The following is a 57,671-nucleotide window of genomic DNA, read 5'->3' as shown; positions in this document are numbered from 1 at the left end:
AACACTGCTTAAACAGCGTACAGTATTGGGTGATTTCAACCCGAGCAATTACAAATCTGAACGCATATATGTAACTGCTCGAGATGGTGTTGATGTTCCAGTGAGCCTTGTTTATCGAAAAGATAAGTTTAAAAAAGATGGCTCTAATCCGCTTATGCAATATGGCTATGGTTCGTATGGTGCGACCATGGATCCAAGCTTTTCTAGTTCACGATTAAGCTTACTCGATCGTGGTTTTGTATTTGCAATTGCACATATCCGTGGCTCGCAGATGTTGGGTCGTCCTTGGTACGAAGACGGCAAGTTACTTCATAAACAAAACAGCTTTAATGACTTTGTTGATGTGACTAAATCATTGGCTGCTCAAAAATATGCAGATAAAGATAATGTTTTTGCCATGGGTGGCAGTGCGGGTGGCTTGCTAATGGGGGCTGTTGTGAATCAAGCGCCTGAACTTTATAAAGGAGTGATTGCGGCAGTGCCTTTTGTTGATGTGGTCACGACTATGCTAGATGCCAGCTTACCACTAACAACAAATGAGTATGACGAGTGGGGTAACCCGAACGATAAAGTCTATTACGATTATATGCTGTCGTATTCGCCGTACGACCAAGTTAAGAAACAGGCTTACCCAAATATGTTAGTCACCACCGGCTTGCATGACTCTCAAGTTCAGTATTTTGAGCCAGCAAAATGGGTTGCTAAGCTGCGTGAATATAAAACCGATGATAACCTATTGCTTTTTAAAACTGACATGGAAGCAGGTCATGGCGGTGCTTCTGGGCGCTTTAAGAGCTTACAAGACACCGCTTTATATTATGCATTTATGCTAGATTTAGCGGGTATCGAAAAATAATAACAACACAGGCATCCGTGATTAAGCGGGTGCCTGCATTGCTAAATTAAAACGAAACTCACTGCCTTTTCCTAAGGTACTGCTGACGTTTATTTCACTATCCATTAGGGTGAGCAATTGCTTGCAAATAGCCAGTCCTAAGCCCGTTGAGCCTCGTTTTATGCTATTACGGGCCTGATAATGAGGTTCAAAAATAGCATTGAGTTCATCCTCATGAATACCAACCCCAGTATCAGATACTGCCACGTATAACTGATCACTTTGTTGGCTAACCTTGACGGCAATTTCACCGCCACTTGGGGTGTGTCGAATAGCATTCTCAATTAAGTTTGTTAGTACCCGCTCTAATTTTGCAATGTCTGTCGTTACGGTAAAGTCGCAAATTTCTGGGATAACCCTGAGTGAAATTCCTGCGGATTGTGCAGTGAGTGCAAGCTTTGCCACGCAATCATAAATCAACTCGCCTAAATTAAAGGTCTCTGATTGAATTTTTACTTGGCCGCACTCTAAATTAGCAAGTTCAAAAATTTGTTCGATCAGATGTTTTAATTGCTGGCAGTTATCCATTGCAAGGTTGAGGTAATGACGTTGCTCAGGCTCGTTTAAGTGGCTATCCGGTTTATTGATCACCTCAAGAAAGCCGTGCAGTGAAGATAGCGGCGTACGTAAATCATGTGATAAATGCGTAAGTAACTCACGGCGTTGTTTATCAGCTTGCTGTAATGACTGAAACTGCTCATCAATACGTGCGAGCATGGCATTGACGCCTTTGCTTAAATTGCCAATTTCATCATCAGAAGTGTAGCTAGAGTCCAATGACATTTTGGTTAGGCTGTAGTTAGCCGCTTCTATTTTATTAAGCTCTTTATTGAGTTTTTTGAGCGGTAAGGTGAAAAAACGAAATAACAGCAACATCGCAATAAAGAGAGCGAGTAAGGCAGCTATAAACCACATGGCAGCAAGCCAAAGGTTATCATTGGCTTTAATGTTTTTAAGGGTGGTATCGTAAGCTTGCCCGCCAATAATTACGTATAGATAGCCTTGCAGCTGTTGCTGATTATAAACTGGCGCGGTCGAAAATATTTTTACGCCATCCTTGCTACGCGGATCATCACCATAAATCGGCGTGGCAGTGGGGTTGTCAATCAGCTGCTGTATCGGGGTTAAGTTTATTTGTTTCCTTACGACTTGCCCCGGTTTGGCTGAATAAGTCAGTAAATGACCTTCTGGGTCTACAAAATAAAACTCAAAAGCCGGACCAAGTATCATCAGCGTGTGAAATAAGTTTTCTAGTGCATCATAGTCATACACACCTTGCTGGATCAATGGATTGTCGTGCACTAAGTGTTCGGCTAATTGAAGGTGCAAGTTTTGCTGAGCATGGTGTACAGAGCTTTGCTCTAGCTGCTTACTCCAATTTAAAACCAGTGCACACAACAGGCTAAAAATAAGCACCAATGACCAAGCCAATTTTTGATAAAGCGTCATTGATTTCATTAGTTTACACTCAATTGGCTAGGGTTTAATTTATAGCCTACGCCCCAGACTGTTTCGATAAAGGTTGCTGGGTGATGCTGCTCAAATTTACTGCGTAAACGGTTTATATGGGAATTAACCGTATGCTCGTAGCCGCTGTGTTGGTAACCCCACACTTGGTCTAGTAACTGTTGGCGGCTAAAAACATGGTTTGGGTGTTTAGCAAAATAGACTAGTAAATCGAATTCGGTGGCGGTTAAGTTAATTGCTTGGTCAGCTAAAAACGCTTGGTGGCTGGCAAATTCAATATGGAGTTCACCGAGTTGAATGACTGCTTGAGCGCTATCTTCATGATGTGATTGGGCTGCCATAAGTTGTGACCTATGCCGTAATTGTGTTTTTATTCGTGCTTGTAACTCTCTGGCGAAGAACGGCTTGCAAATGTAATCATCAGCGCCCATTTCCAGGCCAATCACTCTGTCCATATCGCTACTGAGTGCAGTTAGTAAAATAACGGCAATGCTTGGGTAGTGCTCTTTAATTTTGCGGCATAAGCTCAAGCCATCCATTTGTGGTAGATTGATATCGAGTAGCACCAAGCCGTAACTTGAGCTGGCAAGCTTCTTTATTGCAGCTTCAGCGCTCGAGGCTTCATCAATATGTAGGTTTAGGCAGTGTAATTGTGTGCTGATAAGTTGGCGTATTGCTCTATCATCTTCGACGATTAATAATTTTTCTTGGCGCATTGCTCACTCCAAATCACAGAGGCACATCCTTATGACCTCGGTGTAAGGAGTGCGATTATTATTGCGTCCGCGTTATGGTGAACCGAGCAACCGGGTTATCAAACTTATGCTGACTGGTGAGCACTGAGTTTGTCAGGCCATCATTTTGGCTGACCACACCTGGGTGCATTGCAACACGGTCAATATCGTCGCGCATTTCGTTGTAACCTTCGCCAGAATCAGCAGGGCCGGGGATTGTCCCAGCTGCTTCAGAGTTAGCTTCGGTGCCTGCATCATAAGCAAAACTAGTACGTGACAGTGACTCATTTACCGCTAACGAAGACACGTCTATAGCATTAAGACCGGTAAACGCGTCATTTGTATTCACCAACATGGTCGCTAAGCTGATTTTTAATTCATCAAGCTGCTCAGTACTCAGCATTATAGTGACTTGCTCTCCTGGAGGGAGTGGACTCTCCGCTGAGCTTGAGGCCATAGCAAAATCAGTTGCTAATAATTCACTGTTATCTCCTCCTTCAGCCATTAATTCGAGGGCAGCTGAAGCTGGTTCACCTATTTGCCAAAGCATACCCTCAGAGTGAGCAATGGCTGCAATCGGTGACAATGGTTGGGCATTGGTTAAATTTGTAACTTGTACAGTAAATTCATAGCTCATAGCGGGCGTTACAGGATCTGTTACTTCCACCTCGTTATTATCTGAGTCCCCACAGGCCGCAAGGCCGGCACTTAATGCGAGGATAATTAAGCTTTTTGAAAAGCGCATAATAACCTCCTATTTAACCGTAACTGTTAGCATCGCAACTGGGTTTAACCATCTGTGCACGGTGTTATCAAGGTCACTCATACCTGCCTCTAAATCGTCGTCACCTAAATTACCCGGATGAATATGCACCATCATATTTGTTTCGCTGCTGGTGACGCCGCTGCCATTTATTCCTGCATTGCCACCCGGTGCGGCTGGAATACCTGGCGTGCCCGGCATGCCTGAACCCTCAGCAACAAGCTCATCATTAGCTTCGGTGCCTGCATCATAGGCATTGAGATAAATAGTGTAGGTGCCAGCTTCTGTTGGGATCATCCAACTATCTAAACCCACAAAGCCATCATTGGTAGGCAGCAGCATGGCTGTGAGCGATAAGTAATTATTGCCATCGCTGGTAGATAAGCTCGCCATCGTTGAACTTGCTGGCGCCAATAGGCCTTCAGCTGGGTTGGCAACCATGTCACTGTTTGCAGCTGTGGCTTCACTCATTAATGGCTCGATATTACCACCCTCAGCCATTGTCTGTAGTGCTGTAGAAGCAGGCATAGCAACGCTAAAGAGTTTACTGTCACTGTTATGAGCCGTAATGAGAATAGGGGTAAAGTGTAAACCTTGCGTGAGGTTAGTCAGTTTTATATCAAGCTCAGCTGCTTGGCTTGTAAGGCTAGTTACTGCGCATGCAGCGAACAAAGTTAAAGGTAAAGCTTTCATGTGAGATTCCTGTTTTTGATGATTCAAAATCAGTATCGAATAGCAATATCCAAAAACCTTCACGAAGTTATCACATTTTTATCACGGCATTGATTACAGCCTTTTTGCTGGTTGAGAGTTTTAAATTTAATCAATTTAGCTAGGGTAAAATGCTATTAAGGTTTATAGTAAAGAGACAAATAGACCCATAACAAGGAATTTAAAATGGATGATAATCAAAAAGTTGAAATAATTGTGGCAGATAAAGACCAGCGCACTTGGGCAATGTTTTGTCACTTAAGTGCCTTAGCTGGTTTACTTTTTCCGTTTGGCTCGGTGATTGGGCCTTTGATTGTTTGGCTTGTAAAAAAAGAAGAAATGCCGCTCGTTGCTGAGCATGGTCGCAAGTCATTAAACTTTCAATTAACCATGATGATTGCTTACATTGTCTGCTTTATGCTGATGTTTGTTGTCGTTGGTGTCATTCTGCTGCCATTGGTTGCGCTATTCTCATTGATTATGGTGGTAGTATCGGCGATTAAAGCCAACGATGGTAAAGAAGTTAAATATCCAATGGCGATAGAATTTATAAAGTAAACTAATTGCCATATACTAAAAGCTCAGCCATTTGCTGAGCTTTTTTATGTGATGTTTATGGCCTACTTATCGTTATTTTTCAGCGCATTTATTGCAGCTACCCTATTACCTAGCTCTTCAGAATTAGTGATGACCGCTATGATAGCCAGTGGTGACTATTTAATTTGGCTATTATGGTTAAGTGCAACCGTGGGCAATGTGCTTGGGAGCTGTGTTAATTATTGGCTGGGCACGCAAGTCATGCGATTTAAAGACCGTAAATGGTTTCCCGTTTCACATAAGTCGATAGACAAAGCCGAACAGCAATTTAATAAGTACGGTATTTACAGTTTGCTGTTTGCTTGGCTGCCTATTGTCGGCGACCCGTTAACGGTAGTTGGCGGAATTTTTAGGGTTCAGTTTCCAATCTTTTTGTTACTCGTGACCCTAGGCAAAGGCGCACGTTATTTAGCTGTGCTTGCCTTTGCTCTTGGACTTGATAAATTATTTTAACCTTTTAACCAATCAAGGGTCAGTGATACTGAGTCGGCAAAACGCAGCGCGTGCGGTTTATCAACGCGCACTTTGGCATAGTGAACACTTTGATGCTGGTGGCAAATTGCTAAAATCTCAGCAACTAATTTTTCTAACAGCAAAAAGTGGCCTTCCTCTACAAGACTGATCACTTCTTTGGTAATAGTCTTGTAGTTTAGCGCTTTATCAACCGCATCAGTTTCACAGGCTTGATCTGCAGGGTAGTGGATTTCTAAGTTAATCACTACATCTTGTTTTTTCTCACGTTCCTCAGGATTAAAACCAATAAAGGTTCGTAGCCTGAGGTTAGTGACATTAATAATTGCGTTGGCCATCATTACCCTCTAACTAGTTGTAAAAACTCGTTACGGGTTTTTGGATCGGCTCTGAAGTTACCTAACATAACTGATGTACGCATGCTTGAATTTTGTTTTTCAACGCCGCGCATCATCATACACATGTGTTTTGCTTCAACGATTACGCCAACACCTTTCGCACCAGTTACTTCTTCAACCGCTTTAGCAATTTGATGAGTTAATTGTTCTTGAATTTGAAAACGACGCGCATACATATCAACAATTCGCGCAAACTTCGATAAACCAAGTACTTTGCCGTTAGGAATATAAGCAATATGACAGCGGCCAACAAACGGTAATAAGTGATGTTCACACATAGAGTAAAGCTCAATGTCTTGGATTAAAACCATATCATCGGCGTCTGAAGTGAATACCGCATTGTTGGTGATCTCGTCTAACGTTTGACGATAACCTTTAGTCAGGTACTCCATTGCTTTTGCAGCGCGCTTCGGTGTGTCGAGTAATCCTTCACGAGCAGGATCTTCACCTACCGCAGTAATTATTTGTTGGTAACTGTTTTTTAAATCATCGTGCATAGCTTTCTCAGTAATTCGTTATTTTAAATGTCTGCCACCATCAACAGGCATAGAACGACCTGTGATGTAGTGGCTGCTTAGTATTAGTTCTACGCTGTTAATAATCTCGGCGCAGCCGGGCTCAATGCCCATTAGCGATTTCTTTAATGTTTTGGCTTTGTATTCGTCGCTATCGTGCTCGTTAAAAATGATCAGCGAGGGAGCGATAGCATTCACTTTAATGGCCGGTGCAAATTTAGCGGCAAACGACTTTGTTAAATTATCAAGCGCCGCTTTACTTGCTGCATAAGCAAGGTGCTTAGGACTGCCTTTTTCAACAACATAGTCAGTTAAATGAATAATATCTGCGGCTTGGCCACTGTTTTGCTGATAATGCAGTAGCAAGTCAGAGGCTGCTAAATTAATTAAATAGGGCGCTTTGGCATGAATACGCATCATGTTATCAAATAGGTCAGCGTAATCGTGATTATTTGCTTCGCAATCCCAGCTAGATGCATTATGAATAATTGCCTTGAGCTGGTTGGTATGCGCTTTTAATTCTTCAATAAAGTGCCCGATAGCTTGGTCACTATTAAAATCTGCATGGATACAAATAGCGCCTTTGCCTGCAAGCACATCAATTGCTGCATGGCGGGTACGATAAGTGACTATGATTTCTTGCCCTTGCGATAATAAGTGCTCGGCCAGAGCGAGTCCAATACGTTGGCCTGCGCCGGTAATTAAGATGGGCGATGACATAAGCTAATATAAAACCTTAGATTTTTGATTTGAAATATAATGTTTTTACTGTAACAACTATAAACCAAATTACAGAACTATTTCATCTTTACTGCAATCATGTTGCTAACTTTTACGTCAGGCATGATGCTCTAGATCATTTTGTGAAGCTGATAATCAGTGATTGAAGGTTTTGAATATTGCTAAGGGGTGCGGGAGGAGTAGAAAAGGGCAATTATTATTGCCCTCGCAATGTTTAAACTACCCTTAAAGCTCGTCGTAAACGGTTGGGATTGCTTGGCGTTTATGTTGAGTACGTAAGTAAATTGCTGTTAGCTTTTCTTCGACTTCATTGCTGACTTCTTTACCCTCTAAGAAGTCATCAATTTGTTCGTAGGTTAGGCCTAGCGCTTCTTCGTCAGTCAGACCTGGGCGATCACACTCTAAATCGGCCGTTGGGGCTTTATTTACCAGTACTGCTGGTGCTCCCAAATGCTCAGCAAGTGCACGAACTTGACGCTTTGATAAACCAAATAACGGCGCTAAATCACATGCACCGTCACCAAACTTGGTGTAAAAACCCGTGATGTTTTCAGCACTGTGATCGGTACCAACCACTAAGCCTTGGCAGAAACCAGCAATTTCATACTGCGCAACCATGCGCTGGCGTGCCTTCACATTGCCTTTGATAAAGTCAATTTTAGCTTGCTCTGGTAACTCAGCACCACCACCAACAACCGCGGCCATTGCTTGTTCATGCATGCCATCGACAGCCGCTTTAATGTTAACCGTCATACGCTTGCTTGGCTTAATGAAATCAACAGCCATTTGTGCTTCATCTTCATCTGCTTGAATGCCATAAGGTAAGCGCACAGCAATAAATTGATATTTGCTGGTGTTGTATTCTTGGTTTAATTCATCAACCGCTAATTGGCATAAGCGGCCACAGGTTGATGAGTCAACACCGCCACTGATCCCTAATACAAGTGAGCGAGAGTGCGCAGCAATAAGTCGGCTTTTAAGAAAGTTAACGCGACGGGTAATTTCCGCTTTTACATCAATAGTTGGTTGGACTTTCATTTCCGCCAGAATGTCGGCACGCATGGTAGAGCTCCTATTTTTCGTTGTGGTTGTCAGCGTTTTTTACATTATGTTATGGGCGCGGTTTTTATTAAAGACCTAAATGCGCTTTTATTTCGTTGACTTGCTGCTTAAGATCTTCGATTTCGCTCAGTAATTGTTGCACTTCACTGTTGTTATCCTGCATCGGCTCACTAGCAGCCATATCCTCAGTGATGCTGTCTGGGTCAACAAATAAGTGCATATAGCGGCTCTCTCGTTTGCCTGGCTCTCGTGCTAAGCGTGCAATATGTTCTTGCTCAATGAGTGTATTTAATGCGGCTTCAACTTCATTGACATTGCTAAACTCAGCTAGTCGGTTGCTGCGCGTTCTTAGCTCTCCCGGTGTTTGTGGGCCGCGTAGAAGCAGTAAACAAATAATGGCGCGTTGCTGCTCAGTAAATTGCAAACTGCCAAATTCGGTATTACAAAAGCGGTGAGCATATTTATTAACCCGCCCTGACAACCCTTCATCAAGAGTTACTAAGCGTGATGCAATAAGCTCATCTAGGGTATCTTGTACTTGCGCCTCAGTGAGAGACAGCACCGGTTCACGGTTAGATTTTTGATTACATGCATTAGTGAGGGAGTTTAAAGATAACGGATAATGTTCGGGTGTTGTACTTTGCTTTTCGAGTAAACAGCCAATAACGCGTTGTTGTATCGATGATAATTGCATGATTTTATTTCTCTTTAATGTGCTGCACTTAGCCAAATTGCTAATTTTTTATTTAATGAGTCAAAGTTAAGGGGTTTTGTTAAATAATCATCCATGCCAGCATCTAAACAGCGTTCTTTGTCACCCTGCATTGCATTGGCAGTTAGTGCAACAATATTGACTTTCTGATGTGCTTCGCCAGCTTTTCCTAATCTTATTGCCTTTGTTGCTTGATAGCCGTCCATTTCTGGCATTTGGCAGTCCATTAGCACTAGTTCGTAAGGGGCATTCTCATTATTTGCTAGTTTTGTTATTGCCTCAAGACCATTTTCAGCAATGTCAAAACTAATACCTGCTTGTTTGAGTAAGGCGCCAGCAACCACTTGGTTAACTTTATTATCTTCGACTAATAAGACGCGAGATGATGTACTCGAAGCTGGCATGGAAATTTTAGCGGTGCTTTGTTCTTTATTTACTTGTTGTTGTTCAATGTACTTTTCGTTAGCCAAAGAGTTAAATAAGTCTGAAGGGGTTAAAGGTTTAAATATAATACTTTGCGCTTCTAAAGTTTGTTTAGATTGCTCTTCAGTTAGGCTCATAGGTGCCATTAAAATACATTTACATGCATTGTTATTATAATATTTTTGGAACGCTCGCTGCTCTGATTGTTCTGCTTGCATATAAAGTTGGTAATCTATAAAAACTGCATCGCAAGGTGGCTCTTGAGAGTGGGCCGCACGGTTAATTAAGCTTGGCATATTGCCAATAACTTCAACTTTTGCTCCCCATAATTGCAATTGTTTTTTAGTAATGCTGCTACTGAGCTTGCAGTTGTCAGCAATTAAAATACGTTTTTTATCAATTAAGTGACTTGGCTCATGCAGCTGCTTTTGGTAGTCAAATTTTACTTTAATTGAGAAATTGAACGTGCTGCCTTCTCCATAAGAACTGACAACATTTACATCGCCGCCCATTAGAGTACAAAGCTGTTTAACAATGGCAAGACCAAGGCCTGTGCCGCCATATTGCCGGGTAGTTGAAGCATCAGCTTGAGTAAAAGAATCAAAAAGAGTTGCTTGTTTTTCTGGTTTTATGCCTAAGCCATTATCAACAACAGAGCAATTCAGATATAACTCGTTATCAGCAGTTTCAAGTTTGGCTATCACGACTATCTCACCGTCTTTTGTGAATTTAACTGCATTACCTATTAGGTTATTGATGATTTGCCTAATACGATTTGGGTCGCTTATGATAAATTCACGTTTGATATGAGTTGCATCTAGTAATAGTTTGGTATTGTTTTGCTCTGCTTTTATAGCAAATGATTCAATGGTATCGCCTAGAAGTTTAGATATATTAAAACTCACGTTTTCGATATCGAGCTTACCAGCTTCAATTTTTGAAAAGTCTAAAATATCATTGATAATATGCAGTAATGACTCTGCTGATGACTGTGCCAATTCAAGATGATGGCTTTGTTGTTTATCTAATTTTGTTTGTTTAATGATATTAAGCATGCCAATAACCCCATTCATCGGGGTGCGGATTTCATGGCTCATACTTGCTAAAAATTCACCTTTTATTTTTACTGCTTGTTCTGCTGCATTTTTCGCTTGAACTAGCTGATGTTCAGTTTCTATACGCTGTTGGCTTGCATGTAAGCTACCAATAAGTGCCGCAACTGCAATTAAAAAGCTTTCCTCGTTTTTACTCCAATGTCGTCTTGATGCGCTGTTCTCTGCGCACACCACCCCCATACTTTTACTTCCAGTCGGGATGATTGCAGTAAGCATGGAGCGAATATCAGCGCGATCAAAATAATTGCTAGCTAACTCCTTGGTAAACGGGTGGTGATATGCATCACTCGCATTTATAACGGCGTTATTGTTAATGGCATCAAAATAGTTAGGGTGTTCTATTTGCTGTAACGACACAGCCCGACTAAAACGCGATTGATTTTGATCATGACTAGCAAACGAGTTAAGCGTTTGTCGGTCTTCGCTAAATAACCAAATGCTTGCTCGATCAACCTCTAGTGCTTGGCATATCGCTTTTACAATTACATGCTTAGATAAGTTTAAATTACCCGTTAAGACGGCTTCGTGAACAGTTAATGAGGCAAGTATTTCGTTGTGCAAGGCAATTTTATTGTTTTCAAGCTCAACGCGTTTGCGAGCATCTATGTTTTGTAATGACCCAAATAGTTTGATACAGCGGCCATTCTTATATTCAGATTCGCCATGCGCTAAAACCCAGATAGCTTCGCCTGATACAGTGATTATTTGCACTTGAGTTTCAAAGCTTTCACCTTCTTTTATCGCTTTTTCGATTAAGTGGCGAATTTTGTCACGGCTGTAACCGGGTTTAAAATAGTCGAGATTGGTTGGCCATTGTGGTTGTTTATTGAGTGGCAACTTAAAGATTTGTTTAGTCATATCTGACCAATAAACAGCTTTAGTCTCGAGATTAAATGACCACGCACCTACTTTTGCTAGGCTACTCATTGTTTCGAGCATTCGCTCGCTTTTGTATTGGCGCTCGAGCATTTTTAAAAAGAACACACAAGCACCCGCAAATAATATACATACGATAATTATGGCGATACGTAACGGCCAAATGGCTGATTTTGGTGGATGCCAACCTGCTTTCGGAACAGCATACATACGCCAATTCCCGCCAGGGAAATTAATGCCAAAATTAAGTGGTGTGTCATTTAAAATAGCGCTATTTCCGTAGAAAAATTCCCCCTCAGCACCTAACCCGTTGCGACCCTGTAACGCTATGTCGTAGTGCTTATTTAAAGCTAGAAGCCCCGAATTGTTATAAACTTTATCAATATCGAGTACGACAGAAAGTAATCCCCAAAAGTGCTGTTCTGGTGGTGTAAAAATAGGCATGCGAGCTATTAAGGCTTGACCGCCTTGTACTAGTTCTAAGGGACCTGCCATGACAATTTTGTTTTCATCGCGCGCCTTAATTGCATCGTCTCGCTGCGCGGCGTTTTCTAGAAAATTGAGACCAATTGATTTCTCATTTCCTTTTAGTGGGTAAGTCATCTGAATGATCATGTTTGGTGCAGCGCCGATATTTCTTAATTCTGAAGAGGTTTCGAATAATGGCGTGGCAATTTGAGAAAAGCGGCTTTGATTTAAATTTGGCTCAGCAGCAACTGCGACGGCAAGGCCGCGAACAAGTTGAATATTAGAGATTAGAGTCGCCTCTAACTTTGCACGGTAAGCGCTAACTCGCGCAATCTCCTGAGCACGGAATGCATCTTTTTCTCGGCTATAGTTTAATTGATCGATGATTAAGCCAATTAAGATAACTAGCGCAAGTGAAAACCAAAAGGCTAACTTTAGTTTTTGCAGTTTTTTATTATCGGTTTCAGTTGCTAATGGCATGAGAAAGATTGATTTCTAAACTATTTCCCTACTATAGACAATTTCTGAGGCAATTAACAATCATCAGCTAATCAAGAAAACTAAATTTAAATATTTGGATAGCAACACTATTTTTTCACAAAACTCAGGTTAATATAGCAGGTTAATACAGTGTTACTTTAGCGCAAGGGTAAATGGCATGTTCAAGATAATCAAATGGTTATTAATAGGTTTGTTCGTTGTGGTGTTACTCGCAACAGGGCTTGTTTATGGTGTATTAAATCTAAGTTTACCGGCTCTTGATGGCCGGGGTAAAAGCGACGCTATTTCGCAATCAGTAAAGATTGAACGAGACACTTTAGGGCAGGCTGTTATTCATGCCGAAAACCGTTTAGATGTAGCCTATGCTCTTGGCTTTGCGCATGGTCAGGACCGATTCTTTCAAATGGATTTACTGCGCCGTAATGCCGCAGGTGAGCTTAGTGAATTATTTGGTAAAGCTGCTGTTGGGCTTGATAAAAAAATGCGTTTTCATCAGTTACGCAAACGTAGTCAGATTGCTGTTGCGCAGTTACCAGCAAAAGATAAAGCGCTATTAAAAGCTTACGCGAATGGGGTTAATGAGGGTCATGCGCAAGTAGGTTTCGATAGTTTTGAATATTTACTGACTGGCGCTGAAGCAAAACCTTGGCAAAGTGAAGACAGCTTACTAATCATTTTTAGTATGTATTTAGATTTGCAAACGGCTACCTTTGAACGCGACAAAACACTAATCGAAATCGAAGATCTATACGGTAAGGCGATGGTCGACTTTATTACTCAGCCTAGCCTTTATCAAGCGGCGCTCGATAACAGCCTATTAGCACCTTATAACGGCGGTATTCCAAATCTCAAAGACGCTCAATGGGCTATGACTGAGATTGCAGAGCGCAAGGAGCTTGGTAGTAATAACTGGGCAGTTACTGGGCAGTTAACTGAAACTGGTGCTGCAATGTTGTCAGACGATATGCACTTATCATTTGCAGTACCAATCATTTGGTACCGTGCCCAGCTCAATTACCCACTTAATGGTGAAATGCAGCAAATCACCGGTGTGTCACTACCTGGCGCTCCGGCAATTGTAGTTGGTACCAATAATAAAATAGCGTGGGGGTTCACCAATGGTTACCTAGATACAGCCGATTGGATAGCCCTTGAGAGTAAAGAGAAAACGTGGCAGATAGATGAACCCATCTTACTCAATGACGGCAGCATTGAAAATTATGCTTTAACCATGAGTGAATATGGCCCAGTAAAAGAAATTAATGGCAAACCATACGCACTAAGTTGGGTTGCTCACCATGAGTATGCGGTTGATATGGAATTACTTAAGCTTGAGCAAGCAAGTACGGTTGATGATGCACTAGCGCTTGCGGCTGAGGTGGGTATTCCTGTCCAAAATTTAATGGTTGTTGATGATCAAGGGAACGCCGCTTGGAAGAATATGGGAGCCGTTCCAGCCCGTAAAGAGCCCCATCAATTGGCGGTGGCTGAGCAAGCGTATCCTGCAGCGTGGCATGAAAACGAAACGCTGCGTCCATTTGTTAAAAACCCAGACAGTGGCCGATTATGGACGGGTAACTCACGCGTTGTTTCCGCAGAGGATGACCAGCGCTTTGGTAATGGTGCTTATGCCATGGGGGCTCGCTCGGCACAAATTCGCGATCGTTTATTTGAAAAGCAACAGTTCAACGAACAAGATTTTTATGACTTACAACATGATAATGAAGCTCGATTCTTAACAGCTTGGCACAAACTGCTGGTCAAACAACTCAGCAACGCAGGCGATAAATATGCGCTGTATTTAAAAGAGCTAAATAATTGGCAGGCGTGTGCTTGTAGCGATTCAATTGGTTATACCTTAGTAAAGCGTTACCGCAGTGAAGTAATTAATGGTTTATTTAGTCCATTAGAGAATAAGCTAAAAGCCCTCGACAGTAGCTTAAAGCCAGTAAAACGAGACTTAGAGCCTGCTGTTTGGCAACTTATCGAAGTGCAGCCTGAAGCATGGTTAAACCCAGAGTATGCAAACTGGAATCAGCAAATGCTAGCTGCATTTGATCGCGTTATCACTAAACTAACCGAGCAGTACGGTAACAACCCGCACAGCTGGGAGTGGGGTAAGGTCAACGAGTTAGTGATTGAGCACCCATTTGCCAAGCAAATACCGGTACTTAAAAGCTTATTGAATATGCCTACGGCGCCTGGGTTTGGTGATACCTTTATGCCTTCAGTACAAGGTCGTAGTTTTGGTGCTTCGCAGCGCTTTATTGTTCAACCTGGGCATTTAGATAAAGCGATTATGGCTATTCCGGGTGGGCAATCTGGGCATCCATTGTCAGAATTTTATCGTGCCGGGTTTAACGATTATGTCAGTAATGGTTTAACGCCATTATTGCCGCAAGAGATTGCACATAGCATTACTATTGAGGCAATTAATTAATCTTCATTTTCAAAAAATGTACTTTGAGCATGCACTATCGTGGTCTTATTACGGCCAGAGTGCTTGCTCTCATACAGCGCTGAATCTGCATACTGCAGCATTTTTTCTATGGGAGTAAGGGGTTGCCATTCGATTAAACCAAAGCTCATAGTTACTTTTAAATCCGGACAATCAGGGTGAGCTTCCAATGCTGCTATTTTTGTACGCAAAGCTTCAATTTTTGCAAAGGCTTGGCGTTCATTAGATTGAGTAAGTATTAGTAAAAACTCTTCTCCGCCCCAACGAACTGCAATATCATCCTCGCTCATGAATTCACTGATGAGTCGTGAAATATTCACTAAAATAGTATCACCTTTATCATGCCCGTAATTATCATTGATTCTTTTAAACTGATCGATGTCTGCCATGGCCATGCAAAGAGGGCTGTTATTATTTATGCAATTTTTGCGTGCATTCATAATTAGCTTTTTAGCAAAGCGGCGATTGAAAAGTTTTGTAAGAGGATCCCGGGCTGCCATTTCCGTTAACTCTAGTCGTTGTGAAAGAGTAATCTCTCTAATAAAACCCATGCCATAAATCATAGGTAAGCCAGCAATAATTATATTAATTATTTTAATATGGGGAAGCAGCTCAGAGTAAGCAAAAGGGTAGTTTGTATTTGAAAAAAACACATACAACAATGCAAAAGCAATGATCATTAACACGCTATACAAAGAAGCTTGCTTTAAAGTAAGTTGATAGTCGATCATTAACAGGCAAGACACAGTCCATAGATAAAATTGAAATCCTGCATCTAAGCCAAGCATTGCACAAACAATGGTTGAGTGAATAACCACTTCAAGACAAAACACACGAAGAGCTAAAGAGGTTAAACCTTGTTTGATTAGAAAAATCCCCCCAGCCCATGCACACACACTTAGAACATTTACTATTGCCAAAGTAACTGCACCAATGTGAGCGAAAACGGGAATTAGCACAACGTGGACTGCGAGTGCAAAGTAAGCAATCTTCAAAATAATAAGAAACTTAACATGCTCTATTTCTTGTAACTCTGATTGCTTAGGTTGTTTTAAGAGATGTTTTAGCAACCGGACCTCTTAGACAGCTAGGTGTAAAAACTAGTATAGATTAAAATTTAGGCTGTGAAGAATTAAAGAGATTTCTGTTTCTTTAATTCATTTAATTTAATCGGGGTTAAACACCAGTTCACTTCGTTTTTGCTAAGCTTTAAGCTTGGCAGGACTGTGAATTAATGCCACTCTAATCAAACCATCATTGATATCGGCTTGCCGTTTGCCTTGATAATATTTTCGTGCCTAAAAAGGAGTAGTTATGCCGGCGGAAAAAACGCATTTAGAGATTTGTAATCTAACTAAAGAACAGTACCCACAAATAAAGACCCTCATGGATCAAGCTTACCCTGGGCTTGGAGGTGCTTGGCCAAGCCATACAATTTTTAGGCTAATAGACCAGTTTCCGGAAGGGCAAATAGGCATTGTTGACGATGGTGTTTTAGTAGGCATCGCCTTGAGTGTACAGGTTGATTACGCGCGCTTTTCTAACCCACATACCTACGAAGATATTGTTGATGGTCACGACCGTGTATTTAGTGATCCTGAAGGTGATGCACTTTATGGTTTAGATGTGGTGATTTCATCAACTCACCGAGGGATGCGACTGGGTCGTCGCTTATACGATGCGCGTAAAGAGCTGTGCCGTCAGTATAACTTGCGCGCTATTTTAGCGGGTGGACGTATTCCGCGCTATTACAATCATAGTGCAGAGATGTCTCCGATGGAGTATATCGAAAAAGTTGACCACAAAGAGCTGTATGATCCGATTTTAAGCTTTCAGCTATCTAATGATTTCCAAGTTAAACGTTTACTTAAAAAATACCTTCCTGAAGATCAGGAGTCAGTTGGTTATGCCACTTTACTAGAGTGGAATAATATTATGTTTGAGCCGACAGATACGGTACTTGAGTCGACTAAATCAATTGTCCGTGTCGGTGCTGTACAGTGGCAAATGCGCTGTGTTGAGTCTGTGGAAGAACTGCTCAAGCAGGTGGAATATTTTGTTGATACGGTGTCTGACTATAAAAGTGACTTTATTCTGTTTCCGGAGTTTTTCAATGCCCCGTTAATGGGGCTCACTGAGCAAAGTAATCAAACGGAAGCAATTCGTTATCTGGCCGAATACACAGAAACATTCCGTGATGCGATGTCGCGCATGGCGGTTGAATACAATGCCAATATTATCACAGGCTCAATGCCGCTCGCAGAAGATGACAAGATTTATAATGTCAGCTATTTGTGCCACCGTAGCGGTAAAATTGATGAGCAGCGCAAAATTCATATTACGCCCCATGAGCAAAATGATTGGGTGATCCAAGGCGGTGACAAAATTGCGGTATTTGAAACGGATGCGGGTCGTGTCGGTATTCAAATTTGTTACGATGTAGAGTTTCCTGAATTGTCGCGTATTCTCGCTAAACAAGGGTTAGATATTTTGTTTGTGCCATTTTGGACAGATACAAAAAATAGTTACTTACGTGTACGCCATTGTGCGCAAGCACGTGCAATCGAAAATGAATGTTATGTTGTGATTGCAGGCTCGGTTGGGAACTTACCTGAAGTAGAAAGCTTAGACGTACAGTATTCGCAATCAGCAGTGCTTACCCCTTCTGACTTTTCGTTCCCGCATGATGCAACCTTGAATGAAGCAACACCGAATACCGAAATGTTGTTATTCAGTGATTTAGATATGGATAAACTGAAAATCCTTCACAGTGAAGGTACGGTAAGAAACTTAAAAGACCGCCGTGAAGATTTGTATGACGTGATCTTGAAAAAGCGAGATCAATAATGGCTTGGTTGTATTTAATTGTCGCAGGTCTGTTAGAAATTGGCTGGCCTGTTGGCCTTAAGATGTCTCAACAGGCAGACAGCCGCTGGTTAGGCATTGCAATAGCCGTCGCCTTTATGGTCGCTAGTGGCTTTATGTTGTGGTTGGCGCAAAAGGATATTCCGATGGGGACATCCTATGCTGTATGGACAGGGATCGGTGCAGCGGGCACTTTCTTGGTAGGTATTTTATTTTATGGGGATGCCGCCACATTTGGCCGCATTGCCGGAGTACTGCTGATAATTAGCGGAGTGATAACGCTCAAAATTAGTCATTAAAAAAGCGGCATAGCCGCTTTTTTAATGACTAGAAACGCACCTAATTGGGTAGCATTACCAGAATGGCTGCCAGTGCAATTAACACAAGCCCCGCCGTGTCTTGGCGTTTTAGCGGTTGTTTTAACCAAAGAATCGATACCAAAATGGTAAAGAATACTTCTATCTGCCCCAATGTTTTTACATAAGCAACATGCTGCAAGCTCATGGCGCTAAACCAACCAATAGAACCTAAACAGCTACAAACACTAACAGCGGTCGTGGTGCCTTTGTGATGCCACATTTTCTTAAATGTATCGCGCTCTTTTAATGCAATATACACGCACAGCATCAGTGTTTGTAAGCTAATTATCAGCACTAACACCCAAGCTGCTGAGTGTGGAAAAGTCAGTCCTGAATTTAAACTTGCTTCACGGATCCATGATGAAGAGAGAGCAAAAGAAGTGCCGCAAGCAAGCCCAAGCAGTGCGGTGCCCAAATTAAAGTGTTTAACATTCGCGATGCCACTTAATAGCAGTACCGCAATTGCACCAATAAATACGCCAACCCAGCCCAGTAACGACAGTGCTGAGCCAAAGAACATGACACCTAAAATGGCCGCCATTAGCGCTTCACTTTTAGCAAGCCCTGCACCGACTGCAAAGTTATTCATTTTAAACAGCTTTACCATTAAACCTGTGGCAACAATTTGGACGATACTGGCGCCAACAATGTAGCCAATAAAAGCCAGATTAAAGTCAGGAAGTGCGGCGTCTTGATATTGATAAAGTGCAAATAAATACAGGGCAGCAATTGGGCTGGCAACGATAAAGCGAGCAAGCGTTACCCCAGCAACACTCACTGTTGCACTGAGTTTGCTTTGCAGAGCATTGCGCCACGACTGCATAAATGCCGCAAAAATAGTTAAGAAAATCCAAGTCATATTGAAAATAAATTAATAAGGAGAGGCGCTTAGAGTAACAAAACCAAAGTATGAGAGCATTAGCTTATCGACCAACTTGAGAAAAACTCAGCTGTGACAATATGCCGCAGGGCTTTTATGCCGGCTTTAGACTATAGTGACAATGATGCTATTGCTGGCCGCTGCTGTTTTAAGTAGCGGCTTTTTTTTGTTTGCGGTAGGGTGAGCTATTACAGTTAAAAGATAAGGAAATATCATGACCACACTGATTATCTGCGCACTCATCGCAGTGCTCATACCTTATTTAGCTAAAGCCCCCGTGGCTTTTGCACAAAATAAGTTGTCAGGCTATGACAATAAACATCCGCGTGAACAACAAGCTAAACTAACAGGCTTTGGTGCGCGAGCATTAGCTGCACATCAAAATAGCTTTGAGTCACTAATTATTTTTGCGGTCGCGCTGGCAGTTGTAATAGGTAGCAATAATGTCTATCAGATGACAGAAACCTTAGCGATTATGCATGTTATCGCCCGCGTGTTGTATTGTATTTTCTACTACATAAACCAGGATATTTTACGTTCATTAGTTTGGCTTGTTGGCTATGTTTGTGCTGTGGCGATGATTGCTCTTTGTCTTTAGCCAAGAGCAAATAGTCAAAAACCACAAAGCAAGCGGCTTAAATAAGGCGCTTGCTTTAGGGTCTTAAGTGATTGCTTTTACTTAGAGCTAACTTTAATTTTCTCTATTAAATCCTTTGCTTGGTAGTTTTCGTCTAAGGCGAAATCGAGTTGTACTAATGCGTTTTTAAAGCCGGATTCAGACGGCGCATACTGCCATTTTTTTAAGGCTCTTTTCGCTTCTCGATTGAAAACACTTTCAGGCTCTGCACTTACCACACTAACATTGCTGGTGGCGCCGCTTGGTAAAATATCGTATTTCAAAACAACTGAACCGCTAATACCTTGCTCTGCAGCTTGAATAGGGTATATCGGCTCTACACGCATAACCGCTTGATAGTCTTTTGTCTTTTCAACTGACATCGGCTGTTTTGCAATGGCAAAGCTGCTAAGCATGCCCGCTGTAAAAATAACTAACGCTGTTTTTGCGATAAATGAGCTGTTGTCGATCTGCTTTATTTGGTTTAGACGTTGTAACATGGTGTTTTTATCTCCGTATTGTGAATAAGCCATTAAGCCTGTTCTGCTAAAGCTTGCACAGTGCACTAATGCCTTACTGTATAAAATTCGTTGTTCTGTCGATTTATTTTTGAGTACTTGCTCATCACATGAAAGCTCTTGAATACGGCGCAGACTTGCATAACCAAGCCAAGCGACAGGGTTAAACCACAACAAAATAGTGGCACTTAAAGCGATGGCATTAATTAGGTTGTCTTTGCGTTTAATGTGCACTGATTCATGCTCTAAAATAAGCGCTAAAGCATGGTTATCGTAGTGACTTTGATAGTTTGTAGGCAGCACTAGCTTGGTATTTAAAACCCCTACAACCATAGGTGAGCTCACTTGGTTGCTTTGGTATAAGCGCATACTTTGATTGCTGTGATGATCAAGCGTAATTGGCGCTAACTGCAGTTTTGCTAGAAAACGGTAATGAAAATATACGGCAGTGATCAGCAGTGCGGCACTAATAAAGCCATAAATAGCAAACCAAGTGAGCGTAAACTGCGGCATTATTGCTGTGTTTGGCGTGATAGTCAGCTTACTGATAAAGTCGTTTTGAATTGGCTTTAAGTGCTCTGGTAGGTTCGCTAACAATAAACTAATTGGTAAAAGCGCCCACAGTGTATAAACCAAGCGTGCCGATAGCTGACTTAGTAACTTTCGCTCTAGCAGCAATAAAAACATAATTGCAGATGAGATCAAAAGTTGTTGATCTAACAACCAATTAAAAAATGCATCTAACATAACAACGCCTTATTTTTGCTGTTTTTCCCAATCATCGATAACCTTTTTCAGCTCATCAATATCATGTTGCGAGAGTTGCTCTGATTTAGCAAAGCCACTCACCAGCGGCGCAATTCGGCCATTAAAAAAGCGTTCAATAAAGCTTTGGCTTTCTTTTAATGTGTATTCTTCACGAGCAATGCAAGGGGTGTAGTTATATTGGCGGCCTTGTTTCTCGAAGCTAAGAGCGCCTTTTTTAACTAAACGGCTTAGTAGCGTTTTAATGGTTTTTTCGTGCCATTCTTTATCGTCACTTAAACGCGCAATTACTTCACTAGCCGTGGCTGGGTAGCCAAGCCATACCGCATCTAATACTTCGAATTCAGCTTTAGAAAGTTCAATCATTTTTATGCCTACAGATGTAATCTTTAATTTAAGATTACACGCGTAATCAATTAATGCAAACTTTTTTGTTAGAGAATGTCACTTTTTTTGATACTGACTATCTGTCCTTCGGGCAAATTCAGCGTGGTGAGTGACAGTTTTGCGATATCTGTGCGGTAAAGGTCGATGACTTTGTAGCCACAAAAACGTGCCATTTTTCGTATTTGACGATTTAAACCTTGTTTTAAGACGATGCAAAACTGCGTTTCGTTGACTTGAGTCACCGTGCAAGGGAGGGTTATTTGTTTATCGACAGGCACACCGCCCGCCATTTTTTTACAAAAGTCGCTATCAAGGGACTTATCAACGGTGACTAAATAGCGTTTGGGTTGGTGGTAATCAGGGTGGATCAGTTGATTACAAAACTCACCGTCATTGGTCAAAATCAACAAACCTCGGGAGTCTTTGTCGAGCCGGCCAATTGGGTAAACGCGAGTGGTTTTAGGCAGGCTATGAATAAGGCTTGTTGGGTCATCAGCATTTAATTTGCAATCTATACCAACAGGCTTGTGATAAGCAAAGTAGGTGAGTGGTGCCTTAGCTAAAATTTTTTCGCCAAGTACAATCACATCATCGTGCTCATCAACATGATCTATATGATTTGCGGCACGGCCATTTACTGTTACCTCACCTTGATCTATCAAGCGCGATGCTTGCTTTCGAGAGCAAACACCCGCATGGGCAATAAATTTAGCAAGTCGTACTTTTTCTGGCATGAGTGATTTTTGTACAATTAATTTGATCACAGTATATCAAAATCACGTATGAATAGTTCCACCACCAAAGAGGAATGCACATGCCTATCAAATTATCAGAGCTTGCAGCTCACCAACCACTGCAAAAGGTTATCCTTCATTCATTAGAAATGGCATTGTATCAGGTGTCTGTGATGATCAATAACGTTGAGTATTATGTTACTGATGAGCAAGGTGAGTTTATTCGTGATATTAGCCCGTTGCATATTCAAAAGCGTCTTGATCACCTAAGTTATGGCGATATGGTTTTACGCCACACCAGTGCTTATGATGAGATGTGTGGTCAGCCCGAAAAGCTGGCCAGCAACATGCTTGAAGTACCCTATGGTAAGAACCACTTATACTGATTAACGATATAAGCGTATACTGAGTATATGTATCAATTAAAAAGTGATGACTCAGCTGATTTAAACAACCAGCTTAGAGAACACATTGTGGCTTTCAACGCCGCGCATTTTAATGCCGAGCGTATTCCCGTTGGTTTTAAGTTCGTTAATAAACAAAACAGTGTGGTTGCTGGTATTCATGGTCAGGTATTTGGCAATTGGCTGCTTATTAGTTGGCTTTGGTGTGATGATAAGACGCGTGGTAAGGGACTTGCGACACGCTTACTCGCTGAATTAGAGAGTAAAGCTAAAGCACTTGGTGCAAACATCGCACAACTTGATACGCTCGATTTCCAAGCTAAACCCTTTTACGAAAACAACGGCTACCTAGTTAAATATGAAATGCGTAACTACCCACTCGACGGCTGCCGTTATTTTATGGAAAAAAGCCTTTAACTATTGGCTTTTACTCACTTCGCTTTTAGCACGTCTTGCTCGGTAAAAGTAATCCCTAAGAAAGGGGTCGCTTCAGGGGCAAGCATAAAGGTGCGAATGTTCATATGGTCTTGCCCTTCAGGATTGTGTAATACGTCATCACGATAAAACGCGCCAAAGCAATCTAGGGTGTTTTGTTTACTCAGTTGATTTAGCTTAGCAAAGGCAAAAATTTTACACGAGCCATTATTTTCATTTGCCGCGCTTAGCAGGCCATGATTGTTAAAACCACTTGGGGTAAAGTCATAATTGTTGTCTATGACCGCCATGGTATCGGTAAACTCAATTTGCTGCGGTGTGCTTGCTAATTTCGAAAGAAATTCGTTAAGAGTCATTGCTTGTCCTTAAAAATTGTTCTTTATCAACTCTAACTCATTCACTTGCTGATTGATATTAAACTTAAAATTCTCTAAAAAGTTCATACCAAGCAAGCCATAGCCAACATGATTTTCTATTACCAGCACTTCAAAATTACGAATACGTTGTTGACCGACTTGAAACGACTCGAGCTGATAACGCTGTGCTTCAACAATTCCATTAGCTGTGTTTACTTGTAAGGTGCCAAGGTAATTGGCTGGGGTGTTAAGCGAGTTTAATAATGTTTGGTTAATTACAGTAAAGCTAGCGCCGGTGTCGATCATCAGCTCGGTTTCGATATCATCGTTGATGATACTGTTCACCAAATAGTGCGAACCTCGAGCAGTTAATTTTATAATTTCAACACCTGCGAGAGCTTGTTGAATCAACAGATGTAACTGCTCAGCTTGCTGTTTATATTCATGATCTTCAGGCAGTTGATCTAGGGTTATTTGGCTCGCGACATAATCTTCTAAATGATAGTTAGCTAATGCATGATTATATAAGTAATGCGCGTTACCTGGCGCGTAATCAAGCCACTGTTGACTGCTATTCAGCAATGCCTGCCATTGTTGCGCCGCAATAAGTTCATCAATATAGGTTGTACTTAGCTCGTCTATTTGTTTGCTAAGTTGTTGTTTTTCATTGCTGTCTAATTGGTTGCTAAGAGCCAATAAACTGATAATTCCCTGTTGAGTATCACCTTGTGCGATTAAACGCTTTGCCTCAAGTTCAAGCATGGTGACATCGTAAGGGTGACTATTTAAAAAGGCCGTTAAAAATTGCTCACTTAAGGTGAATTTTTGATGGGAAAGCCATGTCTCAAGTTGTTGTTGCCAAATTTGTTTAAGTTGCCTTGCATAGCGAGGTTCATTAACAAGCAATTGGGTGTACTCGGCCACCGCTTTGTCGAATAATTGGTTGCTAAATAGCGCAACAGCTTGTTGAAAGTGGGCTGGTAAAACCGCGCTTTTCTTGACTATGGGAGTGGTTGCTACAGTCTCAATTTGTTTTGGCTTCGCGGGGTTAAACAGCTGCCAAATAAAGTATCCGTTTAAGCTAAGAGAACATAGCAATAATAATTTAAGAAAAGCATTCATCCGTTTTGCCCAATCATTAAATCTTTGTTATTTACTTATTCAGCATAAAACACATTTTTTAAAGTCGTTACTTTTTAACTAAATGATTGAGCGCCATGATATTACTGATCTCAATATCTGCTAATCCTTGATAACGATATTGCGTTGCTTGGTTATTAAGCCAAACGCTTTGGCAGCCAGCATTATTGGCACCTTGTACATCAGTATCTAGGCTATCGCCAATGTGCAAAATTTCTTTATGATTAACCTCTAACTGCTTTGCTGCGCTATCAAATAAGGCGCTGTGCGGCTTCGCTTTTCCGTGTGGGCCTGCTTGTAAAACTAACTCAAACACACCATTAAGGTTAAACTTTTCTACTTCGACATTACCATTGGTGATGGCGATGAGGCGGTAGTGTTTACTGAGATTAGCAAGTAATTCAAGTACTTCATCAGTAACGGTTATTTGACTGCGGGCATCAGCGAATGCCTGATAAGCATTTTCGGCATGCAACTGAGCTTGCTCTGCTGAAAAACCCAGATCGGTCATGGCATAGTGTAATGCTGCTTGTCGCCAGCGCGTAACGTCATCAATTAAAGTCGCATCATGTTTTAAAGCTTTATCGCGGCATGTTAACCAGTAGCTCATGCTATCGGCTGGCCATTGGTCTAATGCCTCGAGGTAATCAGCTTGTGCTTGCAAGGCTGATTTTATGATCGGATGGTTGTTGTAAAGTGTGTCGTCTAAATCAAAACTTAAAACAGAAACTGGCGATAGGGCACGGTTAAATCGGATCATAATGACAAGGGTTTACTCTGATGTTGAGCGCTTTTTAGCGCGTGGATGGGTGTTATCGTACACTTTAGCTAAATGCTGAAAATCTAAATGCGTATAAACTTGCGTTGCAGACAAACTACTGTGTCCTAACAGTTCTTGTACGGCACGCAGATCCCCTGATGATTCTAAAATATGTGATGCAAATGAGTGGCGCAATTTATGCGGATGCACTTGTGAGCTGATCCCTTGCTTAATGCCCCATTCTTGCATCCGTAAGCGGACTTGGCGTACGGAAATTCGCTTTTTTTGGCTGCTAACAAACACGGCTATTTCATCAGGATGTGCAAATTGAGGGCGAATTTTCAGCCATGCTTTTAATGCACTGAGCGCTTTGCTGCCTACAGGTAATAAGCGTTCTTTGTTACCTTTACCACGGACTAAAATTTCGCCTTCAGTCGGGTTTATATCTTGTATGTTAGCGCTAACTAACTCGCTAATGCGCAGACCCGAAGAGTACATTAATTCCATCATAGCTTTGTCACGTATAGCTAAAGGCTCATCATCTGGCAGTTCTAGTAGCTTAGCCATTTGATCTACGTCTAAATTTTTGGGTAAAGGCTTGGAAAATTTTGGCCCTTTAATGGCCTCTGCCGGATTGTGATAATATGCCTGACTGGCTATATTTTTGGCTTTTAAGAATTTATATAAACTGCGAATACAACTCAGTTTTAAACTGATTGTGCGACCACTCAATTGTTTACTTCGCATTTGCATGCTGTAACGGCGAATATGCTCACCTTGAACAGCAAACCAGTCTTCACATAGTTTACTAAAGTACAAAGCTGCGAAGCCTAGCTGGCTCGTATATTGGTTTACTGTGTGCGCTGAGTATTGTTTTTCGTAGCGTAAGTAGTCTGCAAATAGTTGGATGGGTGTTCGCCAAGCATCACTTAATTCATCAATGTCTGGCGTCGTCACATCGCTCATGCAAGTTCCAATAAGCGCAGTTGCAATGAGCGCACAAACTCAAGGACAAAAAAGCTGTCTTTTGCCGGTTCGAAGTGATTTACGTCATCACTACCAAACGCCAAAATTGCCACAGGGTGTTTCGTGTTACCAATTAGATATAAAGCAGTCGATTGAGTCGTGTCTGAAAACAGTAAGTCTCTTTCTTGTTGGCTTACTCGACCCAAGTAAATGCCGTCGTTTTGCAGGCGATGAGCAATTAATTCATCAAACTTTTTATCGTACTTAACTAAGTGGCATTCGTTAATGGATGGGTTGGTGCAGATAATATTGCGCAAGTTGCTAGCCAGTGTCGTAAAGTCGTAGTTTGTCCATAACTGACGATGACAGTCGCTAAATAAGCGGTAAATTAACTCGTTTTCTTTTGCTTGTTCAACGAGCTGCTCAATCTTATTTTTTAATAACGTATTGTGTTCACGTAATTGGCGCTGTTGAATATGCACCAAAGACGTTGCTCCCGCCGTTTGCTGTTGTAGTTCAACTTCAGCGAGCACATCAGGGTTTTTAATAAAAAAATCAGGGTGTGCTTTTAAATATTCAGCAATTTGTTGTTCTGTTAGTTTGCTCATAGTGCCACTTGTCCATCAAAAACATGCTCAGCAGGGCCTGTCATTCGTACTGGATGCCCTTCGCCTTGCCAACGTACTTGTAAACTGCCGCCGGGTAAGTCAACTTGTACGGTATTAGCAAGTTTACTTTGAATTTGTCCAACCACGACCGCAGCACAAGCACCTGTACCACAGGCTAAGGTTTCACTAACGCCACGTTCCCACACTCTTAGTTTAATGTGATCTTGCGAAATTACCTGCATAAAACCAACATTTGCACGTTGTGGAAAACGCTCATGATTTTCAAGCAGTGGGCCTAAGGTGGTGACTTCTGCGGTATGAATGTCATCAACTTCTAACACGCAATGCGGGTTACCCATCGATACTGCGCCACTAAATACAGTGTGTTCTTCCGTGCGAAGAATATAGGTCAGCTCACGCTTGCTGGCTTTTAATGGGATTTTGTTCGGTTCAAAATTGGGGTGGCCCATATTTACCGTTACTTGACCATCTTTCTCTATATAAAGCGTGAGGTTACCAGATTTTGTTGAAACCGAGATTTTGTGCTTATTGGTCAGGCCTTTCATACGGACAAAGCGAGCGAAACAGCGCGCACCGTTGCCACACTGTTCAACTTCGTTACCATCGGCATTGAAAATACGATAATGAAAATCGAGATCAGGAGAGTAAGGGGCTTCAACCATAAGCAGTTGATCGAAGCCAATGCCGAAATGGCGATCTGCCAGCTTCTTTATTTGATCACGTGATAAAAAAACATTTTGAGTAATGTTATCAATAACGACAAAGTCATTACCTAGGCCGTGCATTTTTGAAAAATTAACTAACATAACGCTCTAATTCGGGTTTGCTCTGAGCTAATCATGCCACAGAGCAGGGCGGTTATAAAAACGTTTATGGTAAAATTTTCTCACCTTGCCAAAGGCTTTCTAAGGTTTCGCGTTGGCGAATTAAATGGCTTTGCTGACCATCCACCATAATCTCTGCAACACGCGGGCGTGAGTTGTAGTTTGAGCTCATAGTGAAACCATATGCGCCAGCGCTGCGTTGCGCTAAAAGGTCACCGGCTTGAAGTGCAAGCTCACGGTCTTTACCTAAAAAGTCGCCGGTTTCACAGACTGGGCCGACAATGTCGTAGTTGTAAGTAGGCGTATCATCTGCGCGAGGTTCAACTGGTACAATACTTTGCCAAGCTTGATACAGCGATGGACGCAACATATCGTTCATGCCTGCATCAACAATAGCAAAGAACTTATCTTGGTTTTGTTTAATAAACTCAACTTTAGTAACTAAAATACCTGCGTTGGCTGCAATCGCACGACCAGGTTCAAAAATAAGTTCTAAATCTTGGTAGTCTGCTAATCGAGCGGTAATTTTATCAACATACTCGCTCGGGTGAGGAGGTGTTTCGCCATTATAAGGCACGCCAAGACCACCCCCGATATCTAGGTGAGTTAGCTTGATGCCAACCGCTTTTAACTCTTCGATAAGAGTCAGTACTTTTTCAAGTGCTGCTAAGAAAGGTTTTATTTCCGTTAGCTGCGAACCGATGTGGCAATCTACACCGGTAATTTTTAAACCGGGTAATGATGCTGCATGTTGATACACAGTCACCGCAGTTTGAATATCAATACCAAACTTATTCTCTTTTAAGCCGGTTGAGATATAAGGGTGCGTTTTTGCATCTATATCTGGGTTTACGCGAATCGAAATCGGTGCCTCTAAGTTAAGATCCGTTGCCACTTTTGAAATACGCTCAAGCTCAGCCACTGACTCAACGTTAAAACACTTGATCCCCAATTCAAGTGCATAGGCAATTTCGTCAGCGGTTTTTGCAACGCCAGAAAACACAACCTTACTTGCGTCTCCGCCTGCTTGGATAACACGCGCAAGCTCACCTTTTGAAACGATGTCAAAACCTGAACCAAGTCGCGCTAAAATATTCAGCACGGCAATATTTGAGTTGGCTTTTACGGCATAGCACACCAAGCTCTTATGTGACTTAGCAGCGTCTGCAAATGCTAGATAATGACGTTCAAAGGTTTTACGAGAATAGATATAACAAGGCGTACCATATTGTTCGGCAAGCTCTTTGACAGCGATGTCTTCAGCGAACAGCTGATTATTATTGTAGTTAAAAAAGTCCATCTATTGGTCCTGTTTTTGCTCTGGTTGTTCGGATGGATCAGCTTGTGGCTGAGACTTTGCAGGCGGCTTAGTATCATCTCGCAGATAAAGAGCACCACTTTGTCCGCAACCTGCTAGGGTTACTAGAAGGGCGCTTAGAGGTAAAATGGTTTTTAATTTTTGGCTATGAGTCTCTTTCATTAGATTAATACGGTTGCTGGCTTTATAATCGCAGAGTAACAGAATATTTAAAAAATGCAGCTATTCGCGGATGAATTTATTCCTGTTACACTTGATGTACACAATCTGCCCCCAGATCTAGGCTTAAAGCCAGTTAAAGGACACTAAAATGACTGATCATGAATACCACACACTAGCCGATGCATTAATGCTAACTATTGAAGAGCAAATCGATGAATGTGATGCCGATTTAGACTATGAATCAGCGTCAGGTATTTTAGAAATCATCTTTCCTGATCGCAGTAAAATTGTGATCAACAAACAAGCACCATTACACCAAGTTTGGGTAGCGACTAAATTTAATGGTCACCATTTTGAACTACGCGACGATAAGTGGATTGATAACCGCTCAGGTGCAGAGTTTTGGCAATTTATGTGTGATGCGGCAACCCGTCAAGCAGGTCAAACCATTGAATGGCGTTCTGAGCTATGAGTTTAGAGTTTGTTGAGTACTCAGCACAAGGCGATCACAAAGCAACGGTTATCTGGCTTCATGGTTTAGGTGATTCTGGTGATGGTTTTGCCCCAGTTGCACCGCAACTAGCTCTACCAAAAGAGCTTGGCGTGCGTTTTGTGTTTCCACATGCGCCAGTGCAACCGGTCACCATAAATGGTGGTATGGCAATGCGTTCTTGGTACGATATTAAATCGATGGATTTAGATAAGCGTGCTGATGAGCAAGGAGTGCGTGAATCTGCTGCAAAAGTGGCTGCAATTATTGACCAAGAAATTGCAAAAGGTATCGCTCCTAACAAAATTATTCTTGCCGGTTTTTCGCAAGGGGGTGTGGTATCGCTGCACTTAGCGCCACGTCTAGATTATAAATTAGCGGGTGTAATGGCACTTTCAACCTACATGTGTGTGCCTGCAAAATTTGCCAATGAAGCCAAGCAGCAGGGGTTAAACATTTTTATGGCACATGGTCGATTTGACGATGTGGTACCGCATAGCGCAGGCAGACAAGCATTTGACGTGCTTAGCGCAAATAACATGGAAGTAAGCTGGCAAGACTATCCGATGGCGCACCAAGTTTGTGGTGAAGAGTTAATGGCTATTCGAGAGTGGTTAATTGCTCGCTTGAGTTAATTTTTTGGTTTTAGAGGCCAACATGACAAAGAAACTTGTAATTACAGCAAATATGAATGCCGTTGAATCGGCAAGTTCAGCACCGACAGCAGTGACTTATCAATGGCATTGGCGACGCATCTTTATGGTCAGCAGTGTTATCTTAGTTGCGCTGGCTATATTAGTATATAGCTTTATTGGTGCTGTAAATGCTGAGCAATCACCGCAAGATGAACCGCAAGCAGAGTTTACAAATGCTGAATTACAAACCTCTTTAAATGACGCTGAGCAAGAAGAGCCAAAAGAAGTTGTTGCTCCGTCAATAAATGAGCAAACACCGTTGGTTGATAACACAGCAACGGCTAAAGCAGAGGTTGTGAGCTCAAACATTGTAGAGCCTGACGTTACATCAGTAGAGGTTGAGATCGACAGTGAAGAGGTTATTGATGAGCAACAACCTGAAACATTAGCCGTTATTCCTGATGAAGAAGCATCACAAACTGAACAGCAAGTTGAAATTGCAGCAGCACCTGATGCTCAGCAGCAGTTTTCACGGTCAGCACATATTGCCAGTGTCGCAATTGGCGCAAAAATAGACACAGATAAAGTAAGCCGCGCAGTATTAACTACCGATGTTGTTGATCGAGAACCAGTAAACGTTTTAAAAAACGATGTAAAATTAGCGCAAATTAGCAGTAGCCTGAGCTTTTTTAGCGAGCTTAGAAATATGCAGGGACAAACTGTTCGTCACCAATGGTATTACCAAGACCAACAGCTTGCTTCGATTGAATTGGCCGTAAGCAGTCCACGTTTTCGTACTTATTCAACGAAAAACATCATGCCAGAGCAACTGGGTGATTGGCGTGTTGAAGTTATTGACGCAGATGGCAACTTACTGGCCCAAAAAGAATTTAGAATTTTAGCTGAGTAATATTTAGTATCAGCCTGATAATTAATTGGATTTTTCATGACACAGACAACAAAACTAGTTCGTATCGCGACCCGTAAAAGTGCACTTGCTTTATGGCAGGCTGAATTTGTAAAAGCTCAACTAGAGCACTTCCATGACGACGTAACGGTAGAGTTGGTTCCTATGTCGACACAAGGCGATATTATCCTTGATACACCACTGGCCAAGATAGGTGGTAAAGGCTTATTCGTAAAAGAGCTTGAGCAAGCCATGCTAGATGGTCGTGCAGATATTGCGGTGCATTCGATGAAAGATGTACCTGTTGAGTTTCCTGAAGGTTTAGCATTACACACAATTTGTGAACGTGAAGACCCACGCGATGCGTTTGTATCAAATAACTACAAGAGTTTAGATGAGTTACCACAAGGTGCGATTGTTGGTACATCTAGCCTACGCCGCCAATGCCAAATTCGCGAAGCGCGCCCTGATTTAGATATCCGTGACTTACGCGGTAATGTTAATACGCGTTTGGCAAAACTAGATGATGGTCAATATGATGCAATCATCCTAGCTGCAGCGGGTCTAATTCGTTTAGAAATGCCAGAGCGTATTACAGCTTTTATCGAGCCAGAGGTATCATTACCTGCAAATGGTCAAGGTGCTGTGGGTATTGAGTGCCGAATTGATGATGAAGTAACAAAAGCACTGTTAGCGCCACTTGAACATAATGAAACACGCATTCGTGTTAATGCCGAGCGTGCTATGAATCGCCGTTTAGAAGGTGGCTGCCAGGTACCTATTGGTGCATTTGCATTGGTCGATGGTGAGCAAGTGCATTTACGTGGTTTAGTGGGCGCTATTGATGGTAGCCAAATGCTACGTGATGAAGTGACAGGCCCAGTGGCTGACGCAGAGCAATTAGGTATTACACTTGCTGAAAAGCTACTTGAGCAAGGTGCTGATAAAATTTTAGCTGAAGTATATAGAGACGCTTAATATGCATATTTTGATAACTCGTCCAGAAGGAAAAGGCACTGAGCTTGCTCTTGAGCTTCAGCAGGCGGGTTATCAAACAACCCTGTGCCCAGTCCTTACCTTAGATTATCTCACTGTTAATAGTAGTGAGCTCGCGCCGCTAGAAAATGCCGATAAAATCATTTTTATCTCGCAAGATGCCGTGCATGCCTTATTAAAACTCACACCAACCATCAACAAAGCAGCGCAACTTTATGCGGTTGGTCAGCAAACTGCTGATGCGGTTTATGAAGCCTTTGGGCGACGAGCCGCAGTGCCTAAACAACATGATTCAGAAGGTCTGCTTGAATTAAAAACGTTACAAGATGTTGAGCTAAGTAACATTGTTTTAGTGAAAGGTGAAGGTGGGCGCACGACCATAGCAAAAACGTTAAAACAACGTGGTGCTTTATTAAATCAATTGGTTGTTTACAAGCGAAGCGCAATTGAGAGCGAACCGGGCAAGTGGATGGACCACTGGCAAACAATTGATGTAGAAGGTATAGTCATTACCAGTAATGCAGCGGTGGATGCCATTTTTAATGGCCTAAAAGAGCCTCAGCTTGCATGGTTGAAAGAGCGACAGTTTTTCGTTGCCAGTGAGCGTATCGCTGACTATTTAAAGCAACAAAATATCGTAAGAACACAGATACATATTGCTGCAGGGGCGAGCGACAACGCTATGTTCACCTGCATTAATCAGCAAGGTAGCAAAATGAGTGAAGCAGAATCAAAACAACCCGCAAAGCCAGTGACTGCACAGCCAGAGAAAAAAGCGCAAACGGCAAATACTGGGGCAAAAGCGCCTCTACAAGCTAAAAGAGGCATCAGCAAAACAGGTAGCTTAGCGTTACTTATTTCACTTTTAGTGGCTTCTGCAGTTGGCTATGAGTTTTATCTAAAATTAAATAGCGATCAGCAATCGGCTGTGGCATTGACTGAGCTGACAGATGAAAACCTTCGCTTACAGCAGCAAATTGATGCATTAAAAAGTGCCCAACAAACAATGCAGCACTCGCTTTATAACAGTGAACAAAAGGTCACTGATGCACTAAATGAAAGTGCTGAGCAAACACAGCAGAAATTACAAGCGGCTTTAAAGCGCGCCGAGCAGCAAACTTTCACGCTTAATCCGCAAGAAGTCACAAGCCTGCAGCGTATGGCCGAGTTTAAATTGTGGGCAGAGCACGATTACCAAGGGGCTGCTGCTGTGCTATCTCGCTTAGATAGCTTGCTTGCAGAACACCCGGGTACAGGTGCTATTCGCCAAGCAATTCACCAAGATTTACAAACCTTGAATGCCATAGAACCTGTGGCTGTTGAAGCAATTTATTTAAAACTGCATGGCATTAATCAAAAAGTTGATGAACTGGTATTTAATGCTATTTCACTCCCTGAAGAGGTCGTCAAAGAAGACCCAAATCAATTAAGTGAAAATGTCAGTGAATGGCGTCAAAACCTTGCGAAGTCGTGGCAGCAGTTTAAAGACTTCTTTGTTACAGTGCGCACACGTGAAGATATGGTTATCGCACCATTTTTAAGTGAACAAGAGCGTCACTTAGTAAAACAGCGCCTGAGTTTATATTTAGCTCAAGCGCAAGATGCGGTATTAAGTAAGCAAAGCAGTGTGTATTTTAGCGCTGTTGATGCTGCACATAGCTTGGTAAAAGATTACTTTAAGCAAGATGATGCACAAACAAAAGCGGCCTTAAAGAGCCTTACTGAGCTTTCGAAAGAGCAACTTGATTTTAGCCTAAAAGTGTCACTACAAAGTACTGAGCAGGTGAAGGAGTGGGCACAATGATCCGCTTTTTATTAATCATTATTGCAATAGCAGTCTGCTTAGGGATTGCCCCTTTTTTTATAGATCAAAAGGGTTATGTACTAATTGCCTTTAATAAAACAACCATTGAAGGGACTATTTGGGGCATCATAGCACTTTTAATATTAGCATTCGCTGCACTGTTTTTACTTTATAAGCTTTGCCGTTACGTAATATCTTTATACAGTCATACACGCCATGGCTTTTTTGCGCGCAGTGAAGAGCGTAAACAAGCGGCTATTGAGCAAGGTGTATGGAGCTTAATTAATAACGATTATGCACAGCTTGAGCTTGCACTTGATAACAATAGTGTTGCAGAAAAGTGGAGCGATATACGTTATGCGCTTCTTGCTAAAGCGGCATTAGCTAACAATGAGAGCGAAAAAGCGGTTAGTTATCTTGATAAAATAAGCCAGGATAAGCAGTTAAAAGTGGCTAATTTATGGATTGCTAGCGGTGAAACCAGCACCATTTTTGCTGACCTTAAAGCGTTAGCTGAGCACAAAAAAGCCACGAGTTTAGAGCTTAAAATGTATGCCCATGTATTGGTAAAAGAGCAAAAGTGGGCGGCATTGAATGACTTTATGCCGCGTTTATTGCGCAAGAAAACACTTTCAGAGCAAGAGTGGCAACAACTTTTTGATAGTTACTTTGCAGCTCAATCAAACGGGAATTTAACTGAGCGGTATGAGCAATTAACCAAAAACCTGAAATCACATGCAGAGGTAAGCTATTTAACAGCAATGGCGAAAGCGGGTGAGCTAAACAAAATTGAGTTAAGTCTAATTAAAATGATCAAAAAACCGCTGCAGCATAAAGATTTAGCACGTATTTTACGTACTAGTAGTGCTGGTGATGCACTCAAGCTGCAAGCAAGTTTGCAGGATGTATTGAAAAAAGACACCGAAAATACAGATTTACTATTAGCCCTTGCATGTTTAGCAAATGCTCACGGAGAATATGATCTAGCCGCGCGGGTGTTTGATAAAGCGCTTAATGCTGATAACCGCCATGCCTATTTGCAGCAAGCGGTTCTTAGTTATAGTAAGAGTGCCCAACCAGAAAAAGCATTGGTACTCTATCAATAATTTTACTTCAGCCGGCAAAGGAGCAATGGCTTGAAAAACTTATTTACACTGACAATAAGTATTGCACTTGCTTACTTTCTTACAGGGTATTTAAGTAATTCTTTGCTGGCGATTGATGGTTATGCGGTTGCAGCGTGGCCGCCTGCAGGTATTGCGCTTGCCAGTATCTTACTGCTTCGAAATCGTGCTCTGCTAGGAGTTTTGCTAGGGGCGTTCTTTGTAAACCTTATTCACCTTGATAAAGTCACTGATATTTTTCACTGGCAAATGATGTTGCAAGCTATTGGTGTGACAAGTGCATCAACATTTCAGGCTTGGCTTGCCTATTACATTATAATTCATGTAGTTAAACGCCCGATTGAGTTATCGTCATTAAAGCAAAGTATGATTGGCTTAATGATAGGTGGCCCTTTGTGTAGCTTGATTGCAGCATCAATTGGCACCGGCTTATTGGTCATTAATAATGTTATTCCGAGTTATGCGGCGCTTAATAATTTTATCGCATGGTGGATTGGCGACAGCATTGGGGTGCTGATTTTCACACCATTAATTTTAGCGGCATTTAGTTACCACCACACTCGTCAACGGCTGCAAATCATTGTGCCGTCGTTATTAATTTATGTGGTTATTTGTGTCAGCTTTTATGGTGCAGCCAGTGTAAAAAAAGACAAAGACTTACAGCGCCAGCAAGCAAAAGTCAGTGCAATTCATACTAATCTTGAACACCAAGTTGATGAAATTAAATCGCATTTATCTTTATTAGCTACTTTTTTTGCTAGTAGTGACATGGTTGAATTTGATGAATTTAAGCGTTTTACAACAAGGCAACTACAATATAGCAAAGAAATCCTTGCCCTTGAGTGGGCACCTAAAGTTATTCACTCACAACTAAATAACTATCAAAGTCTACTGCGTGATGAACTGGGTGCTGATTACTACGTGAAAGAAAAAAATGCTGCAGGACAGTGGCAGCCGGTAAGTAAGCGAGCAGTCTATTTTCCGGTGCAATATATTCACCCATTAGCAGGGAACGAACCAGCGCAAGGCTTTGATTTGGCCTCAAACGAGTTACGTAAACAAGCGTTAACTGACTCTCGGTTAATTAAAAATGTCACCGTCAGTGAGCCTATTACTTTGATGCAAGGTGATGGTCACGAAAAGGGCGTTTTATTCTTTAACCCTGTTTATTCAGACATTAATCATCAGGTCGGCTTTCGGGGTTATGTTGTTGCTGTGGTTAATTTAGAGTTGCTGGCACAAACACTAAATTTTAATCAAAATACTGAGATTGAAACCAGTTTTTTTGATGTTACCGATGGTACTAACCCTGTCGAGATTTACAGCCCACACCGTGTTGGTACAACCGCTATTGCGAGCTTTAATTTTATTATTGGCGAGCGCGTTTGGCAGGTGAAATTATGGGAGTCAGTAGCGCAGTCGTCATGGCTGCCTTATTGGCTAGCGCAAATAGTCGGTATGCTGTTTGTTTGGTTATTGATCACATTTTTGATTTCAGTAACCGGTACTAATATTCAAATTCGTCAGCAAGTAGCGAAACAAACTCAAAGCCTTCGCGAAGAAAAACTAAAAGCCGATAAAGCCAGCCAAATTAAAAGTGAGTTCTTGGCGAATATGAGCCATGAAATACGCACACCTATTAATGGTATAAAAGGTTTGCATTATTTAGCAATGCAAGAGCCTGACTGGCAACAAGCCCGTGGTTATATTGATCAAGCCGATGGTGCATTGAATGTACTATTACGGGTAATCAATGATGTTTTAGATTTTTCTAAAATAGAAGCGGGGCGATTGGAGCTACATCAAGAACCCATCGATGTGAATGCGTTGGTTAGTGAACTGACTAACTTATTACAGTTTGAACTTAATTCCCGTGCTTTAAAGTTTAAGGTTGAGTTTGATGCAACTGCGCACTTATTGATCCACACCGACCCAATTCGTTTAAAACAAGTATTATTAAACCTGTTAAACAATGCGGTGAAGTTCACTCAAGAAGGCACGATTACATTACGTATTTGGCAGCAGGGTGAATTTACTTACTTTAGTGTTATTGATACTGGCATCGGCATCAGTAAAGAGGCGCAGCAGCGCCTGTTTAAACCATTCTCACAAGCCGATAGCTCAACCTCTCGTCGCTTTGGTGGCACAGGTTTAGGCTTGAGTATTTGCCAAAAACTCATTGTTATGATGGGAGGCGAGATAAGCCTCAGTAGCTCTGAGGGGCAAGGTTCAACGTTTACAATTTCGCTGCCATTTGAGTCCCCTCTTGAAGAGGTGATTCATAGCGACGATGAGTTAGCTGATATCGATGTGACAGCTGTTTCATTTGCCAATGATGCAATTTTATTGGTTGAAGATAACCCATTGAATCAACATGTGGCGAGTTCGATTTTAAAAACTAAAGGTTGCCAACCTGATATCGCTAAAGATGGCCACGAGGCTATTAAGATGATCAGTGAAAAAAGCTATGACCTTGTACTCATGGATATTCAAATGCCGAATATGGATGGCTTACAAGCGACTAAGGTTATTCGCAACGAGTTACTGATCACCGATTTACCGATTATTGGCTTATCGGCAAATGCCCACGATGATGATCTTAAGAAAGGTTTAGCCAGTGGTATGAATGGTTATTTAACTAAACCAATTGATGCTGATAAACTTTTTAAAACCTTGTGGCATTTTTTGCATAATGCTAGCGGCCATTAAAGCAGACATTTGACCTCAAAAAAGTAAATAAAATCATCTAAACTTGAAATATCGCCGTGGGTACGTATGATCCGCGCAAATTTACTGAACCTGAGTGCTAATTATGATCAATAACAAACTCCCTTTGCTTGATATTCACCGTCATCTAGATGGTAATGTTCGCCCACAAACGATCTTAGACCTTGGTCGTCAGTTTAATCTTGAATTACCTGCTGACAACATTGAAGCGCTTATTCCGCACGTACAGGTTATCGACCCTGAACCAAATTTAGTGGCATTTTTACAAAAGCTTGATTGGGGTGTAAAAGTACTGGGTGATTACGATGCTTGTCGTCGTATTGCTATCGAAAACGTTGAAGATGCGATTGCCCAAAACCTCGATTACGTTGAGCTTCGTTTTAGTCCATATTATATGGCGCAAAGCCAAGGCTTACACCCGCAAGGAGTTGTCGAAGCGGTGGTTGATGGTGTAAAAAGTGCGTGCCAAAACGCGCCAATTAAAGCTAACTTAATCGGCATCATGTCGCGTACATATGGCACCAAAATCTGTCAGCAAGAGCTTGATGCGCTACTTGCTTTTAAAAATGATTTAGTGGCGGTTGATCTAGCTGGCGATGAAATTGGTTTCCCGGGTGAGCTATTTGTTGATCACTTTAAACAAGTTCATGATGCATACTTAGCTGCCACGATTCACGCTGGTGAAGCACGCGGTAGCGAAAGCATTTGGCAAGCAATTAACGAGCTTGGTGCAACGCGTATTGGTCATGGTGTAAAAGCAATTGAAGATGCTGCACTAATGGATTACTTACGTGATAAGCGCGTTGGTATTGAGTCTTGCTTAACCAGTAACATTCAAACCAGTACTGTTGCTGAGCTTGCAAACCACCCGCTAAAAACCTTCTTAGACCATGGTATTTTGGCATCGATTAATACTGATGATCCGGCCGTTGAAGGTATTGAAATAGCGTATGAGTATCAAGTAGCAGCACCTGCGGCAGGGTTAAGCCAAGCCGATATGGAAAAAGCGCAAGCTAATGCGCTTGAAATTGCTTATTTAAGCGATGCAGATAAAGCGGCTTTAAAACTGTTAGCTGCTAATCGTTAAGCAGCTAACTTATACTTGGTGCTCTTGGCATGAAACGTAGTTTTCATATAATGCCTTGAGCACGTCACCTCGGCTGATCATGCCAACAACCTTACCACCCTCGATAACTGGGTAATTCTTTGGCTTACCCGTTTTCATGGCATCAGCCAACTCAATGATATTTTGATCGCTACTCACGGTAACAACATCGGTGCGCATGAGTTGTTTTACCTTTACCACGCCATCGCAGAAATAACTGTTTTGCATGAGCGGTTGCAGCAGCTCTTGTTCTGAAATAAAGCCAACTAAACTTTTGTTGTCATCGAATACAGGTGCGCCTAGTAATTTAAACTTTTGCAGCTCGCTAATCGCGGTGGTCATTTCAGTTTCAGGCGTAATGTGTGGCAACTTACGTTGCATAAAGTCTTGTACTTTTGTATTTAGCATTTGGGTCTCTCCCCATCGTTATTCTAAACAGAGTATGGTCAAGGAAATGCAGTTTGTGAAATCGTTTAGACGGATTAAGGCGATAGGTAAAACAAATAAAAAAGGCATCCAATTGGATGCCTTAAAAATAATCTGTATGAGTTAGTTATTTAATGAATGCAAATGCATCGGCGTACATGTTCTCACGTACCGCACCATGGTTAATAAAATCATCGCGAACCACGCCAATCATGTCGAAGCGGCCTGCCATGTAAATATCGTATGGTTCTAAAGACACGATATCTGCCATAACGGCCTTGTGGACGTAACCGGTTTTGCCAGTCCAGCTTTGCGGCGCATTTTCAACCACTGGAATGTATTGGAAATGTGGGTTGCTGTTTGCCCATGCTTGCATTTCATCATGAGCATAAAGCGCAGCTTGCTCACGAACACCCCAGTAAAATAATACAGGGCGCTCACAGCCAATTTCAGCAAGGTGATCAGCCATTGATTTGGCATAAGAAAAACCAGTACCGCCAGCAAGTAGAATAATTGGGCGCTCACCCTCAACTCGCAGCTGTGATACACCTAAACCCACTTCAACATTAACTTGCTGTTGCTCTGTATGTGCTTGACGTAAATGATCAAGCGCTTGCATTGCATACGAATCAGCACCTGCGGCACCAATATGTAGTTCAATTTGGTCAGTTTGCGAAGGGCGGCTTGCAATAGAAAAGGCACGCTTATCTTTTTCGCCTAATACAAGTTGCATATATTGGCCTGCCTCGAATGACACAGGTTGCTGTGGTTTCAAAATGACCTTATGTACGTGGTCTGTAAGCGGGCTGATCGCAACAACGTCAGCGAGTAATGTTTGCATAGTTTACCTTTATAAGCACAGAAGCAAATTCGGTTATGAATCGCACTCATAACCGTTAAATTTTGAGCAGTTTAACATAGTCACAGCCTAGAGAATATCTAAGCTGTCCCATAATTCATCAACACGTTCTTTGATTTTTGGATCCATAACAATGGGCTCACCCCATTCACGATCTGTTTCGCCTGGCCATTTATTGGTTGCATCCATGCCCATTTTTGAGCCAAGGCCCGAAACTGGCGATGCAAAATCTAAATAATCAATTGGCGTGTTTTCGATCATCGTCGTATCGCGAGCAGGGTCCATACGCGTTGTAATGGCCCAGATCACGTCGTTCCAATCACGTGCGTTTACATCATCATCGCAAACAATCACGAACTTGGTATACATGAATTGACGTAAGAAAGACCACACCCCCATCATCACGCGCTTGGCATGACCTGGGTATTGTTTTTTCATCGTGACCACAGCCATACGATAAGAACAGCCTTCAGGTGGTAGATAAAAATCTACAATTTCAGGGAATTGCTTTTGCAGAATTGGTACGAACACTTCGTTCAATGCAACCCCGAGTACTGCTGGCTCATCTGGTGGACGGCCAGTGTAAGTGCTGTGATAAATTGGGTTTTCACGATGTGTAATGTGAGTGACCGTCATCACCGGAAACTCGTCTACTTCGTTGTAGTAACCTGTGTGGTCGCCATAAGGGCCTTCTGGTGCTGTTTCACCTGGCATAATATAACCTTCAAGCACGAACTCTGCGGTAGCAGGCACTTGTAGGTCATTTGAAACCGATTTAACAACTTCAGTTTTACTACCGCGTAGTAAACCAGCAAATGCATATTCGCTTAGGGTGTCTGGTACTGGTGTTACAGCGCCTAAGATTGTCGCAGGATCGGCACCTAATGCGACAGATACAGGGTAAGGTTCGCCTGGGTGCTCTTTACACCATTCACGAAAATCTAATGCGCCACCGCGGTGCGATAGCCAACGCATAATAATTTTGTTTTTACCCAATAGCTGCTGACGGTAAATGCCTAAGTTTTGGCGCTTTTTATAAGGCCCTTTGGTAACCGTTAGACCCCATGTGATCAAGGGAGCAGCATCACCCGGCCAGCAATGTTGGATAGGCAGCTTAGTTAAGTCAACATTATCGCCTTCAAGTATAACTTGCTGACAAGGCGCTTTTTTTACTTCTTTAGCTGGCATATTCAGTACTTGTTTGAATACTGGGATTTGCCCTAGTGCCTCTTTAATGCCTTTTGGTGGCTCAGGCTCTTTTAGAAAAGCTAATAACTTACCAACTTCGCGCAGTTCACTGACATCATCTTGGCCCATACCCATAGCTACACGTTTGGGCGTACCAAAAAGGTTAGCAAGAACGGGAATGGTGTGACCTTTAGGGTTTTCGAATAACAGAGCAGGGCCTTCTGCACGTAACGTACGGTCGGCAATTTCGGTCATTTCAAGGTAAGGATCAATTTCTTGTTTGATTCGTTTTAACTCACCTTTTTGTTCTAATAACTCGATAAATTCGCGAAGATCTTTGTATTTCATTATAGCCGCTTAAACGCTGAATAAACTGTCGCTATTATACTCAAAACCACTGATTAAGCTAATTTAGCCACGAAAGCTTTTGCTGTTACTGGGTTAAGCTACATTGGTACTTTTTACCTCTTAAAATCAGCATGGCTTCATCGCCTTTAGACCAAAACAGCACATTATCGGCACTGTATTTAACCCCAGAGCCGCTTACTTGGCGATTGAGTAAATATTCACTCTCCTTAAATGTCAGTCTGGCTTCCTCATCATTGTACTCAACGATACTGGCGCTGAGGGTCTCATCGCACAGATAGTTGCTCGGTGCACTTTGCTCAGCACATGCGCACAAGGTAACTAAAGCGAGCCCCGAGAGAAGTGGTTTAATCATAGAAACACCTCTATTTTTGAATGAGCTATAAGCCTAACAAAGAAAAATTAACCGTTGGTGAAAATGGCAGGATAAGTTATGTTGATAGTGTATTTAATGGGCAAGGAACCACCATGGCAGGCACAAATTTACTAACCTTACTTGATGATATTACAACACTTTTAGACGACATTGCGACGATGAGTAAAGTCGCAACAAAAAAAACAGCAGGGGTGTTAGGTGATGACCTCGCGCTTAATGCTCAGCAAGTTACAGGGGTAACTGCCGATAGAGAGTTGCCAGTGGTTTGGGCTGTGGCAAAAGGCTCGTTTATCAACAAAGCCATCTTAGTGCCCGCAGCGTTATTGATTAGTGTTTGGTTGCCTTGGTTAATCACTCCGCTGTTAATGGTTGGCGGGCTGTTTTTGTGTTTTGAAGGTGCAGAGAAAATTATCGAAAAGCTGTTTGGTCACGCTCAACAAGAAGATGAAAGTGTGGTTGAACAACAAGACTTACAAGAATACGAAAAGCAAAAAATCAAAGGAGCAATCCGTACTGATTTTATCCTCTCTGCAGAAATTATAGTGATAACGCTAGGTACGGTTGCTGGCGCAACGCTGGTTAATCAAGCTTTAGTGCTTAGTGTAATCGCAATTATTATGACCATTGGCGTGTATGGGTTAGTTGCAGGCATTGTTAAACTTGATGATGCTGGTTTGTATTTACTGCAAAAAGCGCAGCAAAGTGGCGGTAAAATAAAAGAGCTAGTGGGTAAGTTTTTACTTGCTGCAGCACCTAAGTTAATGCGCTTTTTAGCCTTTGCAGGAACGGTTGCTATGTTCTTAGTTGGCGGTGGCATATTGGTACATGGGATCCCTGTTTTGCATCACGCCCAGCAAGGCAGCACTGAGTTTGTTACGGATTTAGTTGGTAAAACGGGTGAGCTGGCTACGCCGATTATATTTGATGGTTTATTAGGCGTTGTTGCCGGGGTTATCGTTGTGTTAGTGGTTGAACTTTGGCATAAAATTCGTCGCTAAATAGCATCCATTATTGGATTGCTTTGTTAAATTTTTGTAGCAAATATAGGGGCTTTGCTTTATTATTGCTCAGCTAAAAATAACAATTAAATCGTTAAATGGAGTTAATCATGTCTCGATATCTCACTTTTGTGCTGGGACTAGCGTTATTTACGCTATCATTTACCAGCTTCGCTAAACCTGCAAAATTATCAGTAGAAGACTTTAGTAAAGGTAATGACTTTAGTCGTGTAACTATCTCTCCTGATGGCAACTACGTCGCAGCTATAAAAAAACACGAAGGTAAAAATTCACTCATCATTGTTGATACAACCAAGTTTGCAGTAACCCATGCGGTTGCTTTTCCGGGTAATGCACAGGTTGGCGAATACCATTGGGTTAACAATGAACGAGTTATTCTTGAAAAAGAGTATTTAAAAGGTTGGCAAGATACCCCTATTTATTATGGTGAGTTATTTGCCGTGAACGTCGATGGTAGCCGTGGCGCATACGTAATTGGTTATCATGGTGAACAGCAAACTGGTACTCGGTTAAAAAAGCAAACACCAGTTCAAGGAACGTCATACCTTTTAGATCCCCTACTTCATGATGATAAAAAAGTTTTGGTTGTCACTTACCCGTGGACTGCAACCAATGAACCAACTACCGTTGTATATGAAGTCGATGTTTATCGCGGCCTTCGTACTTTAATTACTCGTTCACCAGCACCTATGGGTGAGTTTCTAACAGACCATGATGGTAACGTCCGTATCGCTGAATCGAGTGACGATTACCTCAATGCGACACTTCATGTTCGAGAGCCTGAGGGTGGCTTTTGGAAAGAGCTTGATTTAGAAGGTATTGATTACACCGATATTTCATTAAAGGCATTTGATAAATCAGGTGAGTCTGTATATGCCACTGCATCAAAGGGTGGTGAAGCTGAGAGCGTTATTAAAATTAACCTGAAAACCAAAGAAGTAACGAAAATCTTCCAAGATAAGCATGTGTCACCATCACATATTTGGGTTGATGAAGTTACTAAAGAGTTATTTGCAATAGAAACGGAGGCTGACTACCCAAGCTACTCTTTTGTTGATAGTAACTCAGTAAAGTCTCAGCGTCTTAAAGATATGTTAGGTGCATTGCCTGGTAGTCAAGTGCAGCTAGTCAGCAGTACAGAAGATGATTCAAAAAATATTATTTTCGCATCGAGCGATATAAACCCTGGGCAATATTATCTATATGACGCGAATACCAATAAATTACGAGCGTTATTCTCTGCGCGTGGCTGGATAAACCAAAATGATATGGCGCAAACCACACCACTGCGTTTTAAAAGCCGCGATGGTTTAACAATTCTTGCTTATTTAACTGTGCCAAATGGCAAAGCTGAGAAAAACTTACCTTTAGTTGTTATGCCGCATGGTGGTCCAATTGCACGTGATTACTGGGGTTACGACCCAGAAGTGCAAATGTTAGCAAATAAAGGTATGGCAGTATTAAAGGTTAACTTCCGTGGCTCTGAAGGGTTTGGTGTGAACTTCCAAGAAGCCGGTTATCGTCAGTGGGGGCAAAATATTCAACACGACATTATTGATGGTGTGAAACTATTAATTAATGACGGCACAGTTGATAAGGATAACATTTGTATTATGGGAGCCAGCTTCGGTGGTTACTCTGCACTACAAAGCGCGATTATCGAGCCGGATATGTTCAAGTGTGCAATAGGCCTGATGGGGGTTTACGACTTACCTCTTATGTATGAAGAAGGTGATACGCAAGCCCGAAGCTATGGTGTTAATTACCTTAAAACAGTGATTGGTACTGATGAAGCGGAGTTAAAAGCATTCTCGCCTGCTTATAATGTCGATAAGCTAAAAGCACCTGTGCTTATTGTGCATGGTGGTGAAGACGAACGTGCGCCAATTGAGCAAGCAGAATCATTAGAAGCAGCGTTGAAAAAAGCTAAGCACCCATATGAAATCACTATTCTAGATGATGAAGGCCACGGTTTTTATAAAGAAGAGCACCGCACTCTTTACTATAAAAAAGTATTGGCTTTTTTAGATGATCATTTAAAGCTTTAATGAAAAGTGCCGGCGAGCAAGCTCGCCGGCAAGGATTTAGCACGGGAACGTAAGCGTGCTAGTGTGCAAGGTCTTCCTTTAAGTTATACAAACTCAAAAGATGATTCGTTCATTAAGCAATGAAGCCTAGTTGCAATTTAAAACAGAGCAGGGAGAGTGACTCTGTTATTGCTAATAAGCATTTATAAAACCAACAAAGTAATATAAACACTGCGTCACACAAATATGTTATAACATAATAAAATTAAAGTAAATAGCGAGAGTCATATTATTAGGCTGGTTTCTTCTGTGTGATATTTATGGGTAACAGATTATTGAGTATTCAACTTACTACAATCGTAACTCAAGCATAGCTCTGCGAGCTCAACCTTTGCTTTAGGATTCCCTTGTAAGGTGGCTTTGTTGAGCCAGTAAGCTGCTTTTTCGTTATTCACTTCTGTCCCTTGGCCATCGCGATACATCTGACCCAAGTTTAATTGCCCCCATGAATAACCATTTTCCGCAGACAGGGTAAAACTTTTCAACGCTTCCTCGTATAAGCCATCTTTGAAGTAAGTGATCCCCTCCTGATTATGTTTATCGAGCTTAACGCCCGTATATAAAGGCTTAGGTCTAGGCGGGTGCATAACAAAACCACCAAATAAACTATAAAGCTCAGGTCGCATAATCTTATATATGCTGCCTTCATCATAAAGCTGCTGTATTTGTGATTTACTGAAAGTCAGGGTTTTACTAGAAAAGTAATCATCTTGAACTAGCATGCTGGTTCGCATCGCAATCTCGATGTCTTTATTGTACTTGTAAGTGTAGTTAGCAACTCTAAAAGTCATGTTCTTGTCATCCAATTCAACGAGCTGAGCTACTTTTAGGTTGTTAATGAGTTTTGGTTTGCCAGTAAATTTATCCGAATATACAAAATAGGTATCAAACAACTTTGGCTCGTTTAGGTAAGTTTGCTCGTTCTCAGTTTGTTCATTCGCCCCGATTAATGCTTTTGCTAATAGGTAGACGATGATGAATAGGCCAATAAAGTACTTTATAAACGACGCTAACTCTAAGGTTGGTAATGTATACCAAGGCGCAGGAGTAGCATAGCCACAGTCATCACATTGTCTTTGATAATTAATAGAAAGTGGCATGATGGGCAAAATAGTAAAGCGCAAAACTTTACTGTGATTGCTTAAAGAATAATGTTCACTATGACAGTGAGGGCACGTTTTTTGTTTTTTATAAAAAACATCAGCGGGTGCGGTATTAAATAGAAGCATCGTTTCTTCCTGAATATTGCTATCAATAAACTAGAACAAATGCAGAGAGTTAGAAAGCACCAAACTGTAAGCAAATATGAATTAAATATGCTGAACAATGTTTTCGTTTAGAGAAACAGCCCATTCTCTGCTATGATCCACAGCATCTTCGAGGATGTCCCTCAATTATCAAGTTTGGAATATTACTGTGACCGCTACTGCTTTTTCATCTTTGGCTTTGCCGCAAGAGTTAACCGATAACTTATCAACTTTAGGTTATACGCAAATGACGCCTGTGCAAGCGCAAAGCTTGCCAGTGATCTTGCAAGGCAAAGATATTATTGCCCAAGCTAAAACAGGGTCGGGTAAAACGGCTGCATTTAGTCTAGGTGTGCTGGCTAAGTTAAATGTGAAACGCTTTCGTATTCAGTCTCTCATTTTATGTCCAACCCGAGAATTAGCAGAGCAGGTAGCGGAAGAAGTTCGTAAGCTAGCCCGTGGTATTCATAACATTAAAGTTTTAACCTTATGTGGCGGTGTGTCTATTGGTCCACAAATTGGCTCATTAGAGCATGGTGCGCATATCATTGTTGGCACGCCAGGTCGTGTTGATGACCATATTCGCAAAGGCACATTGCGCTTAAATGATGTTGAAACCTTGGTGTTAGATGAAGCTGATCAAATGCTAGATATGGGTTTCCAAGATACCCTTGATGCTATTGTTGAGAGTATTCCAAATCAACGCCAAACATTATTGTTTAGTGCTACTTACCCAAAATCAATTGCTGCGATAGCTGAGCGAGTGCTTAGCAATCCAGAAATGATTAAGGTTGAAGAAGAGCAAACAAAAAGCACAATCAAGCAATACTTTTATAAGCTAGATAACAATAAACAGCGCTTTAATACATTGAAGCTGTTGTTATTAAAGTTCCAGCCAGAAAGCTGTGTGGTTTTTTGTAACACTAAGGTTGAAACTCAACAGATTTGTGATGACCTTTATGCTGAAGGGTTTAGTGCGGTTGCTTTACACGGTGATTTAGATCAACGTGAACGTGAGCGCACTTTAATTCGCTTTGCTAATAAAAGTGCCTGTATTCTGGTTGCAACGGATGTTGCTGCGCGTGGCTTAGATATCAACGATATGGACATGGTAGTGAACTACCACCTCGCGCATGACCCTCAAACCCATGTACACCGTGTTGGTCGTACTGGTCGAGCAGGTAAAAAGGGTATTGCATGTTCTATTTATGGTGAAGCAGAGCAATTTAAAGTGGCACAAATTGGCGACCACTATGAGCGCGACTTTGACCCTGAACCAATTCCGCCATTTAGCTTGCTCGAAAAGCCTGCTTATAAGCCAACCATGGCGACAATTATGATTGATGCTGGCAAGAAGCAAAAAATTCGTGCCGGTGATATTTTAGGTGCATTAACTGGTAAAGAGGGAATTGCCGGTCATCAGGTAGGTAAAATTAACGTACTTGATAATGTGGCCTTTATTGCTGTTGAGCGAGCAGCTGCAAAACCTGCATTACGCAAATTGACCGAAGGTAATATTAAAAAGCGCAAGATCCGTGCGCGACGTTTGAGTCGGTAATCTGGTTAATTATGAGCAGCTAGCTTTAAGTTGCTCATATTCGAGTTGTATTCTCTTAAACTCAATTGCACAGCCTTGGCGGTCTGGGTGGTGTTTTAATGCTAGTTGTCGCCAACGCTTTTGTAACTGTTTTTCCGAAAAATCAGTAGGTAGCTGCCACGCCTGTTGTAATTGTATTAGCTGCTGCTGAGGTAATGAGTGAATGGCCTTTTTTGGGCTAAATGACGAAAAGCGCTGCCAAAAATCAGTTAACAACGTATCAATTTCATCGCTTGTTGTATCAAAGTTTTGCCAATCTAAATAATAACCCCGTAGCGGGTCATGACTTTCTAATGCGTTACTTGTTTGCTTACTAATAAGTTCAATATGTAAAGAGGCAATCTCTAGCTGTTGCTCTGGCGCAAGTTGTGCTTGCAGTTGATACAAGCCATTCATAACTAAAAAGTTGCGTTTAAACAGATCTTTTTGTGGGTCTGCGTCTAATGGTTCTATTTTTCCAGATTCACTAAGTGCGCTGGCAAGCGTATGAACCTTCCAAACAGGCTGTTCCAAAAGGAGGTAAAAAATCTCATCAATCAGTGGGTTAACCATTGTTCGCAAGCCTGACTTTGGTGTAATCTAAATGTGTGTACGCTATCACAGCTAAACAATTGAAACTACAAAGTTGCTCTGAGATAAATATTTAGCATTATAAAATTAGCATAAAAAGCCAAGTATAAGATTAGGGATATTAAATATATGCTCGCACCTACACGTTTAAGCATACTTTGTTCAGCGTTTTTTTGCTGTTTTTTCGTTATGCCCTTCAATTTGGCTGCAAATTCATTATTTGAGCAATTCACACAACAAGAACAATGGGAAGATAAGCATCAACTAGGGTTACAGTTAATTTCACAAGGTTCACTGAGTAATGAGCAAACTCTTGATGTTTATATGCAATTAGCCGATTTAGCATTAGAGAAAGACTTATTTTCTAAAGCAATTGAAAATTACCAAAAAGTTGAGTTATCTACATCATTTGATACCAATCCGGAGCGTTTCTTTCGTGCAATAAAAATGCAAGGAGTGACCTACTATTATCAAGGTTTGATGCAACAGGCGCTAATAGCGTACTTAAAAGCGATAGCTTTTGCTGAAAAAATGCCTGACCCACTAGCTAAAGCCAATTTAATGAGCAATATTGGTCTCGCTTATTTTGATATGTTTAATTTGAATCAAGCTTTAAATTACTACAAACAGGCCAAAGATATTTATGAACAACATGGTAGTGAGCAAGATAAAGCTGATATCTTGCATAACATTGCCGGAATATATATTCGACTTTCAAGTTACGAAGTTGCTCTTGAAATGTACAGAGAAACATTAAATATATTCCAAAGTTTAGGTGATATGGATGGTGTCGCTCAATCCTATGGAAATATGGGGGTAGCTTATTCTGAGCTTGGGCAGTATCAACTCTCTTTGCATTATTATCAGCGTGCTTTGCGCTATTATCAAGAAACTAATAACGCCTATTTCTTGTCTTCTCGCCATGGCAACATTGCTAATGTTTATTTGCGCACGGGTGATTTAGAGCTTGCCTTAAGCCATGCCGAAAAAGCGATTGAGTTTGCAAAAAAAATTGACAACAAAGCCTTAGAGTTGGCTGGCGTGTTGTCACAAGCAAAAATTGAATTGTTACAGAATAAATTAACAAAAGCTGAATCCACTTTAACTACTTCAGTACAGATGGCAAAGGAGTACAAAGACGATTTACGTGTTCAAGATGGTATGGGAATGATGGCTTTAATTAAAGCAGGTCAAGGTGATTTTGCTACAGCCGTTGCGAATTTTGATAAGTTTGTTCGTTCATTTAACTCTGTTCAAAATGCCAAATTATTAAAGTCGATGGGAGAGTTACAAAGCCAGATACAAGCAACTCAGCTCAATCAAGAAATAATCGAACTAAAGCAACGTCAACAAGTACAAGATCTCGAAATGTCCAAACAACGACAGTTGGGCATTATGCTATTCATCTTATTCGTTATGCTGGTGGTAACAGGTATTACTGTATACCGTCGTAGTATTGAAAAAGGCGCTAAAGAGCAGCTTTCTTTAATGGTGGCAAAACGAACAAAAGAACTTGAAGAAACAGCAGAAAAATTGCGCAGAGCTAACGAAATAAAGAGTCAATTTTTAGCAAATATTAGTCACGAAATTCGTACGCCGCTAACTGCAATTTTAGGGCAAACAGATAATTTAATTAATGGTTATTATAAACCAGAGCACTTAAATGATGAACTTGCTGTTATCCAAAAACAAAGTGATCATTTAAAAGAGCTAATAAATGACGTGCTAGATATCAGTAAAATTGAAGCTAACAAGCTAGAGCTTAGCCTAAAAGAGGGGGATTTAGTTCGGTTGCTTACAGATGTCCATTCTATGCTTAGTGGTCAGGCTAAAGATAAAGGGTTGAACTTTGCATTTCATAATGAACTTGGTGAGCAATATTATAGCTTGCTCGACTTTACCCGCATTAAACAAATCCTTATTAACCTGTGTGCAAATGCAATTAAGTTTACAAACCAAGGCGAAGTTGAGTTAAAGGTTTCGCGTGTTGAGCAAGGTGTGTGGTTTTATGTTACCGACACTGGTATTGGCATGAATGCCGAGCAACTGAAGCAAATATTTGACTGCTTTAGCCAAGGTGACAATAGTATTAGTCGCCGTTTCGGTGGTACTGGACTTGGATTAAGTTTATCGCAACAGCTTGCAATGATGATGGGTGGTTATATAAGTGTTGAAAGTGAGCTGAACCAAGGTAGCGTGTTCTCATTTTACTTACCTTGTAAAGAGTATATACCAAGCTCTGACATCATTGAGCCTGCAAAACTCGAACAACATGCTGCCAATGGCTTATCTGGCAAAGTGCTGCTAGCTGAAGATCATCCAGATAACCGCCGTTTAATTTCTCGCTATTTAGAATCCATGGGACTTGAAGTGATTGCTGTAGAAAATGGTGAGCAAGCCGTTGAGCAGTGTTTAAAGGAGTTTCCCGATGTCGTGTTGCTTGATATTCAGATGCCAGTGCTTGATGGTTTAAGTGCGCTTAAACTATTACATGAATGTGGGTTTACACAGCCCGTATATGCGTTAACGGCTAATGCTATTAGTCACGAAATCGACGGTTATCTTCAAGCGGGATTTACAGGTTATCTTGCTAAGCCAATTGATAAAAAGGTGTTTTACACGCAACTTGCTAAGCATTGTAAGAAGGACGCCGTTACAATTAAGTCTCAGCATGATATGAGCGACTTAGTCGCAAGTTTTATTGCAAGTTTCGAGCGCGAAAGCGCCTTAATACAACAGCACTTTGCTGCTGATAAATACTTCGATTTGCAGCAGGATGCGCACCGCATTGGTGGTGCTGCAAAAATGTTTGCGTTAGATGAGGTGGCAGTGAGTGCAATGGCGCTTGAGTCTGCACTAAAACAGCAAAAATTATCAGACTTAACTAGCCTAGTTGCTCAGTTGCTTGAGCAGCTACATTGTGCTGCTGTAAGTCAAAATAACTCAATCTCTCCATCTTGATGATTTTTAGAAGAGTCGCTAGTTTGGATACGATCGCGATTTATACGCTGATTAGTATCGATATCTGGGTGAGCAATATGAAACAAAGACAGTTTGTCATCTATAGCGTGAGCTAAGCTAACTAAATCCTTACTGGACACAGCTTGAATTTGCGAACTTGAAAGTGCGTCTGAGTTTAATTCTACCATTGCATCAATACTAGCCTGGGCTTCGTCAGACATAGTACTTTGTATTGCGACTTGCTCATGAACGCCCTCTGAGTAGTTGCTGATAGCTAACATAGCCTGCTCTATTTTATTTGTTTCTTTTGTCGTTGCATCAGATAACTGTACTGTATTTTCAGCTTCCTTGAGAGCTGTTTGCATCAGTTGATTTGCAAGTTTGGTGCTGTGTTGAATTTTAGCTACCATTTCACGCACTTCTTGGGTCGATTTACTCGTTCGTGCAGCTAAGTTTCTTACTTCATCTGCGACAACTGCAAAGCCTCGACCTTGCTCACCAGCGCGGGCTGCTTCAATTGCCGCGTTTAATGCCAAGAGGTTGGTTTGATCTGCGATGCCATTTATTACATCAATAATTGAGCCTATGGCATCACTGTCTTGTTTAAGTAATAAAATTTGTTCGCTTGTGAGATTTATATTATCAGCAAGTTTGATAAGGCTTGCTTGGCTTTTATCTGAATCAGAACGAGTTTGTTGAACTGATTCTGTCGCAGCCAAAACCGATTGAAAGATTTCTTTCAAGCTATGATCAAGCTTTCTTGACACTTCAATCGTTCGATTTATTGTATTGGCTAAATCAATTCCATGTGCATTTTGTATTGTGGCTTTTTGAGTCATTGAGGCATAGGTGTCTCGCAGAGCATCTGCCATAGGAAGAAGCCGCGCAGATGAAGCCGAAACTTCACTAAGTAAATGCTCGACCATGGTTAGACTTGCATTTAAAGCGTGACAGACCTCAGGTAATTGGCTGTCACTTTCATTAAACCGAAAAGTGAAGTCGATGCCATCTTTCGTTGTTATACAAGATACAAAATATTTAAGGTAGTCCTTTTGTTTGTCATTATTTTTATGTAGATAAATGATTAATAGCGACCAAGGAATGGCTGAAACTAAGCCAAAAATGACTATTTCTTTAATAGATGAGTTTAAAATGATAAAGCTGGTAATACTGCCAATTAAGCTAACTACAAATAGAATAATTGCAATTTTTAAATGCGACATAGAGGATCCTTACCTTTATATCTAATCATTTATAGAACAATTATTCTTCAAATACCAATAAACTTATTCTGTAAAAGTATAACTTTTAAAGTGTTATGTCCTCAGTTTTAGGCAAAAAAAATGCCTGTATTAAACAGGCATTTTTTAAAAACTCAGTAATCGTTACTGTCGTTTCATTGAGTCAAAGAATTCATCATTGGTTTTGCTCATCGAAAGCTTATCAATTAAGAATTCCATGGCGTCAATTTCTGACATCTCATGAACGATCTTACGTAAGATCCACATCTTTTGTAGTTCATCAGGTTTAGTAAGTAACTCTTCGCGACGCGTACCTGAGCGGTTAAAGTCAATCGCTGGGAATACACGCTTTTCGGCAATCTTACGATTTAAGTGTAATTCCATGTTACCTGTACCTTTGAACTCCTCATAGATAACTTCGTCCATCTTCGAACCAGTATCGATAAGAGCCGTTGCGATAATTGTTAAGCTACCGCCTTCTTCTACGTTACGAGCTGCACCAAAGAAACGCTTTGGTTTGTGTAATGCGTTTGCATCAACACCACCGGTTAATACCTTACCTGATGAAGGGATCACCGTATTATAGGCACGAGCAAGACGTGTGATTGAATCAAGTAAGATAACCACGTCTTTTTTATGCTCAACAAGGCGTTTTGCTTTTTCAATTACCATCTCGGCAACTTGAACGTGACGACTCGCCGGTTCATCGAACGTTGAGGCAACTACTTCACCTTTTACAAGGCGCTGCATCTCTGTAACTTCCTCTGGACGTTCGTCGATAAGAAGAACCATCAGTTCACAATCAGGCTGGTTGTAGCTGATCGATTGCGCAATGTTTTGCAGTAGCATGGTTTTACCCGCTTTCGGCGGAGCAACGATAAGCGCACGTTGACCTTTACCAATTGGTGATGCTAAATCAAGTACACGTGCTGTGATGTCTTCAGTGCTACCGTTACCACGCTCCATACGTAAACGTTCGTTTGCGTGTAGTGGGGTAAGGTTTTCAAATAGGATTTTTGTGCGAGAGTTTTCAGGTTTGTCGAAGTTTACTTCATTTACTTTTAATAGTGCGAAGTAACGTTCGCCGTCTTTAGGTGGACGAATAAGGCCTGAAATTGAGTCACCAGTACGCATGCTGAATCGACGGATTTGACTCGGTGATACATAAATATCATCTGGGCCGGCTAAGTAAGATGCTTCTGATGATCTTAAGAAACCAAAACCATCTTGTAAGATCTCTAGTACACCGCCGCCATAGATGTTTTCACCGCTTTTAGCGTGCGCTTTAAGGATGGCGAAAATGATGTCTTGTTTTCTTAAACGGGCTACGTTTTCGAGCCCCATGGACTCAGCTAAGTTTACAAGCTCTTTTATAGACTTGTCTTTTAATTCGCGTAAATGCATATTGGTGGGTTCTTTATTACAATTGTCATACTCAAAATCATCGTTTGATACATGAGTGAGGTTTGTTGGTATAACTAAGGATTAGTTGGCTTTATAAACTAGCAGGTCACTAGCAAGGCGTCCAGTCTTTAAACAAAATAAAGCTAAAAAAAGGGCAAAAAGCCCTTTTTTTATATTTTCATTAGATGTTGTTTTCTAAAAACTCTACTAATTGAGTCTTAGAAAGAGCACCAACTTTAGTTGCTGCAACTTGGCCATCTTTGAAAAGAAGTAATGTAGGGATACCACGGATACCGAACTTTGGTGGTGTGCCTGCATTCTGGTCGATGTTAAGTTTACCAACGGTAACTCGGCCATCAAACTCGCCAGCTACTTCGTCAAGAATAGGGGCGATCATTTTACAAGGTCCGCACCATTCAGCCCAAAAATCAACAAGTACAGGTTTGTCTGATTGTAGTACGTCAGCTTCAAAGCTATCGTCAGTTAATTGAATAATTTTCTCGCTCATTGCGATCTCCGATTAGTTAGGCGAAATATTTAATGCGTATTTAAACACTCTTGTTTCTTATTGCAAGTTTAAACGTTATGCTTAAACGCTATGACTAAGACACATTTGACCGATAAAAAGTTTTCAGACTTTGCTATCGCACCGGAAGTGGTTGCCGGTTTAACCGAAAATGGGTTTGAATATTGCACACCCATTCAAGCAAAATGCCTACCTTTTATTTGTGAAGGCCGCGATATTGCGGGCCAAGCGCAAACAGGTACGGGCAAAACGTTGGCGTTTTTAACCGCCACGTGCCATCGGTTATTACAATCTAGCAAAGCATCTAGTAAACATCCAAGAGCCCTGATCATGGCCCCAACAAGGGAGCTGGCGATTCAGATACACAAAGATGCAAAAATTTTAGCGCCACACTGTAATCTTAACTTAGGATTAGTATATGGTGGCGAAGATTACGAAAAACAACGTGCACAATTAGAAAAAGGCGTTGATATTTTAATTGGGACTACTGGACGCCTTATCGATTTATACAAGCAGGGCTGTTATACCCTCAATGAAATCGAGGTTGTAGTGCTTGATGAAGCAGATCGTATGTTCGATTTAGGCTTTATAAAAGATATTCGTTATATGTTTAGACGTATGCCAGAAACGTCTGAGCGATTAAACCTATTATTCTCTGCAACCTTGTCATATCGTGTGCAGGAATTAGCGTTTGAACATATGACTAACCCTGAGCACGTACAAGTTGAGCCTGATGTAAAAACAGGTAAGCGTATTCAAGAAGAGCTATTCCATCCATCGCAAGATGACAAAATTAAGTTACTGTTAACTTTAATTGAAGAAGAATGGCCAGATAAAGCGATTGTGTTTGCAAATACGAAACACAGTTGTGAGAATGTTTATGCATGGATGAAAGCCGATGGTCACCGAGTTGGATTATTAACCGGTGATGTAAACCAGAAAAAGCGTCAATCAATTTTGGCTCAATTTACCAAAGGCGATTTAGACTTTTTAGTAGCAACAGACGTTGCAGCTCGTGGTTTGCATATCCCAGAAGTAAGTCATGTATTTAATTTTGATTTGCCAGATGATTGTGAAGACTATGTACACCGTATTGGTCGTACAGGACGTGCAGGTGCATCAGGACACGCTATTAGCTTTGCCTGTGAACAGTATGCCTATAATCTCCACGAAATTGAGCAATATATAGAACACAGCATTCCATTATCACATTATGATAAAAGTGCATTGCTTGATGATTTAACTAAGCCTACTATTCAGAAAAAGCGGAACTATTCTACAGGCCCACGTAATCGTAATAACAACGGACGTCGACCAAATAATAGTTACCAGAAATCACGGTCGTGATAAACGACCGTTATTGAAGACTTAGTAGTAACTAGAGGTTTTTGAACGGTGGGGCAACTTCAACCGCAAAAAAATGTGTATGCAGTAATCGACTTAGGATCAAATAGCTTTCATATGCTGATCGCTAAATCGATTGCTGGCGGTCTACAAACGATCGGTCGAGTCAAACGTAAAGTAAGGCTTGCTGCAGGGCTTGATGAAAACAACGTCCTTAGCACTGAAGCCATGCAACGAGGTTGGGAATGCCTAGCCTTGTTTGCTGAGCGTCTGCAAGACATACCAAAGAAAAACATCACAATTGTTGCGACCGCAACTTTACGTCTTGCTACTAATGCTGAAGTATTCAAGCATAAAGCTGAACAGATCCTTGGTCATAAAATCAATGTTATCAGCGGTGAGCTAGAAGCTAAGACAATCTATAAAGGTGTGGCGCATACCTCTGCTTGTAGCGGTAAACAACTGGTTATCGATATTGGCGGAGCCAGTACCGAAGTTGTTATTGGTCAGGGTTTTGATGCACTGCATTATAAAAGCCTGCACATGGGCTGTGTTACCTTCCTAGAACGCTACTTCAAAGATCAAAAGCTCAGTAACGAAAATTTTGCTGCTGCAATTAAAGCGGCAAGTGAAGTGGTTGCAGAAATTGTCGATGAATACCAAGCAACTGGATGGCAAATTGCGAGCGGCGCGTCAGGCACAGTGCAAGCGATCCAAGAAATCATGGTTGCACAAAACCAAGATGAGCTTTTAACGCTTGATAAACTTCTCGCTATTAAAGAGCAATCAGTGCAATTTGAAACGATTGCTGATCTTGAGCTTGCTGGCTTGAGTGAAGAGCGCCGCCTAGTGTTTGTTTCTGGCCTCGCTATATTAATCGCCTTGTTTGAATCGTTAGATATAAAACAAATGGGTCTTGCGCGCGGCGCATTGCGTGAAGGTGTTTTATATAGCATGGTGCCAGAGCTTCATAACCACGACATCCGCAAGCGTACAGTTGATGGTTTAATGAATCGCTATCATGTAGATCAAAAACAGGCTTGTCGTGTTGCGCAACTTGCGGAGCAGTTGGCTAAAAGCGTGATGGGGCAATGGCAATCGATCGATGAAAATGCAATTGCATTGCTAAGGACAGTAGCAAAATTGCACGAGATAGGCTTACTAATAGAGTATAAGCTTTATCATAAGCACACGGCTTACATTATAGAAAACACAGATATGCCAGGATTCTCGCAATCTGAGCATAAACTGATTACTGCTGTTGCTAGTGAGCATCGCGCTGATCTTGTTAAAAACAGTTTTGCTCACTTGGGCTGTCATCAAGTACTCGCAGAATACTTAACAAGAGTTGTGCGGGTCGCTGTGATCTTATCAATGCGTCGCCAAGATGATGTACTACCAGCGATTGATCTCAGTGTTAATGAAAACACCCTTACACTGACATTTGATGGTGATTGGTTAAAATATCACCCATTAATGGCCAGTGAGCTGCAACTAGAGTCCAAGCTACAAGCAAAAGTAGGTTGGAAGCTCATAGTAAAATAACGTTAAAAGGCCCTTCGGGGCCTTTTTTAGTGCTATTTTTACCCGTTTCGTTCGTATTTTGCGCGAACAGTCATTTTTTTCATAAAAACTTCAAAAAACAGT

General features: G+C 41.5%; 55 protein-coding genes (1 of these 55 running past the window's edge). 23 read left to right on the top strand and 32 right to left on the bottom strand.

Annotated features, from left to right (window positions below):
* Positions 1–856, top strand: partial view of a S9 family peptidase gene (locus ISP07_RS17745; protein WP_209328425.1) — the final stretch only. 1,328 nt of this gene lie to the left of the window's left edge; the window shows 856 of its 2,184 coding nt (coding positions 1,329–2,184); its start codon lies beyond the left edge, outside the window; the stop codon is at positions 854–856.
* A gap of 21 nt (positions 857–877) precedes the next feature.
* Here the strand turns inward: ISP07_RS17745 and ISP07_RS17740 are convergent, their stop codons facing one another.
* From ISP07_RS17740 to ISP07_RS17725, 4 genes are read right to left on the bottom strand one after another with little or no spacing between them, the layout of a single operon-like run.
* Positions 878–2,353: a sensor histidine kinase gene (locus ISP07_RS17740; RefSeq protein ID WP_209328424.1), complete on the bottom strand. Its 1,476-nt coding sequence runs from the start codon at positions 2,351–2,353 to the stop codon at positions 878–880.
* Positions 2,353–3,078, bottom strand: coding sequence for a response regulator transcription factor (locus tag ISP07_RS17735; protein ID WP_209328423.1), 726 nt, complete (start codon positions 3,076–3,078; stop codon positions 2,353–2,355). Before ISP07_RS17735 ends, ISP07_RS17740 begins: the two co-directional genes overlap by 1 nt.
* Positions 3,079–3,136: 58 nt before the next feature.
* Positions 3,137–3,841: a spondin domain-containing protein gene (locus tag ISP07_RS17730; RefSeq protein ID WP_209328422.1), complete on the bottom strand. Its 705-nt coding sequence runs from the start codon at positions 3,839–3,841 to the stop codon at positions 3,137–3,139.
* Between the two features lie 9 nt (positions 3,842–3,850).
* Positions 3,851–4,552 carry a spondin domain-containing protein gene (locus ISP07_RS17725; RefSeq protein WP_209328421.1) on the bottom strand — a complete coding sequence of 234 codons (702 nt, stop codon included), beginning with the start codon at positions 4,550–4,552 and terminating at the stop codon, positions 3,851–3,853.
* Between the two features lie 204 nt (positions 4,553–4,756).
* Here ISP07_RS17725 and ISP07_RS17720 point away from each other — a divergent pair, with 204 nt between their 5' ends.
* Both ISP07_RS17720 and ISP07_RS17715 read left to right on the top strand, forming a co-directional pair.
* Complete coding sequence (locus ISP07_RS17720) at positions 4,757–5,128, top strand: DUF4870 domain-containing protein (protein WP_054554635.1); 372 nt, start codon at positions 4,757–4,759, stop codon at positions 5,126–5,128.
* A 57-nt stretch (positions 5,129–5,185) separates the two neighbouring features.
* A complete protein-coding gene (locus ISP07_RS17715) occupies positions 5,186–5,620 on the top strand; it encodes a YqaA family protein (RefSeq protein WP_209328420.1) in 435 nt (144 codons plus the stop codon).
* Here ISP07_RS17715 and folX read toward each other — a convergent pair.
* From folX to ISP07_RS17685, 6 genes are all read right to left on the bottom strand, one after another.
* A complete protein-coding gene (gene folX / locus ISP07_RS17710; protein WP_063700626.1) occupies positions 5,617–5,976 on the bottom strand; it encodes a dihydroneopterin triphosphate 2'-epimerase in 360 nt (119 codons plus the stop codon). The genes ISP07_RS17715 and folX overlap by 4 nt on opposite strands.
* A gap of 2 nt (positions 5,977–5,978) precedes the next feature.
* Positions 5,979–6,533, bottom strand: coding sequence for a GTP cyclohydrolase I FolE (gene folE / locus ISP07_RS17705; RefSeq protein WP_054554638.1), 555 nt, complete (start codon positions 6,531–6,533; stop codon positions 5,979–5,981).
* Between the two features lie 18 nt (positions 6,534–6,551).
* A complete protein-coding gene (gene folM / locus ISP07_RS17700; protein WP_166341421.1) occupies positions 6,552–7,271 on the bottom strand; it encodes a dihydromonapterin reductase in 720 nt (239 codons plus the stop codon).
* A 246-nt stretch (positions 7,272–7,517) separates the two neighbouring features.
* Positions 7,518–8,354, bottom strand: a complete 837-nt coding sequence (nadE, locus tag ISP07_RS17695; protein ID WP_209328419.1) for an ammonia-dependent NAD(+) synthetase — start codon at positions 8,352–8,354, stop codon at positions 7,518–7,520.
* Positions 8,355–8,421: 67 nt separating this feature from the next.
* Positions 8,422–9,048, bottom strand: a complete 627-nt coding sequence (locus ISP07_RS17690; RefSeq protein ID WP_209328418.1) for a YceH family protein — start codon at positions 9,046–9,048, stop codon at positions 8,422–8,424.
* A gap of 14 nt (positions 9,049–9,062) precedes the next feature.
* Positions 9,063–12,428 (bottom strand): ATP-binding protein, encoded by a 3,366-nt coding sequence (locus tag ISP07_RS17685; protein ID WP_209328417.1) that lies wholly within the window; start codon positions 12,426–12,428, stop codon positions 9,063–9,065.
* Between the two features lie 178 nt (positions 12,429–12,606).
* On the opposite strand from ISP07_RS17685, the gene ISP07_RS17680 reads away from it, so the two are divergent.
* Positions 12,607–14,889, top strand: coding sequence for a penicillin acylase family protein (locus ISP07_RS17680; protein ID WP_209328416.1), 2,283 nt, complete (start codon positions 12,607–12,609; stop codon positions 14,887–14,889).
* Here the strand turns inward: ISP07_RS17680 and ISP07_RS17675 are convergent.
* Positions 14,886–15,977: a GGDEF domain-containing protein gene (locus tag ISP07_RS17675; RefSeq protein WP_209328415.1), complete on the bottom strand. Its 1,092-nt coding sequence runs from the start codon at positions 15,975–15,977 to the stop codon at positions 14,886–14,888. The genes ISP07_RS17680 and ISP07_RS17675 overlap by 4 nt on opposite strands.
* Before the next feature lie 244 nt (positions 15,978–16,221).
* Here ISP07_RS17675 and ISP07_RS17670 point away from each other — a divergent pair, with 244 nt between their 5' ends.
* Together ISP07_RS17670 and ISP07_RS17665 are read left to right on the top strand one after the other, a co-directional pair.
* Positions 16,222–17,754, top strand: a complete 1,533-nt coding sequence (locus ISP07_RS17670) for a carbon-nitrogen hydrolase family protein (RefSeq protein WP_166341431.1) — start codon at positions 16,222–16,224, stop codon at positions 17,752–17,754.
* Positions 17,754–18,071: a DMT family transporter gene (locus ISP07_RS17665; protein ID WP_054554646.1), complete on the top strand. Its 318-nt coding sequence runs from the start codon at positions 17,754–17,756 to the stop codon at positions 18,069–18,071. Before ISP07_RS17670 ends, ISP07_RS17665 begins: the two co-directional genes overlap by 1 nt.
* A 40-nt stretch (positions 18,072–18,111) precedes the next feature.
* Here the strand turns inward: ISP07_RS17665 and ISP07_RS17660 are convergent, their stop codons facing one another.
* Entirely contained in the window at positions 18,112–18,990 is an 879-nt protein-coding gene (locus ISP07_RS17660; protein ID WP_105181990.1) for a DMT family transporter, read from the bottom strand.
* Positions 18,991–19,225: 235 nt separating this feature from the next.
* Between ISP07_RS17660 and ISP07_RS17655 the strand changes: the two genes are divergently transcribed.
* Positions 19,226–19,609, top strand: coding sequence for an MAPEG family protein (locus ISP07_RS17655; RefSeq protein ID WP_209328414.1), 384 nt, complete (start codon positions 19,226–19,228; stop codon positions 19,607–19,609).
* A gap of 77 nt (positions 19,610–19,686) precedes the next feature.
* Here the strand turns inward: ISP07_RS17655 and ISP07_RS17650 are convergent, their stop codons facing one another.
* From ISP07_RS17650 to ISP07_RS17640, 3 genes are all read right to left on the bottom strand, one after another.
* Entirely contained in the window at positions 19,687–20,892 is a 1,206-nt protein-coding gene (locus ISP07_RS17650) for a M56 family metallopeptidase (protein ID WP_209328413.1), read from the bottom strand.
* A 9-nt stretch (positions 20,893–20,901) separates the two neighbouring features.
* Positions 20,902–21,276, bottom strand: coding sequence for a BlaI/MecI/CopY family transcriptional regulator (locus tag ISP07_RS17645; RefSeq protein WP_054554650.1), 375 nt, complete (start codon positions 21,274–21,276; stop codon positions 20,902–20,904).
* 68 nt (positions 21,277–21,344) lie between these two features.
* The gene (locus ISP07_RS17640; protein WP_209328448.1) at positions 21,345–22,031 is read right to left on the bottom strand and encodes a pseudouridine synthase; all 687 of its coding nucleotides are present in this window, start codon (positions 22,029–22,031) and stop codon (positions 21,345–21,347) included.
* A gap of 80 nt (positions 22,032–22,111) precedes the next feature.
* Between ISP07_RS17640 and ISP07_RS17635 the strand changes: the two genes are divergently transcribed.
* Both ISP07_RS17635 and ISP07_RS17630 read left to right on the top strand, forming a co-directional pair.
* Positions 22,112–22,417 (top strand): DUF6482 family protein, encoded by a 306-nt coding sequence (locus ISP07_RS17635; protein WP_138618770.1) that lies wholly within the window; start codon positions 22,112–22,114, stop codon positions 22,415–22,417.
* Positions 22,418–22,444: 27 nt separating this feature from the next.
* Complete coding sequence (locus ISP07_RS17630) at positions 22,445–22,852, top strand: GNAT family N-acetyltransferase (RefSeq protein ID WP_209328412.1); 408 nt, start codon at positions 22,445–22,447, stop codon at positions 22,850–22,852.
* Positions 22,853–22,866: 14 nt separating this feature from the next.
* Here the strand turns inward: ISP07_RS17630 and ISP07_RS17625 are convergent, their stop codons facing one another.
* The 8 genes from ISP07_RS17625 to lptM form a co-directional block, all read right to left on the bottom strand.
* Positions 22,867–23,226, bottom strand: a complete 360-nt coding sequence (locus ISP07_RS17625; protein WP_054554653.1) for a HopJ type III effector protein — start codon at positions 23,224–23,226, stop codon at positions 22,867–22,869.
* Positions 23,227–23,235: 9 nt separating this feature from the next.
* A complete protein-coding gene (locus tag ISP07_RS17620) occupies positions 23,236–24,348 on the bottom strand; it encodes a retropepsin-like aspartic protease family protein (protein ID WP_209328411.1) in 1,113 nt (370 codons plus the stop codon).
* Positions 24,349–24,415: 67 nt separating this feature from the next.
* Entirely contained in the window at positions 24,416–25,126 is a 711-nt protein-coding gene (locus ISP07_RS17615; RefSeq protein ID WP_209328410.1) for an HAD-IA family hydrolase, read from the bottom strand.
* 12 nt (positions 25,127–25,138) lie between these two features.
* Positions 25,139–26,092, bottom strand: coding sequence for a tyrosine recombinase XerC (locus ISP07_RS17610; RefSeq protein ID WP_209328409.1), 954 nt, complete (start codon positions 26,090–26,092; stop codon positions 25,139–25,141).
* Positions 26,089–26,700 (bottom strand): DUF484 family protein, encoded by a 612-nt coding sequence (locus ISP07_RS17605; protein ID WP_063700662.1) that lies wholly within the window; start codon positions 26,698–26,700, stop codon positions 26,089–26,091. Before ISP07_RS17605 ends, ISP07_RS17610 begins: the two co-directional genes overlap by 4 nt.
* Positions 26,697–27,527 (bottom strand): diaminopimelate epimerase, encoded by an 831-nt coding sequence (gene dapF / locus ISP07_RS17600; protein ID WP_054554658.1) that lies wholly within the window; start codon positions 27,525–27,527, stop codon positions 26,697–26,699. The genes ISP07_RS17605 and dapF overlap by 4 nt, the downstream gene beginning before the upstream one ends.
* Positions 27,528–27,591: 64 nt before the next feature.
* Complete coding sequence (gene lysA, locus ISP07_RS17595; RefSeq protein ID WP_209328408.1) at positions 27,592–28,845, bottom strand: diaminopimelate decarboxylase; 1,254 nt, start codon at positions 28,843–28,845, stop codon at positions 27,592–27,594.
* The gene (gene lptM, locus ISP07_RS17590) at positions 28,846–29,025 is read right to left on the bottom strand and encodes an LPS translocon maturation chaperone LptM (RefSeq protein WP_209328407.1); all 180 of its coding nucleotides are present in this window, start codon (positions 29,023–29,025) and stop codon (positions 28,846–28,848) included. It lies immediately after the preceding gene.
* Between the two features lie 148 nt (positions 29,026–29,173).
* On the opposite strand from lptM, the gene cyaY reads away from it, so the two are divergent.
* From cyaY to add, 8 genes are all read left to right on the top strand, one after another.
* Entirely contained in the window at positions 29,174–29,497 is a 324-nt protein-coding gene (cyaY, locus tag ISP07_RS17585) for an iron donor protein CyaY (protein ID WP_054554661.1), read from the top strand.
* Positions 29,494–30,150, top strand: a complete 657-nt coding sequence (locus ISP07_RS17580) for an alpha/beta hydrolase (protein ID WP_209328406.1) — start codon at positions 29,494–29,496, stop codon at positions 30,148–30,150. Before cyaY ends, ISP07_RS17580 begins: the two co-directional genes overlap by 4 nt.
* 22 nt (positions 30,151–30,172) lie before the next feature.
* On the top strand, positions 30,173–31,060 hold the full coding sequence (locus ISP07_RS17575) for a DUF2914 domain-containing protein (RefSeq protein ID WP_209328405.1): 888 nt from the start codon (positions 30,173–30,175) through the stop codon (positions 31,058–31,060).
* A 36-nt stretch (positions 31,061–31,096) separates the two neighbouring features.
* Positions 31,097–32,035, top strand: a complete 939-nt coding sequence (hemC, locus tag ISP07_RS17570) for a hydroxymethylbilane synthase (protein ID WP_054554664.1) — start codon at positions 31,097–31,099, stop codon at positions 32,033–32,035.
* A gap of 1 nt (position 32,036) precedes the next feature.
* Positions 32,037–33,857: a uroporphyrinogen-III synthase gene (locus ISP07_RS17565; protein ID WP_209328404.1), complete on the top strand. Its 1,821-nt coding sequence runs from the start codon at positions 32,037–32,039 to the stop codon at positions 33,855–33,857.
* Positions 33,854–34,963 carry a heme biosynthesis HemY N-terminal domain-containing protein gene (locus tag ISP07_RS17560; RefSeq protein WP_209328403.1) on the top strand — a complete coding sequence of 370 codons (1,110 nt, stop codon included), beginning with the start codon at positions 33,854–33,856 and terminating at the stop codon, positions 34,961–34,963. The genes ISP07_RS17565 and ISP07_RS17560 overlap by 4 nt, the downstream gene beginning before the upstream one ends.
* Before the next feature lie 30 nt (positions 34,964–34,993).
* Entirely contained in the window at positions 34,994–37,690 is a 2,697-nt protein-coding gene (locus tag ISP07_RS17555) for a CHASE domain-containing protein (RefSeq protein ID WP_209328402.1), read from the top strand.
* 103 nt (positions 37,691–37,793) lie between these two features.
* A complete protein-coding gene (add, locus tag ISP07_RS17550; protein WP_209328401.1) occupies positions 37,794–38,795 on the top strand; it encodes an adenosine deaminase in 1,002 nt (333 codons plus the stop codon).
* A gap of 9 nt (positions 38,796–38,804) precedes the next feature.
* On the opposite strand, the gene ISP07_RS17545 is transcribed toward add, so the two are convergent.
* From ISP07_RS17545 to ISP07_RS17530, 4 genes are all read right to left on the bottom strand, one after another.
* On the bottom strand, positions 38,805–39,221 hold the full coding sequence (locus ISP07_RS17545) for a CBS domain-containing protein (RefSeq protein WP_054554669.1): 417 nt from the start codon (positions 39,219–39,221) through the stop codon (positions 38,805–38,807).
* 145 nt (positions 39,222–39,366) lie between these two features.
* Complete coding sequence (gene fre / locus ISP07_RS17540; protein WP_138618739.1) at positions 39,367–40,080, bottom strand: NAD(P)H-flavin reductase; 714 nt, start codon at positions 40,078–40,080, stop codon at positions 39,367–39,369.
* A gap of 87 nt (positions 40,081–40,167) precedes the next feature.
* The gene (ubiD, locus tag ISP07_RS17535) at positions 40,168–41,634 is read right to left on the bottom strand and encodes a 4-hydroxy-3-polyprenylbenzoate decarboxylase (protein WP_138618737.1); all 1,467 of its coding nucleotides are present in this window, start codon (positions 41,632–41,634) and stop codon (positions 40,168–40,170) included.
* An 85-nt stretch (positions 41,635–41,719) separates the two neighbouring features.
* Positions 41,720–42,007 (bottom strand): MliC family protein, encoded by a 288-nt coding sequence (locus ISP07_RS17530; protein ID WP_054554672.1) that lies wholly within the window; start codon positions 42,005–42,007, stop codon positions 41,720–41,722.
* Positions 42,008–42,120: 113 nt separating this feature from the next.
* Between ISP07_RS17530 and ISP07_RS17525 the strand changes: the two genes are divergently transcribed.
* Positions 42,121–43,026: a DUF808 domain-containing protein gene (locus ISP07_RS17525; protein WP_209328400.1), complete on the top strand. Its 906-nt coding sequence runs from the start codon at positions 42,121–42,123 to the stop codon at positions 43,024–43,026.
* 110 nt (positions 43,027–43,136) lie between these two features.
* Positions 43,137–45,095: an alpha/beta hydrolase family protein gene (locus tag ISP07_RS17520; RefSeq protein WP_209328399.1), complete on the top strand. Its 1,959-nt coding sequence runs from the start codon at positions 43,137–43,139 to the stop codon at positions 45,093–45,095.
* A gap of 311 nt (positions 45,096–45,406) precedes the next feature.
* Here the strand turns inward: ISP07_RS17520 and ISP07_RS17515 are convergent, their stop codons facing one another.
* Positions 45,407–46,363, bottom strand: coding sequence for a tetratricopeptide repeat protein (locus ISP07_RS17515; RefSeq protein WP_209328398.1), 957 nt, complete (start codon positions 46,361–46,363; stop codon positions 45,407–45,409).
* A 187-nt stretch (positions 46,364–46,550) separates the two neighbouring features.
* On the opposite strand from ISP07_RS17515, the gene dbpA reads away from it, so the two are divergent.
* A complete protein-coding gene (gene dbpA, locus ISP07_RS17510; RefSeq protein ID WP_054554675.1) occupies positions 46,551–47,939 on the top strand; it encodes an ATP-dependent RNA helicase DbpA in 1,389 nt (462 codons plus the stop codon).
* A 9-nt stretch (positions 47,940–47,948) separates the two neighbouring features.
* On the opposite strand, the gene ISP07_RS17505 is transcribed toward dbpA, so the two are convergent.
* Positions 47,949–48,530 carry a DNA-J related domain-containing protein gene (locus ISP07_RS17505; protein WP_209328397.1) on the bottom strand — a complete coding sequence of 194 codons (582 nt, stop codon included), beginning with the start codon at positions 48,528–48,530 and terminating at the stop codon, positions 47,949–47,951.
* A 219-nt stretch (positions 48,531–48,749) separates the two neighbouring features.
* Here ISP07_RS17505 and ISP07_RS17500 point away from each other — a divergent pair, with 219 nt between their 5' ends.
* Entirely contained in the window at positions 48,750–51,509 is a 2,760-nt protein-coding gene (locus tag ISP07_RS17500) for a tetratricopeptide repeat protein (protein ID WP_228290671.1), read from the top strand.
* On the opposite strand, the gene ISP07_RS20625 is transcribed toward ISP07_RS17500, so the two are convergent.
* From ISP07_RS20625 to trxA, 3 genes are all read right to left on the bottom strand, one after another.
* Entirely contained in the window at positions 51,482–52,732 is a 1,251-nt protein-coding gene (locus ISP07_RS20625) for a methyl-accepting chemotaxis protein (RefSeq protein WP_209328395.1), read from the bottom strand. The two genes, ISP07_RS17500 and ISP07_RS20625, sit on opposite strands and share 28 nt — an antisense overlap.
* Before the next feature lie 162 nt (positions 52,733–52,894).
* On the bottom strand, positions 52,895–54,154 hold the full coding sequence (gene rho, locus ISP07_RS17490) for a transcription termination factor Rho (RefSeq protein WP_054554678.1): 1,260 nt from the start codon (positions 54,152–54,154) through the stop codon (positions 52,895–52,897).
* 181 nt (positions 54,155–54,335) lie between these two features.
* Positions 54,336–54,662 carry a thioredoxin TrxA gene (gene trxA, locus ISP07_RS17485; protein ID WP_054554679.1) on the bottom strand — a complete coding sequence of 109 codons (327 nt, stop codon included), beginning with the start codon at positions 54,660–54,662 and terminating at the stop codon, positions 54,336–54,338.
* A 90-nt stretch (positions 54,663–54,752) separates the two neighbouring features.
* Here trxA and rhlB point away from each other — a divergent pair, with 90 nt between their 5' ends.
* Complete coding sequence (gene rhlB / locus ISP07_RS17480; protein WP_054554680.1) at positions 54,753–56,027, top strand: ATP-dependent RNA helicase RhlB; 1,275 nt, start codon at positions 54,753–54,755, stop codon at positions 56,025–56,027.
* Between the two features lie 48 nt (positions 56,028–56,075).
* The gene (gene gppA, locus ISP07_RS17475) at positions 56,076–57,569 is read left to right on the top strand and encodes a guanosine-5'-triphosphate,3'-diphosphate diphosphatase (protein WP_209328394.1); all 1,494 of its coding nucleotides are present in this window, start codon (positions 56,076–56,078) and stop codon (positions 57,567–57,569) included.
* The last annotated feature ends 102 nt before the right edge of the window (positions 57,570–57,671 follow it).

Origin of the sequence: Pseudoalteromonas sp. PA2MD11 (genome assembly GCF_017808125.1) — a bacterium.
GTDB classification, from domain to species: domain Bacteria; phylum Pseudomonadota; class Gammaproteobacteria; order Enterobacterales; family Alteromonadaceae; genus Pseudoalteromonas; species Pseudoalteromonas simplex.
The sequence above is the reverse complement of the archived record's forward strand: the minus strand, read 5'-3'. Positions and strand labels throughout refer to the sequence as shown.

Excerpts from the sequence above, each read along its gene's own strand:
- ISP07_RS17575 (WP_209328405.1), top strand. The coding sequence starts at position 30,173 with ATGACAAAGAAACTTGTAATTACAGCAAATATGAATGCCGTTGAATCG.
- ISP07_RS17605 (WP_063700662.1), bottom strand. The coding sequence starts at position 26,700 with ATGAGCAAACTAACAGAACAACAAATTGCTGAATATTTAAAAGCACAC.
- ISP07_RS17655 (WP_209328414.1), top strand. The coding sequence starts at position 19,226 with ATGACCACACTGATTATCTGCGCACTCATCGCAGTGCTCATACCTTAT.
- ISP07_RS17650 (WP_209328413.1), bottom strand. The coding sequence starts at position 20,892 with ATGTTAGATGCATTTTTTAATTGGTTGTTAGATCAACAACTTTTGATC.
- add (WP_209328401.1), top strand. The coding sequence starts at position 37,794 with ATGATCAATAACAAACTCCCTTTGCTTGATATTCACCGTCATCTAGAT.
- rhlB (WP_054554680.1), top strand. The coding sequence starts at position 54,753 with ATGACTAAGACACATTTGACCGATAAAAAGTTTTCAGACTTTGCTATC.
- ISP07_RS17560 (WP_209328403.1), top strand. The coding sequence starts at position 33,854 with ATGATCCGCTTTTTATTAATCATTATTGCAATAGCAGTCTGCTTAGGG.
- ISP07_RS17685 (WP_209328417.1), bottom strand. The coding sequence starts at position 12,428 with ATGCCATTAGCAACTGAAACCGATAATAAAAAACTGCAAAAACTAAAG.
- ISP07_RS17520 (WP_209328399.1), top strand. The coding sequence starts at position 43,137 with ATGTCTCGATATCTCACTTTTGTGCTGGGACTAGCGTTATTTACGCTA.
- ISP07_RS17505 (WP_209328397.1), bottom strand. The coding sequence starts at position 48,530 with ATGGTTAACCCACTGATTGATGAGATTTTTTACCTCCTTTTGGAACAG.
- ISP07_RS17720 (WP_054554635.1), top strand. The coding sequence starts at position 4,757 with ATGGATGATAATCAAAAAGTTGAAATAATTGTGGCAGATAAAGACCAG.
- ISP07_RS17690 (WP_209328418.1), bottom strand. The coding sequence starts at position 9,048 with ATGCAATTATCATCGATACAACAACGCGTTATTGGCTGTTTACTCGAA.
- ISP07_RS17545 (WP_054554669.1), bottom strand. The coding sequence starts at position 39,221 with ATGCTAAATACAAAAGTACAAGACTTTATGCAACGTAAGTTGCCACAC.
- ISP07_RS17625 (WP_054554653.1), bottom strand. The coding sequence starts at position 23,226 with ATGACTCTTAACGAATTTCTTTCGAAATTAGCAAGCACACCGCAGCAA.
- ISP07_RS17525 (WP_209328400.1), top strand. The coding sequence starts at position 42,121 with ATGGCAGGCACAAATTTACTAACCTTACTTGATGATATTACAACACTT.
- ubiD (WP_138618737.1), bottom strand. The coding sequence starts at position 41,634 with ATGAAATACAAAGATCTTCGCGAATTTATCGAGTTATTAGAACAAAAA.
- trxA (WP_054554679.1), bottom strand. The coding sequence starts at position 54,662 with ATGAGCGAGAAAATTATTCAATTAACTGACGATAGCTTTGAAGCTGAC.
- ISP07_RS17615 (WP_209328410.1), bottom strand. The coding sequence starts at position 25,126 with ATGATCCGATTTAACCGTGCCCTATCGCCAGTTTCTGTTTTAAGTTTT.
- folE (WP_054554638.1), bottom strand. The coding sequence starts at position 6,533 with ATGCACGATGATTTAAAAAACAGTTACCAACAAATAATTACTGCGGTA.
- ISP07_RS17740 (WP_209328424.1), bottom strand. The coding sequence starts at position 2,353 with ATGAAATCAATGACGCTTTATCAAAAATTGGCTTGGTCATTGGTGCTT.
- ISP07_RS17670 (WP_166341431.1), top strand. The coding sequence starts at position 16,222 with ATGCCGGCGGAAAAAACGCATTTAGAGATTTGTAATCTAACTAAAGAA.
- fre (WP_138618739.1), bottom strand. The coding sequence starts at position 40,080 with ATGCAAACATTACTCGCTGACGTTGTTGCGATCAGCCCGCTTACAGAC.
- folX (WP_063700626.1), bottom strand. The coding sequence starts at position 5,976 with ATGGCCAACGCAATTATTAATGTCACTAACCTCAGGCTACGAACCTTT.
- ISP07_RS17635 (WP_138618770.1), top strand. The coding sequence starts at position 22,112 with ATGCCTATCAAATTATCAGAGCTTGCAGCTCACCAACCACTGCAAAAG.
- ISP07_RS17665 (WP_054554646.1), top strand. The coding sequence starts at position 17,754 with ATGGCTTGGTTGTATTTAATTGTCGCAGGTCTGTTAGAAATTGGCTGG.
- ISP07_RS17715 (WP_209328420.1), top strand. The coding sequence starts at position 5,186 with ATGGCCTACTTATCGTTATTTTTCAGCGCATTTATTGCAGCTACCCTA.
- ISP07_RS17620 (WP_209328411.1), bottom strand. The coding sequence starts at position 24,348 with ATGAATGCTTTTCTTAAATTATTATTGCTATGTTCTCTTAGCTTAAAC.
- lptM (WP_209328407.1), bottom strand. The coding sequence starts at position 29,025 with ATGAAAGAGACTCATAGCCAAAAATTAAAAACCATTTTACCTCTAAGC.
- ISP07_RS17580 (WP_209328406.1), top strand. The coding sequence starts at position 29,494 with ATGAGTTTAGAGTTTGTTGAGTACTCAGCACAAGGCGATCACAAAGCA.
- nadE (WP_209328419.1), bottom strand. The coding sequence starts at position 8,354 with ATGCGTGCCGACATTCTGGCGGAAATGAAAGTCCAACCAACTATTGAT.
- lysA (WP_209328408.1), bottom strand. The coding sequence starts at position 28,845 with ATGGACTTTTTTAACTACAATAATAATCAGCTGTTCGCTGAAGACATC.
- ISP07_RS17645 (WP_054554650.1), bottom strand. The coding sequence starts at position 21,276 with ATGATTGAACTTTCTAAAGCTGAATTCGAAGTATTAGATGCGGTATGG.
- ISP07_RS17530 (WP_054554672.1), bottom strand. The coding sequence starts at position 42,007 with ATGATTAAACCACTTCTCTCGGGGCTCGCTTTAGTTACCTTGTGCGCA.
- ISP07_RS17725 (WP_209328421.1), bottom strand. The coding sequence starts at position 4,552 with ATGAAAGCTTTACCTTTAACTTTGTTCGCTGCATGCGCAGTAACTAGC.
- ISP07_RS17730 (WP_209328422.1), bottom strand. The coding sequence starts at position 3,841 with ATGCGCTTTTCAAAAAGCTTAATTATCCTCGCATTAAGTGCCGGCCTT.
- ISP07_RS17565 (WP_209328404.1), top strand. The coding sequence starts at position 32,037 with ATGCATATTTTGATAACTCGTCCAGAAGGAAAAGGCACTGAGCTTGCT.
- ISP07_RS17680 (WP_209328416.1), top strand. The coding sequence starts at position 12,607 with ATGTTCAAGATAATCAAATGGTTATTAATAGGTTTGTTCGTTGTGGTG.
- folM (WP_166341421.1), bottom strand. The coding sequence starts at position 7,271 with ATGTCATCGCCCATCTTAATTACCGGCGCAGGCCAACGTATTGGACTC.
- ISP07_RS17640 (WP_209328448.1), bottom strand. The coding sequence starts at position 22,031 with ATGCCAGAAAAAGTACGACTTGCTAAATTTATTGCCCATGCGGGTGTT.
- ISP07_RS17735 (WP_209328423.1), bottom strand. The coding sequence starts at position 3,078 with ATGCGCCAAGAAAAATTATTAATCGTCGAAGATGATAGAGCAATACGC.
- ISP07_RS17660 (WP_105181990.1), bottom strand. The coding sequence starts at position 18,990 with ATGACTTGGATTTTCTTAACTATTTTTGCGGCATTTATGCAGTCGTGG.
- hemC (WP_054554664.1), top strand. The coding sequence starts at position 31,097 with ATGACACAGACAACAAAACTAGTTCGTATCGCGACCCGTAAAAGTGCA.
- ISP07_RS17515 (WP_209328398.1), bottom strand. The coding sequence starts at position 46,363 with ATGCTTCTATTTAATACCGCACCCGCTGATGTTTTTTATAAAAAACAA.
- cyaY (WP_054554661.1), top strand. The coding sequence starts at position 29,174 with ATGACTGATCATGAATACCACACACTAGCCGATGCATTAATGCTAACT.
- rho (WP_054554678.1), bottom strand. The coding sequence starts at position 54,154 with ATGCATTTACGCGAATTAAAAGACAAGTCTATAAAAGAGCTTGTAAAC.
- dapF (WP_054554658.1), bottom strand. The coding sequence starts at position 27,527 with ATGTTAGTTAATTTTTCAAAAATGCACGGCCTAGGTAATGACTTTGTC.
- ISP07_RS20625 (WP_209328395.1), bottom strand. The coding sequence starts at position 52,732 with ATGTCGCATTTAAAAATTGCAATTATTCTATTTGTAGTTAGCTTAATT.
- ISP07_RS17610 (WP_209328409.1), bottom strand. The coding sequence starts at position 26,092 with ATGAGCGATGTGACGACGCCAGACATTGATGAATTAAGTGATGCTTGG.
- ISP07_RS17630 (WP_209328412.1), top strand. The coding sequence starts at position 22,445 with ATGTATCAATTAAAAAGTGATGACTCAGCTGATTTAAACAACCAGCTT.